The sequence below is a fragment of the Anaerobacillus alkalilacustris genome, from assembly GCF_001866005.1.
Taxonomy (GTDB): Bacteria; Bacillota; Bacilli; order Bacillales; family Anaerobacillaceae; genus Anaerobacillus; species Anaerobacillus alkalilacustris.
The window spans coordinates 173,015-230,685 of sequence record NZ_MLQR01000050.1 but is presented as its reverse complement, the minus strand read 5'-3'; the positions used below and the strand labels follow the sequence as shown (position 1 = coordinate 230,685).

General features: G+C 34.0%; 55 protein-coding genes and 1 other annotated feature (2 of these 56 running past the window's edge). Of the genes, 41 read left to right on the top strand and 14 right to left on the bottom strand.

Annotation, left to right across the window (positions count from 1 at the left end; all coding sequences use genetic code 11):
* The 8 genes from minC to rpmA all read left to right on the top strand — a co-directional run.
* Positions 1-310 carry the final stretch of a septum site-determining protein MinC gene (gene minC, locus BKP37_RS18660; RefSeq protein ID WP_071311132.1) on the top strand. Its footprint begins 356 nt before the window's first position, so the window shows 310 of its 666 coding nt (coding positions 357-666); its start codon lies beyond the left edge, outside the window; it ends in the stop codon at positions 308-310.
* A gap of 116 nt (positions 311-426) precedes the next feature.
* On the top strand, positions 427-1,224 hold the full coding sequence (gene minD / locus BKP37_RS18655) for a septum site-determining protein MinD (protein ID WP_071311131.1): 798 nt from the start codon (positions 427-429) through the stop codon (positions 1,222-1,224).
* Between the two features lie 669 nt (positions 1,225-1,893).
* A complete protein-coding gene (locus tag BKP37_RS18650; RefSeq protein ID WP_071311130.1) occupies positions 1,894-2,682 on the top strand; it encodes a M23 family metallopeptidase in 789 nt (262 codons plus the stop codon).
* Between the two features lies 1 nt (position 2,683).
* On the top strand, positions 2,684-3,541 hold the full coding sequence (locus tag BKP37_RS18645; RefSeq protein WP_071311209.1) for a M50 family metallopeptidase: 858 nt from the start codon (positions 2,684-2,686) through the stop codon (positions 3,539-3,541).
* 98 nt (positions 3,542-3,639) lie between these two features.
* Positions 3,640-5,124, top strand: a complete 1,485-nt coding sequence (locus tag BKP37_RS18640; RefSeq protein WP_071311129.1) for an Rne/Rng family ribonuclease — start codon at positions 3,640-3,642, stop codon at positions 5,122-5,124.
* A gap of 119 nt (positions 5,125-5,243) precedes the next feature.
* Positions 5,244-5,324, top strand: a sequence feature (ribosomal protein L21 leader region).
* Between the two features lie 15 nt (positions 5,325-5,339).
* Positions 5,340-5,648: a 50S ribosomal protein L21 gene (gene rplU / locus BKP37_RS18635; protein WP_071311128.1), complete on the top strand. Its 309-nt coding sequence runs from the start codon at positions 5,340-5,342 to the stop codon at positions 5,646-5,648.
* Between the two features lie 9 nt (positions 5,649-5,657).
* Positions 5,658-5,990, top strand: a complete 333-nt coding sequence (locus BKP37_RS18630; protein ID WP_071311127.1) for a ribosomal-processing cysteine protease Prp — start codon at positions 5,658-5,660, stop codon at positions 5,988-5,990.
* 13 nt (positions 5,991-6,003) lie between these two features.
* A complete protein-coding gene (gene rpmA, locus BKP37_RS18625; RefSeq protein WP_071311126.1) occupies positions 6,004-6,294 on the top strand; it encodes a 50S ribosomal protein L27 in 291 nt (96 codons plus the stop codon).
* Between the two features lie 521 nt (positions 6,295-6,815).
* Here the strand turns inward: rpmA and BKP37_RS18620 are convergent.
* From BKP37_RS18620 to BKP37_RS18610, 3 genes are read right to left on the bottom strand one after another with little or no spacing between them, the layout of a single operon-like run.
* Positions 6,816-7,703 (bottom strand): glycine betaine ABC transporter substrate-binding protein, encoded by an 888-nt coding sequence (locus tag BKP37_RS18620; RefSeq protein WP_071311125.1) that lies wholly within the window; start codon positions 7,701-7,703, stop codon positions 6,816-6,818.
* A gap of 28 nt (positions 7,704-7,731) precedes the next feature.
* On the bottom strand, positions 7,732-8,565 hold the full coding sequence (locus BKP37_RS18615) for an ABC transporter permease (protein WP_071311124.1): 834 nt from the start codon (positions 8,563-8,565) through the stop codon (positions 7,732-7,734).
* Positions 8,565-9,764, bottom strand: coding sequence for a quaternary amine ABC transporter ATP-binding protein (locus BKP37_RS18610; protein ID WP_071311123.1), 1,200 nt, complete (start codon positions 9,762-9,764; stop codon positions 8,565-8,567). Before BKP37_RS18610 ends, BKP37_RS18615 begins: the two co-directional genes overlap by 1 nt.
* 140 nt (positions 9,765-9,904) lie before the next feature.
* Here BKP37_RS18610 and BKP37_RS18605 point away from each other — a divergent pair, with 140 nt between their 5' ends.
* The 11 genes from BKP37_RS18605 (at position 9,905) to BKP37_RS18555 (ending at position 20,338) form a co-directional block, all read left to right on the top strand.
* Positions 9,905-10,114: a hypothetical protein gene (locus tag BKP37_RS18605; RefSeq protein WP_071311122.1), complete on the top strand. Its 210-nt coding sequence runs from the start codon at positions 9,905-9,907 to the stop codon at positions 10,112-10,114.
* A gap of 140 nt (positions 10,115-10,254) precedes the next feature.
* A complete protein-coding gene (locus BKP37_RS18600) occupies positions 10,255-10,989 on the top strand; it encodes an MBL fold metallo-hydrolase (protein ID WP_071311121.1) in 735 nt (244 codons plus the stop codon).
* A 184-nt stretch (positions 10,990-11,173) separates the two neighbouring features.
* The gene (locus tag BKP37_RS18595; protein ID WP_084034891.1) at positions 11,174-12,181 is read left to right on the top strand and encodes a PstS family phosphate ABC transporter substrate-binding protein; all 1,008 of its coding nucleotides are present in this window, start codon (positions 11,174-11,176) and stop codon (positions 12,179-12,181) included.
* Positions 12,182-12,296: 115 nt separating this feature from the next.
* Positions 12,297-13,232: a phosphate ABC transporter permease subunit PstC gene (gene pstC, locus BKP37_RS18590; RefSeq protein WP_071311120.1), complete on the top strand. Its 936-nt coding sequence runs from the start codon at positions 12,297-12,299 to the stop codon at positions 13,230-13,232.
* 2 nt (positions 13,233-13,234) lie between these two features.
* Positions 13,235-14,119 (top strand): phosphate ABC transporter permease PstA, encoded by an 885-nt coding sequence (gene pstA / locus BKP37_RS18585; protein WP_071311119.1) that lies wholly within the window; start codon positions 13,235-13,237, stop codon positions 14,117-14,119.
* A 48-nt stretch (positions 14,120-14,167) separates the two neighbouring features.
* Entirely contained in the window at positions 14,168-14,986 is an 819-nt protein-coding gene (pstB, locus tag BKP37_RS18580) for a phosphate ABC transporter ATP-binding protein PstB (RefSeq protein WP_071311207.1), read from the top strand.
* Between the two features lie 14 nt (positions 14,987-15,000).
* Positions 15,001-15,657 carry a phosphate signaling complex protein PhoU gene (gene phoU / locus BKP37_RS18575; RefSeq protein ID WP_071311118.1) on the top strand — a complete coding sequence of 219 codons (657 nt, stop codon included), beginning with the start codon at positions 15,001-15,003 and terminating at the stop codon, positions 15,655-15,657.
* A gap of 68 nt (positions 15,658-15,725) precedes the next feature.
* Positions 15,726-16,532, top strand: coding sequence for a response regulator transcription factor (locus BKP37_RS18570; protein ID WP_071311117.1), 807 nt, complete (start codon positions 15,726-15,728; stop codon positions 16,530-16,532).
* 225 nt (positions 16,533-16,757) lie between these two features.
* A complete protein-coding gene (locus BKP37_RS18565; RefSeq protein ID WP_084034887.1) occupies positions 16,758-18,497 on the top strand; it encodes a methyl-accepting chemotaxis protein in 1,740 nt (579 codons plus the stop codon).
* 64 nt (positions 18,498-18,561) lie between these two features.
* The gene (locus tag BKP37_RS18560) at positions 18,562-19,419 is read left to right on the top strand and encodes an EAL domain-containing protein (RefSeq protein ID WP_071311116.1); all 858 of its coding nucleotides are present in this window, start codon (positions 18,562-18,564) and stop codon (positions 19,417-19,419) included.
* A 97-nt stretch (positions 19,420-19,516) separates the two neighbouring features.
* Positions 19,517-20,338, top strand: a complete 822-nt coding sequence (locus BKP37_RS18555; protein ID WP_071311115.1) for an alpha/beta fold hydrolase — start codon at positions 19,517-19,519, stop codon at positions 20,336-20,338.
* A gap of 25 nt (positions 20,339-20,363) precedes the next feature.
* Here BKP37_RS18555 and BKP37_RS18550 read toward each other — a convergent pair whose 3' ends face one another.
* The gene (locus BKP37_RS18550; protein WP_071311114.1) at positions 20,364-20,906 is read right to left on the bottom strand and encodes a phosphatase PAP2 family protein; all 543 of its coding nucleotides are present in this window, start codon (positions 20,904-20,906) and stop codon (positions 20,364-20,366) included.
* 201 nt (positions 20,907-21,107) lie between these two features.
* Here BKP37_RS18550 and BKP37_RS18545 point away from each other — a divergent pair, with 201 nt between their 5' ends.
* The 5 genes from BKP37_RS18545 (at position 21,108) to BKP37_RS18525 (ending at position 32,025) form a co-directional block, all read left to right on the top strand.
* Complete coding sequence (locus tag BKP37_RS18545) at positions 21,108-22,268, top strand: glycosyltransferase family 4 protein (RefSeq protein ID WP_071311113.1); 1,161 nt, start codon at positions 21,108-21,110, stop codon at positions 22,266-22,268.
* 960 nt (positions 22,269-23,228) lie between these two features.
* On the top strand, positions 23,229-24,023 hold the full coding sequence (locus BKP37_RS18540; RefSeq protein ID WP_071311112.1) for a Cof-type HAD-IIB family hydrolase: 795 nt from the start codon (positions 23,229-23,231) through the stop codon (positions 24,021-24,023).
* Between the two features lie 70 nt (positions 24,024-24,093).
* Positions 24,094-25,347, top strand: a complete 1,254-nt coding sequence (locus BKP37_RS18535; protein ID WP_071311111.1) for an MFS transporter — start codon at positions 24,094-24,096, stop codon at positions 25,345-25,347.
* A 280-nt stretch (positions 25,348-25,627) separates the two neighbouring features.
* Positions 25,628-28,576 (top strand): PD-(D/E)XK nuclease family protein, encoded by a 2,949-nt coding sequence (locus BKP37_RS18530; protein WP_071311110.1) that lies wholly within the window; start codon positions 25,628-25,630, stop codon positions 28,574-28,576.
* The gene (locus BKP37_RS18525; protein WP_071311109.1) at positions 28,573-32,025 is read left to right on the top strand and encodes a UvrD-helicase domain-containing protein; all 3,453 of its coding nucleotides are present in this window, start codon (positions 28,573-28,575) and stop codon (positions 32,023-32,025) included. Before BKP37_RS18530 ends, BKP37_RS18525 begins: the two co-directional genes overlap by 4 nt.
* A gap of 147 nt (positions 32,026-32,172) precedes the next feature.
* Here BKP37_RS18525 and ald read toward each other — a convergent pair whose 3' ends face one another.
* Together ald and BKP37_RS18515 are read right to left on the bottom strand one after the other, a co-directional pair.
* Positions 32,173-33,297, bottom strand: coding sequence for an alanine dehydrogenase (gene ald / locus BKP37_RS18520; protein WP_071311108.1), 1,125 nt, complete (start codon positions 33,295-33,297; stop codon positions 32,173-32,175).
* A gap of 257 nt (positions 33,298-33,554) precedes the next feature.
* The gene (locus tag BKP37_RS18515) at positions 33,555-33,767 is read right to left on the bottom strand and encodes a KTSC domain-containing protein (RefSeq protein WP_071311107.1); all 213 of its coding nucleotides are present in this window, start codon (positions 33,765-33,767) and stop codon (positions 33,555-33,557) included.
* A 296-nt stretch (positions 33,768-34,063) separates the two neighbouring features.
* Between BKP37_RS18515 and BKP37_RS18510 the strand changes: the two genes are divergently transcribed.
* The 8 genes from BKP37_RS18510 to BKP37_RS18470 all read left to right on the top strand — a co-directional run bounded on the left by BKP37_RS18510 (position 34,064) and on the right by BKP37_RS18470 (position 43,041).
* Entirely contained in the window at positions 34,064-35,824 is a 1,761-nt protein-coding gene (locus BKP37_RS18510) for a globin-coupled sensor protein (RefSeq protein ID WP_071311106.1), read from the top strand.
* A 22-nt stretch (positions 35,825-35,846) separates the two neighbouring features.
* Positions 35,847-37,622 (top strand): putative bifunctional diguanylate cyclase/phosphodiesterase, encoded by a 1,776-nt coding sequence (locus BKP37_RS18505; RefSeq protein ID WP_071311105.1) that lies wholly within the window; start codon positions 35,847-35,849, stop codon positions 37,620-37,622.
* Between the two features lie 117 nt (positions 37,623-37,739).
* The gene (locus BKP37_RS18500; protein WP_071311104.1) at positions 37,740-38,027 is read left to right on the top strand and encodes a hypothetical protein; all 288 of its coding nucleotides are present in this window, start codon (positions 37,740-37,742) and stop codon (positions 38,025-38,027) included.
* A 373-nt stretch (positions 38,028-38,400) separates the two neighbouring features.
* On the top strand, positions 38,401-39,195 hold the full coding sequence (gene yidC / locus BKP37_RS18490; RefSeq protein WP_071311102.1) for a membrane protein insertase YidC: 795 nt from the start codon (positions 38,401-38,403) through the stop codon (positions 39,193-39,195).
* A gap of 246 nt (positions 39,196-39,441) precedes the next feature.
* Entirely contained in the window at positions 39,442-40,146 is a 705-nt protein-coding gene (locus BKP37_RS20620) for a hypothetical protein (RefSeq protein ID WP_071311101.1), read from the top strand.
* A 690-nt stretch (positions 40,147-40,836) separates the two neighbouring features.
* Positions 40,837-41,838, top strand: coding sequence for a methyl-accepting chemotaxis protein (locus tag BKP37_RS20835; protein ID WP_071311100.1), 1,002 nt, complete (start codon positions 40,837-40,839; stop codon positions 41,836-41,838).
* Positions 41,839-42,157: 319 nt separating this feature from the next.
* Positions 42,158-42,361, top strand: a complete 204-nt coding sequence (locus BKP37_RS18475) for a hypothetical protein (protein ID WP_071311099.1) — start codon at positions 42,158-42,160, stop codon at positions 42,359-42,361.
* Between the two features lie 170 nt (positions 42,362-42,531).
* Positions 42,532-43,041 (top strand): DoxX family membrane protein, encoded by a 510-nt coding sequence (locus BKP37_RS18470; RefSeq protein ID WP_071311098.1) that lies wholly within the window; start codon positions 42,532-42,534, stop codon positions 43,039-43,041.
* A 67-nt stretch (positions 43,042-43,108) separates the two neighbouring features.
* Here the strand turns inward: BKP37_RS18470 and BKP37_RS18465 are convergent, their stop codons facing one another.
* Together BKP37_RS18465 and BKP37_RS18460 are read right to left on the bottom strand one after the other, a co-directional pair.
* On the bottom strand, positions 43,109-43,474 hold the full coding sequence (locus BKP37_RS18465; RefSeq protein ID WP_071311097.1) for a PilZ domain-containing protein: 366 nt from the start codon (positions 43,472-43,474) through the stop codon (positions 43,109-43,111).
* A 39-nt stretch (positions 43,475-43,513) separates the two neighbouring features.
* A complete protein-coding gene (locus tag BKP37_RS18460; protein ID WP_071311096.1) occupies positions 43,514-44,218 on the bottom strand; it encodes a Crp/Fnr family transcriptional regulator in 705 nt (234 codons plus the stop codon).
* 406 nt (positions 44,219-44,624) lie between these two features.
* On the opposite strand from BKP37_RS18460, the gene BKP37_RS18455 reads away from it, so the two are divergent.
* Positions 44,625-44,930, top strand: a complete 306-nt coding sequence (locus BKP37_RS18455; protein WP_071311095.1) for an IDEAL domain-containing protein — start codon at positions 44,625-44,627, stop codon at positions 44,928-44,930.
* A gap of 464 nt (positions 44,931-45,394) precedes the next feature.
* Here the strand turns inward: BKP37_RS18455 and arsA are convergent, their stop codons facing one another.
* A complete protein-coding gene (gene arsA / locus BKP37_RS18450) occupies positions 45,395-47,161 on the bottom strand; it encodes an arsenical pump-driving ATPase (protein WP_425425006.1) in 1,767 nt (588 codons plus the stop codon).
* A 241-nt stretch (positions 47,162-47,402) separates the two neighbouring features.
* Positions 47,403-47,765, bottom strand: coding sequence for an arsenite efflux transporter metallochaperone ArsD (gene arsD, locus BKP37_RS18445; protein ID WP_071311093.1), 363 nt, complete (start codon positions 47,763-47,765; stop codon positions 47,403-47,405).
* Between the two features lie 192 nt (positions 47,766-47,957).
* Here arsD and BKP37_RS18440 point away from each other — a divergent pair, with 192 nt between their 5' ends.
* From BKP37_RS18440 to arsC, 3 genes are all read left to right on the top strand, one after another.
* Positions 47,958-48,296, top strand: a complete 339-nt coding sequence (locus BKP37_RS18440; protein ID WP_071311092.1) for an ArsR/SmtB family transcription factor — start codon at positions 47,958-47,960, stop codon at positions 48,294-48,296.
* 26 nt (positions 48,297-48,322) lie between these two features.
* On the top strand, positions 48,323-49,387 hold the full coding sequence (gene arsB / locus BKP37_RS18435; protein ID WP_071311091.1) for an ACR3 family arsenite efflux transporter: 1,065 nt from the start codon (positions 48,323-48,325) through the stop codon (positions 49,385-49,387).
* Positions 49,388-49,556: 169 nt separating this feature from the next.
* Complete coding sequence (arsC, locus tag BKP37_RS18430) at positions 49,557-49,976, top strand: arsenate reductase (thioredoxin) (protein WP_071311090.1); 420 nt, start codon at positions 49,557-49,559, stop codon at positions 49,974-49,976.
* A gap of 195 nt (positions 49,977-50,171) precedes the next feature.
* Here the strand turns inward: arsC and BKP37_RS20605 are convergent, their stop codons facing one another.
* Positions 50,172-50,627, bottom strand: a complete 456-nt coding sequence (locus tag BKP37_RS20605) for a PCYCGC motif-containing (lipo)protein (protein WP_342707809.1) — start codon at positions 50,625-50,627, stop codon at positions 50,172-50,174.
* A gap of 243 nt (positions 50,628-50,870) precedes the next feature.
* Between BKP37_RS20605 and BKP37_RS20830 the strand changes: the two genes are divergently transcribed.
* Positions 50,871-50,993, top strand: coding sequence for a hypothetical protein (locus BKP37_RS20830; RefSeq protein ID WP_281243099.1), 123 nt, complete (start codon positions 50,871-50,873; stop codon positions 50,991-50,993).
* Positions 50,994-51,292: 299 nt separating this feature from the next.
* Entirely contained in the window at positions 51,293-52,549 is a 1,257-nt protein-coding gene (locus tag BKP37_RS18415; protein WP_245712566.1) for a M48 family metallopeptidase, read from the top strand.
* Between the two features lie 60 nt (positions 52,550-52,609).
* On the opposite strand, the gene BKP37_RS18410 is transcribed toward BKP37_RS18415, so the two are convergent.
* Positions 52,610-53,527: a DMT family transporter gene (locus tag BKP37_RS18410; protein ID WP_071311087.1), complete on the bottom strand. Its 918-nt coding sequence runs from the start codon at positions 53,525-53,527 to the stop codon at positions 52,610-52,612.
* 366 nt (positions 53,528-53,893) lie between these two features.
* Positions 53,894-55,654 carry a B12-binding domain-containing radical SAM protein gene (locus BKP37_RS18405; protein ID WP_071311086.1) on the bottom strand — a complete coding sequence of 587 codons (1,761 nt, stop codon included), beginning with the start codon at positions 55,652-55,654 and terminating at the stop codon, positions 53,894-53,896.
* A 180-nt stretch (positions 55,655-55,834) separates the two neighbouring features.
* Here BKP37_RS18405 and BKP37_RS18400 point away from each other — a divergent pair, with 180 nt between their 5' ends.
* On the top strand, positions 55,835-56,038 hold the full coding sequence (locus BKP37_RS18400; protein ID WP_071311085.1) for a hypothetical protein: 204 nt from the start codon (positions 55,835-55,837) through the stop codon (positions 56,036-56,038).
* Complete coding sequence (locus BKP37_RS18395; protein ID WP_071311084.1) at positions 56,019-56,333, top strand: YbjQ family protein; 315 nt, start codon at positions 56,019-56,021, stop codon at positions 56,331-56,333. Before BKP37_RS18400 ends, BKP37_RS18395 begins: the two co-directional genes overlap by 20 nt.
* Before the next feature lie 160 nt (positions 56,334-56,493).
* Here BKP37_RS18395 and BKP37_RS18390 read toward each other — a convergent pair whose 3' ends face one another.
* Entirely contained in the window at positions 56,494-57,063 is a 570-nt protein-coding gene (locus BKP37_RS18390; protein ID WP_071311083.1) for a GNAT family N-acetyltransferase, read from the bottom strand.
* Between the two features lie 227 nt (positions 57,064-57,290).
* Between BKP37_RS18390 and BKP37_RS18385 the strand changes: the two genes are divergently transcribed.
* On the top strand, positions 57,291-57,671 hold the 5' portion of the coding sequence (locus tag BKP37_RS18385; protein WP_071311082.1) for an ABC transporter substrate-binding protein. It continues 615 nt past the right edge of the window; the window shows 381 of its 996 coding nt (coding positions 1-381); the start codon lies at positions 57,291-57,293; its stop codon lies off the right edge, out of view.

The following is a 57,671-nucleotide window of genomic DNA, read 5'->3' as shown; positions in this document are numbered from 1 at the left end:
AGGAGATCTACTTCTCATCGGTGATGTTAATCCTGGTGGAACTGTAGTTGCTACAGGAAATATTTATATTTTAGGTGTATTACGTGGAATTGCTCATGCAGGTAGTGAAGGGGATAAGGATGCTGTTATTTCTGCTTCAAGAATGGAGCCGTCACAATTAAGAATAGCAGAAATTGTAAGCCGTTCACCAGATTATGAAGAGAATGAGGCACACGAAATGGAATGCGCCTACATAGGTAACGATAGCAATATGGCTATTGAGCGAGTGCAACACTTGGGAAAAATACGTCCTAAAATAACAAATGTTTAGGTAGTTGTAAAGTGTGTAAAAAAATTGTGATAGAAAGCTTTAGTAGTAAAACTATCAAAATCTTGCTACATGTTACATTGTTTATGTTACATTCGAATTAGAAAGGGGAATTTCGCATGGGAGAGGCGATTGTAATAACTTCTGGAAAAGGTGGAGTTGGAAAGACAACTACATCTGCAAATATTGGTACTGCCCTTGCGCTTTCAGGTAAAAGAGTTTGCTTAGTGGATACAGATATCGGTCTTCGTAACCTTGATGTTGTTATGGGGTTAGAAAATCGAATTATCTATGATATCGTTGATGTTGTTGAGGAACGTTGTCGTCTTCATCAAGCCTTAATAAAAGACAAGCGATTTGAATGTTTAATGCTTTTGCCAGCTGCTCAAACAAAGGATAAAGCAGCTATAAATCCAGAGCAAATGAAATTTATGATTAACGAGTTAAAAGAAGATTATGATTACGTAATTATTGACTGTCCAGCAGGAATTGAACAAGGCTTTAAAAATGCTGTTGCAGGTGCTGATAAAGCAATAGTAGTTACGACACCTGAAACATCTGCTGTTCGTGATGCAGATCGGATAATTGGACTTCTTGAGCAAATTGACATAGAACCGCCGAAATTAGTCGTTAATCGGATTCGTAGTCATATGATGAAAAATGGGGATATGCTTGATGTTGATGAAATTGTATCAATTTTAGCTATTGAACTTTTAGGAATTGTTGCTGATGACGATGATGTCATAAAAGCATCAAATAAAGGTGAGCCAATTGCTTTTCAACCAAACAGTCGAGCTTCACTTGCCTATCGAAATATTGCTAGACGTATCTTAGGTGAATCTGTGCCTTTAATGTCTCTAGATGAAGATAAAGGTATGTTTTCAAAAGTGAAAAAGTTTTTTGGAATGCGAGCGTAATTTAATCAAACTGATTTGTACTTAAGGGGCATAGACCCTCATCTCTAAGCGTAGCGTAGGTGGGAACTTCCATTCAGGTGGAGTTGAGACTCCATCTGAATTTCCGATGTTCTAGCGAAGCTAGAACGAGTTCTCTTGCTTCTTTTTTTAGGGAAGTGAGAATCGTTTAATTAACAAAATCTAATAGTAAACACGTGAAAGTTAGCAGGGGAATTCTTGCTAGCTTTTTTTCAGTATCAGAATTTATAAGTTTCTAACTTGGAAACTGTCTAGCTCCAGGCGCCATCGGCTCGATCACTTCAGACAAGCAACGGACTTCAATTACTGCTTGAGATCCTTCGTCGATTAGCCTCATGTAGCTTTGCTTCGAGGAAGCTTGCTACGAAGCTATGCTAGAAGACGCAGAAGCACATAGATTTCGGTCAAAAACCCGACCGCTACGAGCAGGTCTTCCAGTGTTTGTCGCCGATAGGCGGGCGCCTTGCGCTTTTCTTGTTATATAAAGTGGGTTCTTCTATAAAAGAATGTAGCATAACCTCTCGGGACAAGTCATATCTATAAGTAATAATCGTAGAATGTAAAATGTAAAATGAATGATCTTTTAAATTAAGATCTACCACACATCCATTTTACATTCTACATTTTGCATATAAAAGGGGATGAGAGTAGATGGCGAATAGGATAGACAAACTTCGTCGAGAAATTGAAGCTAGAAGGAAGAAGATTAATAGTTCGATTGATAGGAAAGAACGCTCACAACCTCAGTATTACCCTAGTCATAGTGAGTCAAGAGATGATTCTGACTTCTACTTTGCTGGTGATTCCAATGAGACGGGACAGTCTGAAGAGAAGTTTTTTCGAAAAGAGATTTTTGTCTTACAAGTACTTGCTGCTATTTGTTTATTTTTAGTTGTCGGAATATTATTTAAAACTCAATCTCCTCAATTCGAAGGAGCTAGACAATTTGTAAAAACCTCGTTTGAAGAAGAATTTCAATTTACTGTTGTGGCTGATTGGTATGAAAACCAATTTGGTAAACCTTTAGCTCTACTTCCAACAACTACGAATATCGCATTAAATGATTTCGAGAGTGAAGAATTACATGTTGCATATGCTGTGCCAGCTGTCGGTAGAGTGGCACAAGAGTTTGAGCAAGATGGAAAAGGGGTCATAGTTGAGACGACCTCGACTTCTAATGTTGAAGCTGTTAAAAGTGGTATGGTAAGGTTTGTAGCTGAAGAAGAAACATTGGGCAAAACGATTATTATAGCTCACTATGATGGAGGTGAATCATGGTATGGAATGCTTGATCATGTAGAGGTAAACTTATACGATCATGTAGAGCCAGGTAGTAAGATTGGAACAGTATCTCTAAAAGACAATAATGGTTTTTACTACTTTGCGTTAAAAGAAGGAGAAACCTTCATTAATCCAATTGATGTGATTTCATTTGACTAATATGGGTTCCTTAGTTAAAAAAATTAAAATTAATCCACTTTTTTGGTTCGTAATCGGTATTGGTATTTTTACTGGTTATTTTAGAGAAGTTATCATGGTTTTTAGCATTGTTTTTATTCATGAAATGGGTCATAGTGTGGCGGCCCATTATTTTAAGTGGAGAATTCGAAAAATTGAACTTCTGCCTTTTGGTGGAGTTGCTGAGGTTGAAGAGTATGGTAATCGTCCGTTAAAAGAAGAATTTATTGTAATTATAGCTGGTCCATTACAACACATATGGTTAATTTCCATATCTTTTTTCCTCCTTCCGTTTGATTTTTGGACTAGTACCGACCACATGTTGTTTTTGACTCATAATTTAATGATATTATTGTTCAACTTACTACCTATTTGGCCACTTGATGGTGGTAAATTAATGTATTTACTCTTTTCCAAAAGACTTCCATTTCTCCAAGGCCTTACTACAACTTTGAAAATCTCGTTGTTTTTATTATTTTTGTTTACAGTTATTAGTATTTATTTGTTCCCGTTTCATTTAAATCTGTGGGTGGTTTTACTATTTCTTTTGTTTAGTCACTATTCTGAATGGAAACAACGAAGTTATGCTTATATGCGCTTTTTAATGGAAAGGCATAATCAAAAACATAACCCCTTTATTCAAACGATACCGATTGTAGTTCCTGATAAATCAACTGTACAAGATGTCATAAAAAGGTTTCAACGTGGTGTAAAGCACAAAGTTATCGTCAAAAACCAATCTTATGGACCATTGAGAGTTATTCCAGAAAATATAATTTTAGAAGCTTTCTTTGAACAAAATAAGGCATCAGTACCTATTGGTCGCCTTTTACCACCATAATTTTTGGTGTTTGTAATTAAAAGATGCTATACTTAAGTAGTAACCAGCCTTATAAAGGCTGGTTTTTTCACCTTACTAGACGTTAAAGAGGGATACCATTGAAATCATTTATTTTTAATATGTTAACAAATGAAAGAAGACTAGCGATTCTCGAAAATAAAAAAGTAGTAGAAATCTTAATCGAGCGTCCTCAAATTAATAAAATTGTTGGTAATGTGTACAAAGGTAAAGTAGTAAATGTACTTCCTGGAATGCAAGCAGCATTTGTGGATATTGGATTAGACAAGAATGGCTTTTTATATAGAGATGAGCTTTTGAGTTATCAACAACTAGAAGAAACAGATGAAGTGAAAAAAGAAAAATCAATCTCACAATTTGTAACGGTGGGTCAAGAGCTATTAGTACAAGTGACAAAAGAGGGATTCGGTAAAAAAGGACCAAGACTGACTGAAGTTGTTTCTTTTCCTGGCAAATACATTGTGTATATGCCAAATGGAGGTTATGTTGGTGTATCGAAACGGATGCAAACCGAAGATGTACGCGAGAAATGGCGTAAAATTGGGGAAGAACTTTGTGTTGGCAAGGAAGGTATGATTATTCGTACAGCTTCTGAAAATTTAACAGAAGAGAATGTTGCTCAAGATTTATTTTTTCTACGGAAGCTTTGGGAAGACGTTTGGAAAGACGGAAAAACCTTAAAACCACCTACTTTAATTTATGAGGATAAATCAATTTTAGAAAAAGTGATGAGGGACTTTGACTTTGATGATCTAGACGAAATTGTTATCGATTCATTGGACGAATATCTACTAATAAAAAATATGTTTCAACCTTATCCAAACCTTTTCGAAAAACTTCGCTTCTATCAACAAAGGGAAAACATATTTTCCTTTTATCATATTGAATCAGAGCTTGAAAAAGCTTTGCGAAGACAAGTTTGGTTGAAAAGTGGTGCGTATTTAGTCATTGATCAAACCGAAGCTCTGACTGTTTTTGATGTAAATACCGGTAAATATACTGGAAAGTTAGATTTACAAGAAACGATCGTAAAAACAAACATTGATGCTGCTAAAGAAATCGCAAGACAGTTACGACTTCGAGATATTGGCGGTATTATTATTATAGACTTCATTGATATGAAAAACGATAAAGATAAACAAACTGTTTTAAATGCGTTTAATCAAACTTTAAAAAATGATCGTACTAAAACAAATGTAGTAGGATTTACTGGACTAGGGTTATTAGAAATGACCCGTAAGAAAGCCCGTCAAAATCTACAGGATAGTGTTTCGACTATTTGCCCTGCTTGTTTTGGTAAAGGAAAAGTACTTTCGGACGAAGCTGTCGCACATAAAGTAGAGAGAGCATTATGGGAATATAAAGGTATGGATAGTGAAGCGTTACTCGTGGAAGTCCCAGCGAATGTTGTTCCGATTCTTAAAGGTCCTAAAGACAAAAATCTATTCCGACTACAAACCGTTCTTCATTATCAACTATTTATTAAAGAAAACGAAAAGCTCGCGCCAAACGACTTTGAGATTCGATTCATCGGTAGTATTGAGGAAGTCGAACAAAGGTTGTAGAAGTTTAATGTATTTTGGTTTTCTTCAAAAGCTGTTATTAAATTCTCTATTGGAAACATCGTTGACTCTAACTACTAAAAATGGTATTATATTTTTTGTTAGTTATTTGGATAACCTCCAAAGAGCTATAACCGCTCATAAAAGGGTTTTAAAGAATTTACTCGTGTAAATCACCCTCGGTGGCGAGTCTGAGTATAATAAGGAGGTGCACGTTAATGTACGCAATTATTGAAACTGGTGGTAAGCAAATTAAAGTTCAAGAAGGTCAAGAGATCTACATTGAGAAGTTAGATGCTGAAGTTGGTGCAACAGTAAGCTTTGACAACGTATTAATGGTTGGTGGTGACTCTGTGAAAGTAGGAGCTCCATTCGTAGAAGGAGCAACTGTTACTGCTAAAGTTGAAAAAGTAGGTCGCGCTAAGAAAATCTTAGTTTATAAATACAAAGCTAAGAAAAACTATCGTCGTAAGCAAGGTCATCGTCAACCTTACACTAAAGTTGTAATCGAAAAGATTAACGCGTAAGGAATTGACATGATTACTGTTACAGTTGTTCGACATACTGATAACAACATTGTTTCCTTTGAAATGAGTGGCCATGCCGATAGTGGACCATATGGACAAGATATTGTTTGTGCTGGGGCTTCAGCCGTTTCATTTGGAACTGTAAATGCTATCGATAAATTATGTGATGTTCAATTAGAAGTGGAAATGGATGATGATGGTGGCTTTCTCCGCTGCACTGTCCCAAAAGGCTTGGACGTGTCAACTTATGAGAAAGTTCAGCTTCTTCTAGAAGCAATGGTTGTTTCACTCACTTCAATTAGTGAACAGTACGGTAAACATATCAAAATTAGTGAAACCTAGGAGGTGAACTCATATGTTAAAAATGAACCTTCAATTTTTCGCATCGAAAAAAGGGGTAGGTAGTACAAAGAACGGTCGTGACTCAATCTCGAAGCGTCTTGGTACAAAGCGTGCTGACGGTCAAACGGTAACTGGCGGATCTATTTTAGTTCGTCAACGTGGAACACGTATTTACCCTGGTGTAAACGTAGGTAGAGGTGGAGATGACACTTTATTCGCTAAAGTTGACGGCGTAGTCAAGTTTGAACGCGTTGGTCGTGACAGAAAGCAAGTAAGTGTATACCCAGTAGCTCAAGAAGCTTAAGAACTCTAAAACGATAAGTCCTAGCCATTTGGTTAGGGCTTTTTCTAATCATTTAAAATGTAAAGTAGTGTATTTTTTTTGCAGTATCAGAATTTAAAAATTTCTAACTTGAAAACTTTCTAGCGCAAGCAGCCTACGAGCTCGGTCACTTCAGTCAAGCTACTGACTTCAATAACTACATGAATAACGTCTCTGAATAGCTTCATGCAGCTTTGCTCCTGCGGTTACTCGTCGCACAAAACACTGCTTCGAGGAAGCTTACTAAGAAGCAATACTAGAAGACGCTAGAAGCACGTAGGAAGCCAAAGAGCGGCTTCTGTCAAAGAACGCCACAGTGAAGCTACTACTTGGATTACTACGAAGCTGCTTTGCGACGAGCAAACGGAGTGGCACAGGAGCAGCTGCTCGTGACCAAGGCGCTTGCGCTTTTCTTATTTTTATGGATGAATTTTATTATTCATTTCAGTTAGGACAAAATAGGGTGTTCAAAAGCTATGCTTTTGAACACCCTATTTTCGATTTTATTCGCTTTCGCCTTTCATTTCTGCTACTTTTTCTTGGTTATTATCAATCCATTCACGAGCTACTTCCCCTGCAGAACGTCCATTATCGATTTCCACAATCATTTGTTCAATATCACCAACATCAATACTCCAATTACTTAAAAACTCATATGCTTCAGGAATACGGTCTTTAAATTCATTATTTGTTAAGACATGAACTTCTGAAGTGGAAAAAAAGTCTTCCTGACCTTCTAAAACTTTCAAATCGTAGTCGACAAACATTGGATGAGGTCTCCAACCAAGAAAAATAACGGGTCTTTCCGCTCCAATTTGTCTTGCTACTTGAGCAAGCATACCGCCTTCACTTGATGCAACATATTGTAAACCCAAGTCGAATTCTTCAATCATCTCTCTTGAAGTAATAGTCATTCCAGCGCCTTCTTCAATACCATAGATTTCTCCATCAAACATATCTTCATTTCCTTTAATGTCTTCAATCGAGTTAATTTCCTCTACGTATGTTGGGGTAACCCACCCTAACTCACCGTCTGGATAGCTTATAGCAATGCTATCTATGTTATCTCCAAATTGCTCTATATAGCTTGCGTGCATATCAGGTAACCAAGCATCCATGAAAACATCGATGTCACCTCGTGATAGGCCTGTATAGACACCACCAGCATCAGCTTCAATCTGGTTTACTTCATAACCCATATCCTCTAAAAGTAACATTGCAATCGTAGTTGGTGGAATTGTACTCGTCCAAGGAGTCATTCCAAATGTAATTGATTGGTCTTGAGCAGGTTGATCACCTGCTTGTGGATCTTCTGCAGTATCTGCAGGACCACACCCGATAACTAATGCGAAAATCGTAAGCGTAAAGAGAAGTAATTTTATATGTTTCATCGAATTTTTCTACCTCCTTGAAATATTATTACTTAGTTTTTTCACCTATTCCTTGAGTTATTCTATCTAAGATGATGGCTAGAACAACAATACCTAACCCACCTGTTAATCCTAGACCGACATTTACTCTTGATATCCCTGCTAGAACTACTGACCCTAGTCCTGGTGCACCAATCATTGAAGCGATAACAGCCATAGATAAAGCTAGCATAATGGTTTGGTTAATTCCCGCCATAATCGTAGGGATAGCCATAGGTAATTGTACTTTTGTAAGCATTTGCCAATAAGTGGAACCGAAAGCTCTAGCAGCTTCAACGACGTCAGTAGGTACTTGTTTTATACCTAAAGTAGTCATTCTTACTGCAGGAGGAGTAGCAAAAACAAATGTTGAGATAACTGCTGGTACTCCACCTAAGCCAAATAAGAGAATGGCAGGAATTAAATAAACGAAACTTGGTAAAGTTTGCATAAAGTCTAATATAGGTCTAACTATCCTGTTAACAAGCGGAGACTTAGCACTCCAAATGCCTATTGGGATACCAATAACTATTGAGAAAATTGTAGCCACAATGACAATCGCTAATGTTTGCATTGCTGCATACCAAAGGTCAACAGAACCTAAATAAAGCGAACCGATTAATGTAAATATAGCTACACCAGTCCCAGCAAAACGCCAAGCTAAAATAATTAATATTAGCGCCATTAATTCAGGTGGTAAAAAATTCAATAAATCAGTAACGAATGATATAAAAGTAGCAACGATTGAACTGATTGAGTCAAAGAAGCCACCTAATACTGGGATTAACCAATTATTAACAAAGCGATTTGTCCATTCCTCCAAAGGTAAATGGAAGTAATTCATTATTCACTCACCTCCTCTCGTTGTTTTCCAAGAGTAAGTCCTGAGAGGATTGAAACTCTTACGATAATACCCAATAACTTATCGTCTTCAACAACGGCTATAGGGTATTTCGTTTCGGTTGCAATTTGGATTAAATCACTTAAAGGTGTATCTGGTGCTGTCGTATGGTATTCACGGGTTAAAACGTCCTCAACCCACGAGTTGCTTTTATAGGCTTTAATTGCTTCATCAATGGTTAATAATCCTTTTAAGTTTTTCTCTTTATCAACAACAAAAATACTTGATAAGCCAGCGTCCTCCATTTTTCGAATCGCTGCTCTTGCCCCCTCTTTCCAAGTAGTTATCACATCAGGTTTCTTCATAATATTTGAAGCCACAAGTACTTTTGTTCGGTCAACATCTTCAACAAAGTTTGACACATATTCATTAGCGGGATTTTCCAAAATTTCTTCAGGAGTTCCAATTTGAACTATGACACCATTTTTCATAATCGCTATACGATCTCCTAATTTAAGTGCTTCATCTAAATCATGGGTAATAAATAAAATTGTTTTTCCTAATTTACTTTGCAACATTAATAATTCATCTTGCATTTCTTTTCTAATAAGGGGATCAAGAGCGCTAAAAGCTTCATCCATAAGCAAAATGTCAGTGTCATTTGCTAATGCTCTAGCTAGTCCAACACGCTGTTGCATACCACCACTTAGTTCATCAGGGTAACTGTTTTCGTATCCTTTAAGTCCAACATCTTCTATTGATTTTAAAGCTTTTTCTGCTCGTTCACTTTTAGGAACATCCTGTATTTCTAGCCCGTACTCAACATTAGTAGCTACAGTTCGATGCGGAAAAAGGGCAAATTTCTGAAAAACCATTCCTAGTTTTTTTCTTCGCGTATTCATTAAGTCATTTTTATTCATATTTGTAATGTTTTTACCGTCAATTAATATATCACCCGAAGTAGGTTCGATTAGGCGATTAATCAAACGAATTAATGTTGATTTTCCACTACCTGATAAACCCATAATAACGAAGAACTCACCTTCGTTAATTTTAAAGCTTGCTTGGTTAACACCGACTGTAAGTCCAGTTTCACTCAGAATCTTCTCCTTACTCTGGCCTTCCTTTAATCGTTTTATTCCTTCTTTAGGATTATGACCAAAGATTTTAGTTAAATTATTTACCTCGATTTTATACTGCATATTCAATTTCTCCTTTAAGCTAGCTTGTCTCATGATTATCGTTAGCTACTTCTCCATGAATATTCTTTTTTTGCAAAAGTGAATAAGATTTATGAAAAAAATTGACTATATAAATAAAGAATTGAGGAGGCAAATTGTTTATGATGAAGAATTACAAAAACTTACTCAAGAAACAGTTAAGATCGATTATGAAGGAAACGGATAATCCAGCGATCATCCAAGATGTTACAGATACTGAGTTCGGGGTGATCCCTGGAGATTTTCAAAAACAGGTTTTTCGTCAAAGAAATAAAGATAATAATGTAACGAGAAATAGTACAGATGGAAAAACGTGGAATGATCTTGAGTAGAAATGGTATACAGTAAATTTTGAATGAAAGTCCTAGCTAAATTGGCTAGGACTTTCATCCATTTGTTAGAATGTTAAATGAATCTATAAAATAGGTTATCTACATATAGTTTACGTTATGTATAAACAAAGGGGGATAAAATGAAATTAACCATTGTAGGACACTGGGGGGCATTTCCAGAAGTAGGAGAGGCTACTTCTTGTTATTTATTAGAGCATGATGGATTTAGATTACTTGTCGATTGTGGTAGCGGTGCTCTGTCTCAACTACAACACTACTGTTCATTGGCTGATCTAGATGCAGTAATTATTTCTCATTATCACCATGATCATATAGCCGATATTGGCTCACTTCAGTATAGTCGTCTAGTTGATCAGCAGTTAAATAGGACAAATCAACCACTTTCATTTTATGCACACGCTTATGATCAAAAAGAGTTTCAAAAGTTAGCAAAGCCACCCCATGTACTATCATTCATTTATAATGAAAAAGCAGAATCTAAGATTGGTCCTTTTCGAATAACCTATTTAGAAACTAATCATAAAGCAAAATGTTTTGCGATGCGTTTTGAAGTTGCAGGTAAGTCAATTGTGTATTCAGCAGATAGTAGTTATAAAGAAGCGTTTATCGAGTTTGCTAAAGATACCGATCTATTCATTTGTGAAACTAGTTTTTATGCGAACCAAGACGGAAAGCCGTATGGTCATATGAACAGTCTTGATGCGGCTACTATTGCTAGGAATTCAAGTGTGAAAAAACTCATACTTACACATTTACCGCATTTTGGTGACCAACGAAAACTAGTAGAAGAAGCGAAAGACGTTTATCAAGGCGAAGTAATGTTGGCTAAAAAAGGACTAACTATACAGATTTAGCAAGTAACCTCATGAAAATGAGGTTTTTTTAATTCATTTACAATTCATTTACATTCCATTACAAATCATTTACATCTAATTTATTCCCCCTTAACATTCCGCTACTATACTAGCAATTGTGATAGAGAAAAAACAAACTCTATCAAACAAATTCTGAAGGTTAAACATAGGGAGGAAATTAGTAGTGAATTTCAAAAAGATTTTTTTATTACTAGCTTTGGTAACATTAATGGCAATGGTTGTAGCATGTGGCAACAACGACACAGCAAGTGAGAAAAACGAGGAGTCTACTAATCAAATAGAAACAGAGCAAGAAATTCAAGAAGAAAAACTCTCTGGATCAGTTGTTATCGATGGTTCTGGTACAGTTTATCCTTTAATGGCTCGTATAGCTGAAGAGTATATGGTAGAAGTTGAACCAAACGTAAGTGTAGAGGTTAGTCGTGCAGGAACAAGTGCTGGAATGAAAAAATATGTAGTTGGAGAAACAGACTTTTCGAATGCTTCGCGTGAAATTAAAGAAGAAGAAATAGCAGAACTAGAAGCAAATAATATTGATTCAAAAGAATTTAAAATTGCTCTTGATGGTATGACATTAGTTATTAACCCTCAAAACGATTGGGCAACTGAGATGACTGAAGAAGAAATTACAACAATGTTCGTAACTGGAGCGATTAAAGATAATGATGAAGTTTTATGGTCAGATATTCGACCGGAATGGCCAGCTGAAAAAATTAACTTTTATGGTCCAAACGAGAACCATGGAACGTATGAATTTTTCGTTGAAGTACTACTTCAAAAGCAAGATTTAGTAAATGGAATTAACTTACAACAAGAATATTCTACATTAGTAAATTTAGTTTCTGAAGACAAAAATGGAATTGCATTTTTCGGATATGGTTACTATGCAAATAACTCAGATAAAATTACGGCTGTTAAAGTAGATTTTGGAAATGGTCCTGTAGGTCCTTCATTAGACACAATAGCAGAAGACGGTGAGTATGGTCCATTTACTCGTCCAGTATTTACAAACTTAAGTATTGACTCAGCTAAGGAAAAGGCACAAGTTAAAGCCTTCGCTGAGTACGTATTTGGAGAAGGTGCTGGTAAATTTGCAGGGGAGACTGGATTTGCACCTCTTCCTAAAGCGGAATTACAGGAAAGTTTAGAGTTTGTAAAATCAATCAAGTAAATGCCTGATCATAGTTTGAAGATGGGCTGTACGCAAGTACACCTCGTCTTCATACTATTTTCATGTATTATAGTTTTAACTTAAAGAGAATGAGTAAGGGAAGGGGCAGTTCATCATGGCGAAGATAGAGAGCGTCAAAGATCTAATCTATAAGAAGAAACAGTCAACTAGTGCTACAAGCATCATCGAAAAAATCGTTCCCGTTGTTCTTTTTCTTACAGCACTTATTTCTATCTTAACTACTGTAGGAATTGTAATGACATTAGTTTTTGAAACAGTATTATTTTTTAAAGAAGTATCTTTTATACAATTTTTCACCAGTACAGAATTAAGACCATTAAGTCCTGTTGAGCCTAAATTCAGTATCTTACCATTAGTGATGGGGACGTTACTGACATCTGTTATTGCCATGTTTGTTGCTATTCCAATAGGTTTAACAACAGCCGTTTTTTTAAGTGAGTACGCAACGGAAAATACAAGAAAAATATTAAAACCAATCATTGAAGTTCTAGCTGGAATACCAACAATAGTTTATGGATTCTTTGCTTTTACATTCGTAACACCAATATTAAGAGAATTTATACCAGCTCTACAAGCGACGAATGCATTAAGTCCAGGTATTGTGATGGGAATTATGATTATTCCATTAGTAGCATCACTTTCTGAAGATGCCATGAATTCAGTTCCTAATTCGATGAGAGAAGGGGCTATGGCTTTAGGTGCAACAAAATTTGAAGTCACAATGCGTGTTGTTATTCCTGCTGCAATTTCTGGGATTATCGCCTCTTTTGTACTAGGTATTTCAAGAGCGATAGGAGAAACAATGATTGTAACCATCGCAAGTGGTAGTTCAAAAAACTTTACATTTGATATTACTCAATCTATGCAAACAATGACGGCTTATATTGTTGAAGTAACAAGTGGAGATGCTGCAGCCGGGACAACTGCTTATTATAGTTTATACGCTGTAGCAATGACATTATTTGTTTTTACATTATTAATGAATTTACTAGCAAGATATATTTCCCGAAAATATAGGGAGGTTTACTAAACATGAAATATATTGATCTCAATATCGTTCAAAAGAGAATGAATACGAGACTTTTTATAAATCAGCTTGTAAAAAATTTGTTTTTACTATCTACATTATTTGGGTTAGTTATCCTTGTCATCTTACTTTCTCGAGTATATGTAGATAGTATCGGTTGGCTTAACCTTGAGTTTTTAATGAATAAATTATCGACAAGACCTGAACGAGCAGGAATTCAAGGTGCTATTGTAGGGACATTATGGTTAATGGTGATTGTTGGACCAGTAACAATGTTTCTCGGGGTAGGAACAGCCATTTATTTAGAAGAATATGCGAAGAAAGGGAAGTTACATTCGTTTATTCAAACAAATATAACTAATTTGGCTGGAGTTCCATCTATTGTTTTTGGTTTATTAGGATTAACAGTTTTCGTACGCCTATTTGGTCTCGGTTCAATCGTATTAGCAGGTGGGCTAACGATGTCTCTACTCGTTTTACCAATTGTAGTGGTCGCTAGTCAAGAAGCCATACGCTCTGTCCCACAATTTTTGAGAGAAGCTTCTTACGGAATGGGTGCTACAAAATGGCAAACAATCAAAAATGTCATACTTCCCGCGGCTATACCAGGAATTTTAACAGGTGTTATTTTAGCGTTATCGAGAGCAATTGGAGAAACTGCACCACTTGTCGTTATAGGTATTCCAGCATTATTAATACCTATTCCTAGTGGGATATTTGATCGATTTACAGTAATGCCAATGCAAATTTATTATTGGACAATAGACTCTGTTTTAGTTGATGAATATGCAAATCTCGCTGCTGCAACTATTCTTGTATTATTAATTGTGTTGTTTGTTATGAATTCAATTGCCATTGTCATTAGAAACAAATTTCAAAACAGATTTTAAATTTAATATATGGGGGAATGTTAGATGGCAACTTTAACTGTAAAGGATATGGTTAAGGAAGTAAATGAAGCGGATCGTAATATAGCATCAAATGCAGTTCTCGCAGATAAGAAAAAAATTGTCTATAACACGAAAAGTCTAAACCTTTGGTACGGAAAAGATCATGCCTTGAAAAATATTGATCTTCCAATTTATGAAAATGAAGTTACAGCTATTATAGGACCTTCTGGTTGCGGAAAATCAACGTATATTAAAACATTAAATAGAATGGTAGAGCTAGTTCCGACTGTTCGCATTACAGGTGAAATTTTATACCGAGAGCGAAATATTTTTGAAAAGTCATACAGAGTAGAAGAACTTCGTACTCGCGTCGGAATGGTGTTTCAAAAACCAAATCCATTTCCGAAATCAATTTTTGAAAATGTAGCGTACGGACCTAAAATTCATGGTATAAGAGATAAAAAATTATTAAAGGAAATCGTTGAAAAAAGTTTACGAGGAGCAGCTATTTGGGATGAAGTGAAAGACAGACTTCAGGAGAATGCATATGGATTATCGGGTGGACAACAACAACGTTTATGTATTGCGCGATGTTTAGCAATCGAACCAGATGTCATATTAATGGATGAACCAACATCTGCATTAGATCCCATTTCGACTTTAAAAGTTGAAGAACTCGTACAAGAACTTAAGAAAGACTATAGTATCGTAATTGTTACTCATAATATGCAGCAAGCAGCTCGAATTTCAGATAAAACGGCTTTTTTCTTAAATGGTGAAGTAGTTGAATATGATGATACAAATGTCATTTTCTCCAATCCATCAGACAAACGAACAGAAGATTATATTACCGGAAGATTTGGCTAAGGGGCGAAAAGTTCATGCACACAAGAGAAACGTTTCACATAGGATTAGGTAGCTTAAAAGAAAGTATTGTCCTACTAGGCCAACAAGTAGATCAAGCCTTTCATAATGCAATGGATGCTTTTGTTAATAATGATATTGAAAAATTTAAAATTATTAAAGTAAACGATCTGAAAATCAATCAGCAAGAATTAGTTGTTAATGAAAAAGCAACGTTACTAATAGCTAGACAGCAACCTGTTGCCTCAGATCTTAGAAAAATTATCGTTGCCTTTAAGATATCTAGTGACCTAGAGCGTGTAGGTGATTTAGCGGTTGATATTTGTAAAGCCGCAGAAAGAATTCCTAAAACAGAAATGGAAATTGATACAACAATATTAGTAGAAATGGCTATCATTGCTAGTGGAATGGTAACAAATGCATTAAGAGCCTATGAATCAGGAAATGTTTTAGAAGCGCAACAAATAGCTCACCTTGATGATCAAGTTGATGATATGTATGCCAAGTTTGTGAAACAACTTTTTAATATTGTGATCTCAGATCAATTAGAAATTGAACAAGTAACTCAGTTAGCTTTTATTTCACGCTATATTGAAAGAATAGCTGACTATGCGACAAATATTGCTGAGTTAATCATTTACGAAGTAAATGGCCAATATTTTGACTTAAACTAATGATAAGCTGACAAAGAGAGTGGGATTATACCTACTCTTTTTGTTAAAGTTAGTTTCTGGAGGTAAGGATGAGCCAACTAATACTCAAGATAAATCCAGACCCGATTATCACAACAAAAATCAGAGAGGATTTTAACGCTGCAGGCTTTGGACTAATTCATACAAATGATATAGAAGAAGCTCTAGAAATAGTAGATAGATTTGAACCTACTATAATCCTTCTTGATTTAGACTTTATCAGATTCCAAGCATTTGACTTTTGTAGGACGTTACGGCTGCAAAAAGATAATTGGACACCCTTGATTCTAATGTCGGAGAAAGACGAAGAATTTGATTTAGTACTTGGATTAGAACTAGGAGCAGATGATTATATTCGAAAACCAGTTAGATCTAAGGAATTGGTGGCGCGAGTTAAATCAATTTTGAGACGTCAAAGTATTTCATGGCCAAAAAACAAGGAGAAATTTTCTAATGGTGCTAATAACCATGACATAATTATAATTGGAGAACTTACAATTTGTCCCTCAAATTATACCATTAGGATAAATGATAAGATCGTTGATTTTACAAGAAAAGAGTTCGAAATCATTTTATATTTATCTCAAAACAAAGGAACAGCTATATCACGAGAACAACTTTTATCGGTACTAAACGAGGAAGAATTTTTAGCAGATGTACGTGTTATTGATGTTTTTATAAGCAGAATTAGGGAAAAAATTGAGCCATGTCGTAGTAAACCCTCGTATATAAAAACAGTTAGAGGCGTTGGATATATGATGCACCATCAAGATTTACCTTACATAAAGAAAAGCGCAAGATCCCTTAATCATCCATGTACTTATCATGATGATGAATATCCCTTAAAAGGTTTTTAGATTCGCCGCTAATGGAGAAAAGCCTATTCGTCATAGGCTTTTTCTGTTGCTCTAATTTATTGTTGACTCATTAGCTTACTCCAGTTCGCTTTTCAATATCATATATTCAACTCATAGAAAGACTTTTATAATTTTTTAATAATAACTTTTACATATGATTAATATTTCCTTAACAAATTATTGGTATATTTGTCATATCGTGTAGAAACTAGGGGGTTGCTTTTCGTGAAATATATTTATTTTAGTAAAAAAAACTCAAAGAAAGAAAGTAAAAAAAATTATTTGAATACTTTTCATACTGTATTATCAAAGATAAGTTTGCGAAATCGATTGTTATTTCTGTTTATTACATTATTAATTATAGCTACTAACGCCGTTGGAATAACATCCTATATAAAAGCAAAAGAAACAGTCATCCATACGATTGAAAATCGCTTACAAAGGGAAGCAGAAATAATGTCCTATATAGCAACAAATTTAAATTTTTTGTATGTAAGTGATATGGATTATTTTATGCAACAACTAGAAGTAAATGTCCGTTCACAACAAGGACAGTTAAATGAGGATGGGATTGAAGCTTACTTTTATTACATAAATAATAACGAAATTACACCTTTTCAAATAAATCAGGACATAGATATCTTGCTTTATCCATCTCTATTAGAAACAATTCAAAAAAATGAAACAAGAGTATTCCATACAAGTATGGAAGGAGAAGATTATACAATATCAACGCACGAATTAAAGGAAATTGATGCTATGTATTTGATCGTTGTACCATCAAAATCTTATATAGACCCAATAAATGAGATTGCTAAATTTACAATAATGGTGATTATTGTTAGTCTAATTATTTCGGTTATTATTATTTTATTATTTGTACAATCAATAACGAACCCATTAAACGTTTTGCAAAATACGATGAGGGAAGTTCGAGAAGGAAATTTTAGTAGTGCAATTTCCATTAAAACAACATTACCTGAAATTATTTCTTTAAATAAGAGTTATAATGCGATGGTTGGGCAAATGCGACAAATGTTAAATGAAATTACAGATACGACAGTCGAGTTAGAAAATACTGGTAGTGAATTGAAGAGATCCTCTGAAGGAGCGCTAGAGTATAGTCGTCAGCTGATTGAAGCTATTAGTGTTGTGAAAGAAGGGGCTGACCAAACAGCGGCGAATTCAGAAAGTAGTGTAAATAGTTTCAAAGATATAAAGCAAAAAGTTGAAGAAATGATGGGTAACATTAACTTAGTTTATAAAAGTTCAATTGGTATGAACACATCTGCTCAATGTGGAGAGAAAAATATTACTCAATTAATTAAAACCATTCATTCTTTTGAAAAAGATTTTGATCATATGACAAAAACAATCCAACAAGTAAAAAATCATTCAAGCTCTATTGCTAATTTAGTTGGGTTAATCAATGGAATAGCAGAACAAACAAAACTACTTGCGCTTAATGCTACTATTGAAGCTGCTAGAGCTGGCGAATCTGGTAGAGGCTTTGCTGTAGTAGCTAACGAAGTACGTAAATTAGCAGAACAATCAACAATTGCAACCGAAGAAATCACTCAATCCATTGGGACCATGGAACAAGTTAGTATCGTAGCTACAAACGAGTTCGATCATGTTTTGACAAAAATAAAGGCGAACTTATCAGCAGCAAATGAATCAAAAGCTTCTTTTGATAATCTTATGGAAGAAATTAACTCGGTTAGTACTAAAATATTAGGGACTCAAGAACAACTTGAAGAGCTACAATTGATCTTACCGAGTATTGAGTCAACAACGATTAGCTTTGCTTCGGTTTCCCAGGAAACTTTGGCTAGTGCTGAGGAAATGTTTGCAACAAGCGATGAGCAAATACAGCAAATGGAAAAAACCAATGAAATTGGATCAAAGTTAACACAAACATCTAATTCATTATTAAACCTCACAAAACAATTTAAGCTAAATTAATAAGATATGAAATTGAAGAAATAAGTTCATGTGAAGTTAATATATGAAAGATTGGGGATTATACATGGTAATAAAAGTACTCCAAAATAAAAGTTTCTTTCAAAGATGGAAATTTAATCGAAGTTTAGCTAGGCATATGGAGTTAAAAAAGTTAAAGTATGGTGAAATATTACAAGTATTAAAATATAAAAATATTAATACATTGTTTCAACCTATTGTAGGTGTTGTGAACAGCTCATTAATAGGTTATGAAGCATTAAATCGTCCAATTAAAACAAGAAACTTTTCATCGACCGAAGATTTTTATCAGTTTTTAGGGGATACAGATCAAATATTTCAATTTGAGAAGTTAACACGTCAGCATTCAATTGAGAAATACGTTGAACTAAGTCGGAAAAACAAAAATACAAATAAAGAGTTTATCTTTTTAAATGTTCATCCTAAAGTATTAAATGCTGCAAATTACCGAAGCGGAGAAACACTTTTTTTCGTAGAGAAATACGGGCTTGATCCGAGGCAAATTGTTTTTGAAATAACGGAAAAGCAAGCAGTACATGATTATACTCAATTTGAGAGAGTATTAGCTAATTACCGTTATCAAGGCTTTAAAATTGCTATCGATGACGTTGGTGCAGGGTATAATAGTTTGAAAACGATGATGTGTATAAAGCCGGATTTCATTAAATTGGATCGATCATTTATTCAAAAGATAGATAAAAATAATTCCCAACAAGAGCTAGTTAATCTATTTGTTCAATATGCCTCTCAAGCAAACTCTAAAGTTATAGCAGAAGGGGTCGAAAGGTTTGAAGAGCTACAAGTATTAAAAAAGTTAAAGGTCGATTATGCCCAAGGTTACTATATCGGTAGGCCTTCTGTAAGTCTTATTGAAAATGATCTTGACTATAAAGTTTCAATTTAATACTTTTCAAAATGAAATTCCTATAAGTATAACTCCACATTATTCATTCGATCGTTGTACATAATACATTTGAAAAATAATGTGGAGTTGGTATTTTATGGAGATAAATCAAATTAATAGCGAGTTTATTACAATTTCTAATGTTAAAATTTTTTGTGAACATGTTATGAATGGAAAACCGCCAATGCTCTTAATACATGGATTTGCATCCTCTACGTACACCTTTAACCGCCTTTTTCCTCTATTAGAAAAATATTTTTCCTTAATTGCTATCGATTTGCCAGGCTTTGGAAGAAGTGAAAAATCTACAAACTTTATGTATTCTTTTAAAAATTATGCAGAATTAATTGTGCAGTGTATCGATTATTTTAGGCTTACAAATGTAACGATTGTTGGCCACTCTATGGGTGGGCAAATAGCTTTATATACTGCTAAAGCTGTGCCAGAAAAAATCAATAAATTGATTCTGTTAGGATGCTCTGGTTATTTGAAACGAGCAAAAAAATTCCTGATATATGCATCCTATTTACCGTTCTTTGACTATTTTATCTACTACTACATTCATAAAAAAGAAGTGAAAGATTACTTGGAAAATGTAGTTTATAATCACTCTTTAATCAACGATGAACTGATTAATGAATTTCGTAAACCCTTATTAGAAAAGAAGTTTTATCAGTCGCTTACTCGTTTACTTAGATACCGTGAAGGAGACTTACAGCCTGATCAACTTAAAGTTATTCAAACGCCGACATTATTAATATGGGGTGAAGAGGACAATGTTGTTTCAGTAAACATCGGTAAGAAGTTAGTTTGTGATTTACCAAATGCAAAACTTATTACATATAAAAAAACAGGTCATCTTATAACAGAAGAAAGACCGATCGAAGTCTTTGAAGACATATTATCATATACACTCTAGAGTGAGACTCATTCAATCATTACTATTATCCAGAAAAGAAAACGAATGAGCAAACCACAACAATGATCGAGGATACAGTCCCTAGAACTGCACCAATAATACAGTCAGTTGGATAATGTAGACCGAGATACATGCGTGAAACTCCAACTAAAATGGCGATAGGTAAAAAGAAAATGGCCAACATTGGCATGTGGAGAGAAAAAACGATAGCTATAGAAAAAGCAGCCGTTGTATGACCGGAGGGGAATGAGTAATCTTTAAGTGGGTTTGAGCATAATGTAACGTTAGCTAATTTGTTATAAGGTCGCTCACGGCAATAAATTTTTTTAATAATGTGAACGATGATATGACTTAAGGATAGGGAAATAAGGGCTTCAATAGCCCATGTCTGAACAACTTTTTCTGAAAAGATCATCACGATAAGCAATGTAAGTATTGTAAATGTAGCTCCCCCTACATGGGTAATTTTAGGTAGGATATAGTCAAATGCTCTACATCTTAATTTTTGATTTACGAAGTGAAAAAGCTGAGTATCATTTGCAGAAATCCAATTTACAAATCGGTCCAACGAAGCTCCCTACCAGTACTATTATTGTAGGTTTAAAGTATTCACTACGCTTCCTTCTACTTTCTATCATAATACATAAATGTAAAGATCACGTTAGTGTCATGTTGAGATTTTTGTGAAACCTTAATATGAGCTAAATATTATTTTCATAATTATTTGTTAAGTTGTAATTGAAACTACTAATTATGGGAGTGAGTGAAAATGCGTATAGCTATATTTTCTGATACCTACGCCCCTGAAATTAATGGGGTTGCAAAAACTTTAAAGCGATACACGGACTATTTAGAAAAGAAGGGTATTGAATATAAGTTATTTGTTCCGGAAAGTAGCACAGCAGTTCCAATAGTCCCTCAAGTTCAACGTTTTACAAGTATTCCTTTCTTATTGTACCCTGAATGCAGAATAGCCCTTCCTAATCCAGTGCACATAAAGCAAACATTAGAAGAATTCAAGCCAACTCTTATTCATATTGCTACCCCTTTTAATCTTGGACTTTTTGGTCTTCATTATGGAAAAAAACACAATATTCCAATGGTAGCATCCTATCATACGCATTTTGATGATTACCTAGAGTATTACCATTTAACCTTTTTGCAAAAATGGATTTGGAAATACATGGCATGGTTTCATGATTCTTTTGAAAAAGTTTATGTCCCTTCACAAAGTACGAAAGAAAAGCTGCTTAACCAAAAAATACACAATAATATCGATATTTGGGGAAGAGGTGTAAATCATAATTTTTTCACACCACTTAAACGAGCATCTGACATGAGAAAAAATTATAATGTTAACGAGAAGAATGTTCTTCTCTATGTTGGGAGGATTGCTCCAGAAAAAGATGTTCATATTGTTTTAGAGACATTTCATGCATTACCAGAAAGGGTAAAAAAAGATACCCATCTTCTTATTGTTGGGGATGGTCCACTATTTAAGCAGTTATCTGAACAAAAATATCCGAATATTACATGGACAGGATTTAAAAAAGGTGAGGAATTGGCAGGGATTTATGCCTCTAGTGATGTCTTTATCTTTCCTTCATCTACAGAAACGTTTGGAAATGTTGTATTAGAAGCACTTGCCTCTGGAATACCTGTTATTGGAGCGAACGAGGGAGGTGTTCAACATCTTATTTGTCATGGAGAAACTGGCTTTTTATGCGGTAAGAAAAATGTAGAAGAATTTGTTTATCAAACTACAACTCTATTAGAGAAAGAATATTTGCGTAATGAATTTGCAGAAAATGCACGACGTTTTGCGTTAACTCTTTCGTGGGATGAGATCTTTGACCAATTGATTGATAGCTATCAAGATATCATATATCAATCATGGCTTGCTAATAGCCGGAATAGACATTTTGCATAAATATTTATTTTGAATTAGGCCATAACATATAGTTGTAGATTGTCAATCGAATGGTAAGGATAAAGTGATTTGCTCTAAACTTTAGAGTAAATCACTTTTTTTACAGTACAGAATTTATAAATTTCTAACTTGAAAACTGTCTAGCTTCAGCGCCTACGAGCTCGGTCACTTCAGTCAAGCAACTGACTTCAATAACTACTTGAATAACGTCTCTGAATAGCTTCATGCAGCTTTGCTCCTGCGGTTACTCGTCGCACAAAACACTGCTTCGAGGAAGCTTACTACGAAGCAATACTAGAAGACGCAGAAGCACGTAGGAAGCCAAAGAGCGGCTTCTGTCAAAGGCCTTCCAGTGCCTTTCGCTCGTGACTAAGGCGCTTACGCTTTTCTTACAGTATCAGAATTTATAAATTTCTAACTTGGAAACTGTCTAGCTCCAGGTGCCATCGGCTCGATCACTTCAGACCTTCTCTTTCACTCAAATGTTAAAAATATTAATATAAATCTAGTTTACTTAATTAATTTTACGATTTCGAAAATTTAATTATCAAACAATAACATTTACTTAATACTACCTCAAAGTTGATCGACTATTATAGTTTCAGGAGGAAAAAGGTGTTTACGAGAAGAGTAAGGAACGTTAATATGTTTGTTGTATTTATACTATCCCTTTAGTTAGTTATGGTGGTAACGAATAAGAAAAAATAAAGAAGCCCTCACCAAGTATTACTAGACTTCGAAAGCATCAACTGAAGTAAAAGCTCCAGGTTCAGATTGACTTTAAACTTACATATGCAATTCTTCCTACAGCGTGTTCTTAACTACCGCTTTTTATTTTAAAGAACTTTACAATCAGATATTATGCCTGAGCGAATGTTGAATAGATTCAAACGCTATTAAGACTACTTTGTTAAATTATGAATGGTAAGCTTTGTGAAAACAAAATAGGAGGGGTTAGTGTTGGTAAACGTTAAAGCGATTGTTCTTGACTTAGATGGTACTCTTTTAAAAAAGGATGATACGATATCTAGTAGAAATAAAGAGTTTTTAATGGAACAGAAAAAACAAGGAATAAAGATTATCTTAGCTACGGGGCGCCCGATAAATATGACATTAAAATATCATGAGGAGTTACAACTAGATACGCCATTAATTTGTTTGAACGGCGCAGTCATTTTTGATCGACTGAAACAAAATATTCTAGAACAATCCATTATTAGCCCGGTTGAAGCAACAATGGTTTTTGATATAGTTTCTGACCACTACGCTAAAGTTATGATTAGTCATACTTCAAGGGCTAACTATGAAATGATCAATCTAATCGGAGATAAAATATTAAACCATGGTCCAATAGAACCAAAAGGAATTTACCCTAATAAGTATGAACCATTATTAAAATTATCTGTTCATTTTCAAAATGTGGCTTCAGCTTCTTACGCGTATGCAAAACTTCTTTCTCACTTTGAAATCGCCAATTGGGGTGATAGTTTTGAAATTACGAAAAAGTCGATTACAAAATGGCATGCTCTGCAAAATGTTTTAAGCTCTTTTCAAATATTACCTCAAGAGGTAGTAGCTTTTGGTGATGGTCCAAATGATATTGAAATGTTAAAAAATGTAGGTTGCGGGGTTGCAATGGAGAATGGACGGTTTATGGTAAAGAAAGTAGCTAAATATGTAACTTTGGACCACGAAAACGACGGAATTACCGACTTTTTTAGTAGGCAACTAACAAAGTCAACTCTAATTATTTAAAAAACTTTGAAAAAGGCGATTTGACACTATCTGTTATCGTCTTTTTTTCAATTAAAAGGAGTTCGTATAATTGAGTAAATACTTCGGGAAAAATAGCAGTGAACAATCTATCATCGCTGTTTCTTTAGTAACAGCCCTCTGTTTAATAGGAGATTCTATGCTTTATATTGCTTTACCAATCTATTATAAAGAAGTTGGTTTGCAATCACTTTGGGAAGTTGGGTTAATTTTATCATTAAATCGACTGATTAGAATTCCAATTAACCCATTTATTGGCTTAGCATATCGCAAAATTTCTTTGAAAAGTGGGCTAATGATTGCTGTATTTTTAGCTGTAGTGACAACGATAGGGTACGGAGTTGGTTATGGACTGATAATTTTGATTATCTTACGGTGTTTATGGGGAGTTTCCTGGTCATTTTTAAGGTTAGGGGGCTTATTCGCTGTTGCAGAATGCTCTACAAATTCAAATCGTGGAAGATTGATGGGACTTTATAATGGTTTATATAGACTTGGAAGTTTAATTGGGATGTTAGTAGGCGGTATTTTAGTAAGTTATTTTGGTTTAAAAGTAGTAGCTATTGTTTTTGGTTCTTTAATGATTTTGGGTTTTCCACTAATCGTGTGGTTAGTCCCAAGAAAACAAGTAGAAAAAGAAATAGAATTACAAACTAAGACACCAATTACTATATTGTTTAATAAACAAGTAATTTTAGTTGTTATTAGTGGTTTGTTACTAGCTTTCATTATTCAAGGATTGTTTGTCTCTACATTAAGTCTTGTTATGCTAAAGCATTATAGTCACCAAGTACAAATCATTGGAATGACAATAGGGGTAACGGCATTAGCAGGGGTTATTCAAGGAATTCGTTGGGCGTGGGAGCCATTTGTAGCATTGAAGTTTGGTCAACTTTCAGATGGAAAAGATGGTAGGTTACCATTATTTATTATATTTTTAACTTCTGCAGCTATTTGTTTAGCCCTAATACCTATATTGATGCCTCTTTATATTTGGATCATCATAACTAGTTTCTTCATGCTATCAACGACAATCATCACAACACTTGTTGATGCTTTAGCTACTGATGTTGGAAAAATATCTGATATCAACATAGTGATGACGTATTACACGGTTTTTTTAGATGTAGGTGCTGCTTTAGGGCCAATCATCGCTTATTTAATCATTAGCTATGAGAATGGGTTGAATTTTTCATATTATATAGCGGCTCTCATCTTTATAATCTTAGCAGCCATATGGCTAAGAGAGTACAAAGCAATAGTTAAAGTTCAACGAAGACAACCGAACTCTCCTGTTATTCAATAAATACCTTATTACTTTACAGTATCCGATAGTCACTTATGTTTCTTTACATGGAGCCCATAATTTTGGTCTGTGTTATACAAGGGGAAATGCCTTTGAGCTGGTAGGTGCAGACGTTAGACAACTTTCTAACTTCAGAAAAAATATATTTTCTTAGCCTAGGAAAGAAACATACGTTCTTGAATTTTGGTATAATATGTATAGGGGAAATAGAAATATTATTTTAATCATTTGGAAATTATTAGTATAATTAGTTTGGACTTGAATAAAAAGGGGTGCGAAAATGCTAGTAGTAAAATATTCAGATTTAAAAGATGTAGCTAAAACAGATCGACTCACGAAAAGTTTTCAAAGACAAAAAGAAGTAGGGAAACCTATTTATTACATACTACCTTCTAATAAATGGCTTCAGGCTGCACGTAAACGCAAGGCTGGCATGGCTTTTAAAACGTTTGATGATCTCGCTGATTTATTATTAAAAAAAGCCAATATTAATTATTTTCCTGTTTCAGAAAGTGAACGAACGATTTTTTTTCAAGAACTGATGTCAAATGATAAAAACCGTTTTTTAAATAATCCTCAAGAATTACGACATAAGGCCAAAGCCATTGCTGAGACTTATGGTCAGCTAAAACGTATTGGGTTAACTTTAGAAAATCTACCTACTCAATTTAGACAAATGGAACCGATTTTTAGAGAATATGAGACAGAATGGGTGAAGAAGAAACGTCTATTAGACCCTGAAAATCGTATTCATGAAGCAGTTTCTTTACAAATGAATCAAGAATTAAACTTAGGTGGAATTGTCATTGATGGTTATCTTGATTTTAGTACACTGCAATATATGGTGATTGCTTATTTTGTCTCATTGGGTATAGATATTACAGTGTATCTTCCTAGATTACAAGGAGCAGAAATTGTTGAAGGTACTGAAAAACAGCTTGAAAAACTAGGTTTTACTGTAGATAAAGAAGAAATTAGGCAAATTATGATAACTAAGTCAAATGTAGAGGTGAAATCAGCCACAACTATGGAAGAAGAAATATACGGTGTTTTACAAGAAATTTCTGAGAAAAGCCAGGTGACACCACTTACTAATATAGGGATTCTACTCACCGACGAAAGCGTTTATCAAGAAAAGCTTATTAAAGCAGCTGAAAAAAAGCAGCTCCCGTTAAAGGTCCCAGTTAAGAAAACGGTTAAAGATACACAGTTTATTCAGTTTATTTATAAATCTTTATTAAAGCACAATGGAAGATTTGTAAACCGCTGGGATACCCTTGATCTAGTAGATACGATGCTTAGACTTTATTTCTTTAAAAGTATAAATTATATGAACAAAAAGAAAAATTATATCGAAACTGGATTTTTACCAGAAGATGAAAAAAAACAAGTAGAAGCATTTATTGATTTTCGAAAAACAATTCCTAAAAAAACAAGTGTTATAACATACTTATCTTTATTAAAGGAATTATTGGTTAATAGTGATTTTCCATCTTCTTGGAAAAAACAAATCCTTGAAGAAAAAAACACAGAAAAACTTCAGCAAATTCGACTAGAGTGGAAGGCATATGACTTTTTGGTCACTTTAGTTTCTAGAAAGATTGAAATGTTAGAAAAACAAGGTCTCCAAGACTTACAAGTTCATTATCATATTTTTGTCGATTGGCTTTATGAAGGGATTCAAGGTGGAAGTATTTTCGTAGAAAGAACTCCAGTTACTGGAATTCAACTTTATTCATTTAGAGATGTAGGATTATTCGAAGGGAAAATACTATATGTTTTAGGAATGAATGAAGGCACATTCCCTAAAGGACATAAATTGTCGGGCTATTTTCAGGAAAGTGATTTAAAAAATCTCCCTGTTCCGTATGCTAGCCCAACAAAAAAGTTATTTCGACAAAAGGATGATACCTTTTTCCAACAGTTATTTGAGTTAGCTGATGAAGTCTCTTTTTCATATGTTGTAGGAGTTGATCCACATAACCCGTTATTACCTTCGGGGTACCTTGAAGCCTGGAAGGATCAAATTCAGGATCGAAAATATAGTGCGGCAAATCGTTATACTGAGAAGGTGAGTGACTCTCAAAATGATTATGAGGAAAAAATGGCCTACCATGTTGGGGTAGGAAAATTAGTCCACCAACTTCCAGAATCATTAGAACGAATGGTTGTAAAATTAAGTGAGCTTGAGGGTGGTATAGAAAAAGTGTCTCCTTATTGGGAAGAAAGATTAAAACGTGACAAGCTTTCTGTTACAATGCTTGAAAGCTATGCCATGTGTCCTTTTAAATATGCTCTTGAGAGAATATTGAAAATTAAGGAGCCCGTTGAAAAGCAAACAATACTTGATTTTCGTGATGTAGGTTCAATGTTACATGACATTATTGAAAAGTTTTATAAGCAATTAAACTTAATTGGAAAACCATTTTCGGCTTTGACTGAGGAGATGAAGGAAACAGCTGAGACGTTTTTACTAGATATATTTGAAGAAGAATGGTCGATTGTTGAAGCAAACCATCTAGACTTCTCGAAGCTTCAGCTTTCAATTGAAAAAGAAGAATGGTTGAAAAAATTAAAAAAATGGTGGCATGCTGAAAGACACCACTTTTGGGAAAATAAGCAACTTCAATCGATGCATCTATTTCGTTTAGAAGAAGCCGTTGAACTTGATATAAAGCTAGACGATGACATAACCATTACAATGTCAGGAAAAATCGATCGGGTCGATATTGATGATCATGGTTTTGTTATTTATGACTATAAATCTGGTTTTGCTTCTTTAAACTTTAAGAAAGAAGTACGTCCAGGGTTAAAACTGCAATTACCTCTTTATTTAGTTGCAATGGAAAAGCGCCTTGCAAATGGTCATTATCAAATTGATTTAACGGAATGTTTTGAAAGCCTACCAGAAAATTTAACTGCTCATGGTGCATCTTACATTTCCCTTAGAGAACCATTAAAGCGTGCTGGAAATAGTGTTTGGCGCGAGGAACATTTTCGCAAGAATAGTCCGTTTTCCGTTAATTCTTATGCGACTAAGGAAGAAACGTTGGAAGCAGAAGCTCTACTTGCTAAATATGAGTTGAAACAACGAATAAAAGAACTTTGGCAAGGAAGTAGTCATGACTTCTCAGTAAGGCCTTTAAAATGCATTAGCAGTTGTGCTTATCGACCGGTTTGTCGTGTTACTCAAGATCAAATTGAAGAAGGGGAGGGGGAATTTAAATGAATTTTAACGAAGAGCAAAAAGCCGCTATATATAGTGAAAAACCACTAGTCGTTATTTCTGCTGGGGCTGGTTCTGGTAAAACACGTGTATTGACGGAACGATTTGTATATATATGTGAAGAAAAATTAAAAGAACGTCTTGGTAAGAAAAAAAAATCACCGATAGGAGCTACGGTTGAGGAAATTGTAGCCATTACATTTACTGAAAAAGCAGCACGTGAAATGAAGGACCGTATTCGTGGACGTATAGAGGAGATACGCCAAAATGTACATGAACGTTATGATGCGAGTGAACATGAGTTTGCAAGAAATTTCTGGCAGGAACAAAAGGATGCGTTAGATGGTGCCCTTATAACTACATTTCATAGTTTTTGTCACAAACTTCTTGGAGAATATGCGTTTCTTGCAGATGTCCCTCCTAAGTTTACTGTGTTAGATGATGTTGGGGCTAAGTTGATTCAAATTGACATATTTGATGAAATGTTTGATTCGCCAGAGTATCATCGTAAATGGCGACCGCTGTACAACTTTTATACTCGTGGACAACTGAAAGAAGCTATTAAAGCAGTGTATAGTCAGATGAAGGAAATCATTACTTCAGTAGATTCTATCGAATCATTTTTCGATTCCGAAACCATTGTAAAGCTTCAGTTACAATCGATAGAAAGTGATCGTAAATTTGTATTAACGAATTTTTATAAAGAAGCACGCCCGCATGTGATGGAACTTGATGACAGTGATAAGGCCTCAAAGAAAATTACGGAACACTTTTCTGAAGTAACCGATCTTTCGTTTGAAAATCCAGTTGTTCTATATGAGGCATTAGAAGAAGCACTTCCGAAAAAAGTAAATAAAAAATGGCAAGAAACAAATCCACCATTATATGATTTGTTTGAGTATTTATATAAACCTTTAAAAGAGACGTGGAAAAAATTAAAAGGACCATCAAGTGTTGACATTAAAGAGATTAAAGAAATTATTAATCTTTTTGTCCAAGTGCTTCAAGTGTTCCACGAAAAGTATGATGAGGCGAAACGAGAACGAGCAGCAATGGATTTTTCTGATCTACAGCAAAAGGCAATTACTCTATTAGAAAAGAAAGAAGTTCAGGATGATTGCCGAAAAAAATATCGTCATATGATGATTGATGAAGCACAAGACACGAACCAACTGCAAATGAATATGTTAACGTTCATTCAACCCAACTATAAATTTATTGTAGGAGATGGAAAACAATCCATCTATCGATTTCGGGGAGCAGATGTTAGCTTGATGAATGAACTTGTTGATTTCTCAAAGAAAGACCTTAATAGTGATTTTATTAATATGAGTACGAATTATCGTACATGTGAGAGTATTATTTCCTTTGTAAACATTGCGTTTAATGAAATAATGGGGGCAGAAAAATCAGAATTGGACCCGTTGTATAAAATTCATTACACGAATATTAATAGTCATCGCACCGGGATAGAAGAACAAAAATGTCGCGTTGAACTTATTACAATCCCTAAAGAAGATGAACCAAAAGAAGGCATAGAAGGTCAAGCAGAGCAAGCGGATGATGAACAATCAGAATTTGAAGTTATTGCGAACCGTATGCTTGAAATAATGGAAGAAGGACAATCAATTGTCTCAGACAAAGAAGCTTGGCGAGCGCCTTCTTGGAGCGATTTTGCTATCTTAATACAAACAAGAACAAAATTATCAAAATTAGAACGTTCGTTAAAGCAAAAGGGAATTCCCTATGTCGTTTATGGTGGGATCGGCTTTTATGAAAAACAAGAAATTCGAGATATGATTACCCTTCTCAATTGGTTAAATAGGCCGTGGGAATCACTTTATATATTATCGCTACTAAGAAGTCCGCTTTTTGGTGTTTCGGTTGAAGACTTTTTATCGATTGATGAGTGTTTAGAAGAAGATATTACTTTGGCGACCTTTATTTACGAAGGATTATTTGATAACGTTGGCAATATCGGTGAAGAGCTAAAGAGTACATTATCTAAGCTTAAACAGTTTTATGAAGATTGGGTTCCTTATCGTCCTCAAGTTTCAACCCGCGAATATTTTGAAGATCTTTTCTTGAAATCGGGCTTAAAAAAAATGTTATTATTACAAAAAAATAATTTGCAACAAATTAAAAATGTTGAAAAACTAATTGATGTTTTAGCTCAGTTTCAAACAGCTTCTTTAGATGAATTGTTAAAGCAAGTGAAACAATTGGCAGACTTATCGGATAAAGAAGGTGAAGCAGAAGTAGAGTTAGCAGAAGGGAATATGGTCCATATTATGACTGTACATGCTTCTAAAGGGTTAGAATTTCCAATTGTCTTTTTACCAGATTTAGCTAAAGGTCCAAGAGGGGATTCAGGAAATATCCGTTTTGATAAAGATGTTCGGATCGTTTTACAGTATGAGAAGGAAATAGAAAATGAACCATTAAAAAAACCTGATAAAAAATATTCACCATCATTTGAAAGAATTAAAGAAAAAACAAAGGATCAAGCGATTGAAGAATCAAAGCGATTATTTTATGTCGCTACTACTAGGGCGAAGGATTATCTAGTATTGTCTACTGTCGATAAACCGGCTAAAGACTCATGGTATGACATGCTACTTAAGGCGATGGAACAAGACCAGAGTTTAGAAAATCGTATAAAGCAAACTTCTAATGTACCTGACTATGAAGAGTGGCAAGAAAAAGGGCAAGAATATGAACCACCGTTAATTGAAAACAGAGATAAGGTACTACCTAGTTTTTCAGTTTCAGAAATCATGATATATATGAATGACCCGATAAAATATTATTATAAATACATTGTGAAAATTGAGGATGAGTGGTTAGCTGAACAGGACGACTTACCGCAGATCGTAGAAGAAAAAGAATTTGTTTCAGGTGCGAAACTTGGTACGATTGTTCACCGCGCATGTGAACTTTTAGATAACGGTTTTTCTCTTGAAGAAGCACAGGAAGAAGCGCTAGCTTTACTCGAAGAAGAACAAGAGCTAGGTGATTACGAACAAGCAGTGAGTGAACTAGTAACAAAATATCAGGCACTTAATGAGTTGCGTCTAGGAAGTAACTATGCTAATGAATGGGCGTTTATTGTTGAGATAGAAGGTGCACAAATCATAGGTGAAATTGATAAGATTGTTGAAAAAAATGAAGAGTTTCACCTTATTGATCTAAAAACGAATAAAAGTAATGATTATCAAAAGTTAGTTAAATATTATACACCCCAGTTATACTTGTATAAGATGGCCTTTGAACAAATAACTCGTCAAAAAGTAAGTGAGTTGTCATTATTTTTTATGCGTGAAGGATTAGAAGGTTTTGCAAGTATTGAAATTGACAAAACAATGGAAGAGCGTATTAGGGAAGTAATTAAAGAAATGTCTCATTTAAAAATGAAGCTTGCTGCAAAAGATAGTTATGAAAGAATTGGATGACCAAGCATTTTTAGGTTGACTAAAACGAACTGTTAAATTAGGAAGAGAAATTTACAAAAGGTTTTGCCAATATGGTGGCAAAACCTTAATTTTTTCGTCAAGTCACCAGAGAGTATAAAGTTAAGCTTTATAGCTTCGGCCTTATTACTATATTCGATAGTGTAAGGCTTCTGAAACTGGTACATAATCGTAACCTAAGTCTTTAGCAACAGCTTCATAAGTAATGGAACCATTTGCAACGGTCACACCTAATTCTAACGCTTTATTTTCGACGACTGCAGCAAACACCCCTTTATTTGCAATTTGAAGAGCGTACGATATCGTTACATTTGTTAAAGCGATTGTTGACGTTCGAGGTACTGCACCTGGCATATTTGCAACAGCATAATGCACAACACCATGTTTCTCATAAGTAGGATCGCTATGTGTAGTAATACGATCAACAGTTTCGAAAATTCCACCTTGGTCAATCGCAACATCAACAATAACTGAGCCTGGGGACATTGTTTTAATCATTTCTTCAGTCACCAACTTAGGTGCTTTAGCACCTGTTATTAAAACGGCTCCGATCACTAGGTCACTTTCACGAACGGCATCAGCAATGTTTAATGGATTTGACATTAATGTATTAATACTAGATCCAAAAATATCATCTAAATAGCGTAAACGTTCTGGACTTAAATCAATAATAGTTACATCTGCTCCTAAGCCGACTGCAAGTTTAGCGGCATTAGTACCTACAACACCACCACCAATAATGGTAACTTTTGCCCGCTTTACACCTGGAACACCAGCTAGTAAGATGCCTTTTCCCCCTTTAGGTTTTTCTAAAAATTGAGCACCAATTTGCGAAGCCATCCGCCCAGCGACTTCACTCATCGGAGTTAGTAATGGCAAAGTCTTGTTTACTTCAACTGTTTCATAAGCTATTGCAATAACACCTTTACTAGTTAATGCTTTGGCAAGAGCAGGTTCAGCTGCTAAATGTAAATACGTAAATAGAATGAGGCCTTCACGAAAATATTCGTATTCACTGGCTAAAGGTTCTTTAACTTTCATAATCATTTCAGCTTTTGACCAAACGTCAGCAGCATTATCAAGAATTGTTGCACCTGCATCAATGTATGATTCATTTGTAAAGCCACTTCGAACCCCTGCATTTGTTTCAATTAGTACCTTATGACCAGAATTCACTAAGGTAATTACACCACCAGGGGTAATAGCAACACGATTTTCATTGTTTTTTTTCTCTTTTGGTATACCAATTATCATTGTTAATCCCTCTTTTTCCTCTTATTTGAGTGAATTTCATATCCAAATAATCATATAGAAGTGTATTATGAAATTTATTGAAATATATAAGTATAGTATAATTTGTATCTATTTATCGAAGCAATGAATATTCATTATTACGGGAGAAAATCTAACAGAAAAAAACTGAGCTTGAATACAACATCAAGTTCAGCTTTTACTAAATACTATAATTTTTTTGAAATACCTTTTGGTGAATTCAAAGGGGTGCTTTTCTTTTAATGTAGTTTCCTTTTATCATATTTTATAGTAAGGCGATCTCTAACATATTTACTATGATCACTTGTAGATAAGAACCCTACATAATCAATTGGAATAACGTCATAATATACATAATAATCACCATTAGTAAACCGAATGTACAATTGATGTGTAACATCATCATATGATGCAGACTTAATATCCTCTGAATTGATATTTGTTGTCTCCATACCCCAATCTCCCTTCTTATATTATTGCTTTATATTAAAGTATTCCCAATAAAACAATAAGGAAACACTTTTTCATACATTTAGGTAACAAGATATATTAGGAGAAAAAAACTACTTTCATAAAAGCTATTTAAAGAAAACTTGAAGTCATGCTTTCTAGGGAAATTACCTTGTAAACAATTGAAGTTTAAAAAAATTCATGATAAATTAACGAACTATTCACTTGAAACTTTCATATATAAGGCTACAATGATAGTGGAAGTAATCTTTAGATTTAAGTAGTAGGGGGGATTTCGATGTTTTTTACGAAAAGAATAAATGTGGAGAAAAAGGTTCAACCCTTTAAGGATACAGATATTCAATCAACAGATCGAATGCAAAATAAGTTATCATATTTACAGCTAAATAATAAAGACTTAGAAATTATTAAAAAGCTTGATTACTTATTTGATAAATACTGTGAAGATATAACGGAAAGACATTATGAAATGGTGGGGAGATTTGCTAATTTACAAAATATCATCGATCAACATAGTACAAGGGAGAGATTGTCAAAAACGTTTGTTAAATATTTACAGTCTATTCCAAGGTCGGAAATTAATGAAGAATATATTTCAGGGCGAGTAAAAATTGGAGATATACATAGTAAGATCCGGTTAACACCAGAGTTTTACACTGGGTCTTACATACGTGTATATGAGTATCTTATACCCGCTATTATTTCTGAATTTGGAAACTCTCCTGAACAATTATCTGAACTATTATTAAGCCTAATAAAGTTTATTACGTTAGATTCACAAATAGTACTTGAATCTTATCAAGAAGGAAATGATTATAAAGTTGTTTCTAATATAAGTTCTGTCATGGAATTAATAACAAAAATTAATAAAATGAAGGACCTATTAGCTGTTGTTGATAGTACAATTGCAGAAGCAGAAGCAGTAGCGGCAGCTGCCGAGGAGCTTTCCACTTCGGTCGAAGAAGTAGCCAATAATGCCATAAATGTTTCGGAAAATGCTCAAGAAACAATTCTCCAAGCTAATAATGGTCAAAAAGTAATTGAAGAGTCATTAAAAGGTTTCCTTTCTATGACAGAAGATTTTAGTGAAACAAAGGAGAAAATTAATAATCTTCTTAAAGAAATTCAAAATGTTACTACTGTCGTTTCATTTATACGTGATGTTTCGGAACAGACGAATTTATTAGCTTTAAATGCATCTATTGAAGCAGCTAGAGCTGGAGAACATGGAAAAGGGTTTGCAGTTGTAGCAAATGAAGTCCGTAAACTTTCTGAGCAAACGAATACGTCGGTTCAAAAAATTACAGCTACTATAGAAAAGATTCAAGCTGAGGCAAATGAAGTAGATCAAAATTCTGATCGAATGTCTACGCAACTTGGTGTGCGAGTTAACAAAACAAGAGATGCTATTGATGTTCTAGATCAAATTATCACAAGAATAGAAGATGTAGGTGGAGCAACTTCAAATATCGCTGCAATTGCAGAGGAACAGTCTGCTGCTACTCAGGATATTACTTCAAGAATAAACGAAGTGTTACAGCATGTTGATGAAATAAGGACAGCTACAAAAGAAACTGGTAGTACGATTTACGATGCAAGCTATAAAGTTAATGAATTACGAAAAGAAGTATTAAAATCAATTCCACGACTTAATGGTGAAAATTTATTACGAGTAATGAAAACTGAATATGAAACGTGGAAATGGTGGATATATAATACGATGATCGAATTCCATGATTTAAGTGAGGGAGACATCGCTCGTAGACAAGAGAGTCGTTTATCAACTTGGTTTACTGCCATAAAAAATGATCCACTGATTCACTCTCAATCCGTTTTCACAACGGCAGAAAAATTGCACAATGATATTTTTACTTTAGCTAATGATGCGTTAGAAGCTATGAAACGAGGTCATTTTTCTGAAATTAGTCAAATATTAGAACAACTAGACACAAAAACTGAAGCTATTAAAGAGTGTTTAGACGAACTAAGTCTAGGTGTAGCTGAAAGAAAAACAGGTAAGAGGCATCAACACAGCTAGATGCTAACTATTTGGAGGCCGTATGAACATAAGTAGTCAATATAATCATGAAACTGAACGTAAAAAGGATAAGCCTTCTAATGTCAGGTATAAATTAATTGAAATTTTCCGGGAGTTTGAATTGGAGGAAGGACTAGAAGGGGCTATTAAACTAAGACAAATTATTGATAGCCTCTGCTTTGTCCTAGGGCAAACTGTTACTATTTTTATTACCAACCGAAATGGAAAGATTTTATATTCAAATGATCACCTTCCGTTATCAACCAAATTAAGAGAGGTTGGTATTATTGAAAATGATGTGATTAATATAGAGCAAAAAGTTTTAGGTAGAAACTTGAATGTAGGAGATTTAATTTTTGAAGAAACCATGCATCAAATTTCTGACGAACTTATGTATATACATTCGCATATTTCACCAGTGAGAAGAGATGATGAGGTAAGCCACTTCATCATCGCTTTTCATGATGTAACTCAACTAAGGCGTGCAGAATCACAATTAAATATTATCTATTCAATAGATCCTTTAACTCAATTGCCCAATAGACATTGTTTCGAAGAAGACTTATTAAAAAAAATACAATTAGAAAAGAAAAGTCAAAATCCTTTTGCCCTATTTTTTCTTGATTTAGACCGTTTTAAATTTTTTAATGATACGTTAGGACATCAAGTTGGCGATGAGTTAATTATGGATATTGCAAAAAAACTACGAGATATTGAAAATAAGTATATTACTTTGTACCGCTTTGGTGGCGATGAATTTATTTTTCTGATTAAAAAAGTTGATACAGAAGAGCAAATTGATGAGTTAGCTGAGAAAATATTACAAATATTTAAGTCAGCCTTTATTATTCAAGGAAATAGTCTTATGTTAACTTGTAGTATTGGCATAAGTATTTATCCCGATTCAAGTACTAGCCTAAAAAAACTAGTAGAATGTGCGGATACTGCCATGCATTATGCTAAGGAACGAGGGAAAGATACATATCAAATTTTTTCTGAAAATATGAACACTGCTTATTCAGAGAGGTTGAAAATGGAAGCTCAACTTCGCATCGCATTAGAGAAAAATCAATTTTTCCTACATTATCAACCCCAAATTGATATGAAAACGAATAAGATCATTGGAGTAGAAGCATTAGTTCGTTGGAATAATCCTGAATTAGGAATTGTCGCCCCTAATGAATTTATTCCACTTGCTGAAGAAATAGGTCTTATTGATCCGATAGGAGACTGGGTTTTGAAGACTGCATGTCAACAAGTGAAAAATTGGCAGAATGAATTAGGTTTATATATTAGAGTGGGAATTAATATTTCACCGAAACAATTTCAACGCCCTGATTTTGTTAGCAAAGTAGAAAGAGTATTACAGGAAACAGGATTAGCGCCTAAATATGTTGATTTGGAAATTACAGAAAATGGATTAATGCAAAATAGCGCAGATTGTTTGCAAACACTATATCGTTTAAAAAGCCACGGTGTAAAAATATCAATCGATGACTTTGGGACAGGTTATTCTTCCTTAAGTTACTTAAAGCGTTTTCCAATTGATACTTTGAAAATAGATCAATCGTTCGTTAGAGATTTAATCGAAGATACAAATGATCAAGCAATTGTTACTTCAATAATTAGTTTAGCGCACAATATGAAACTGAATGTAATTGCAGAAGGTGTAGAAACTGTCGAAATTGTTAATTTTTTAAATCGTCATAAATGTGATGAAATGCAAGGCTACTTATATAGTAAACCTCTAAATCCACATGATTTTGAAAGCTTTCTAAAAAAAATGAAGCAGCAGTAATCAGACTACTAAAAATCCGAATAATGTTACTTAGGAATGAAAGGTGCTCCTGTATGGAATTTGATATATTGGAAAAAATAAGCTAAGTAGTAAATGAGGATAAAGGTGGGAACAAAAGTGAAACGTGTTTCTTTAAGTATTGCAGCATTTTTATTCATTGCATGGATTGCAGCTCTGTTATTAAACATTGACATTTATCGGAAGGCAAATATAGAGTTAAATATATTTGGACCGCTTTTAGACGCGGTCTTACTCATGATCATTGCCTTGGTTATTTTTGTTCTAGTAGCAATTTCTAGTGAGAATGTAGAAACCCCTAAAAAATGGGTAAACACTAGTTTGTTTGTATTAGGTTTAGGTGCAATATTTTTCATTTCATTTTTTTACATCGTAACGTTTTATTAATAGTCAATACTGTAATGTAAGTGGTACAATGTACTCGTTCCTTTTATTATTTTTTAGCTAACAGGAGGTGAGAATTGGTGGAATTTCCTTTTGATTTATCTATAATTTGGCTCTCTATATTGCTTTCTATTCTATTTGTTGTAGCTTTCGTCTTTCGTTCTAGCTGCTATCCAACTTTAAGGAAGCAACAATCCTTTTGCAAAGTAAACAATAATATATTTAACACAAATATATGTGATATCTTTTTATTTGAAAGACTTCATATTGTTTATCGAAAAATCCCTACTAAAGAAACTGGTAGTAATTCAATAGATGAAGAGCATTGTTTTCCTTCTCTTAAATTATATTTCAAATACAGAGGAGGAAATAAAAGATGGGGAAAAATCTCCAATTGCTCACATCTAAATATAGAAAAGGTAGTTTAGTTCTCGTATTAATTTTAACATTGGTTTCACTTACAGGTTGTGGTATGACTGCAGGTCCGATAACAGCGGATAGCCCTGGTGTTTTTAATCATTATCTTGTTTATCCATTTTCTTGGTTGCTTTTGAAAACTGCAGTGGTTTTTGGTAATAGTTTTGGCTTTTCAATTATTACTGTAACTATACTAATCAGATTTATGTTATTACCGTTAATGATTAAGCAAACAAAGAATATGAAGGCGATGCGTTTAATTCAACCAAAACTAAATGAATTAAAAGAAAAGTATTCAGGTAAAGGTGAAAAAAACCAAAGAAAGCTTCAAGAAGAAACAATGATGCTTTTTAAAGCTGAAGGTGTTAATCCAATAGGAAGTGGTTGTTTACCACTATTAATACAAATGCCAATTATGCTTGCCTTCTATTATGCAATTATGCGTACAGAAGAGCTTGCTCTCCATTCATTTCTTTGGTTTGATTTGGGAGCACCCGATCCACTATATATTTTACCTATACTTGCGGCGATAACAACATTTATCCAATTAAAAGTGACCGCTGCTCAAAATCCTGTTAATACACAAATGGCTATAGTAAATAATATTATGCCAGCCATGATTTTAGTTTTTGCGATAAGTCTCCCATCTGCTCTTTCGTTATATTGGGTAGTTGGTGGAATTTTTGGTATTGCTCAAGCCTATTTCTTAAATATTGATAGATCACAAATCAAACAAGAAACAGCAAATAGTTAATGAAACTATAGCGTTGACTGGGGCGGTTGGTTAAGATGTGACTTACGTTACATTTTAGCTAATCGCCCCTTCATTTTTACATTATTTTATTTTTCTACTTTTACATAGTAAGGTCCCACAGAAAAACCTAAGAGAGTTAGATAAGATTTGGTGAAAAATAAAACTTTTTTTGATGGTAAGGTGTATGGTTTAATTTGTGTAAAAAAGGGTTAGAAAAGTAAGGAAGAAAAAATATGGGGGTATTACATGGGCATTAAACAACTAATGATTCATTTGTTAATAATAACTCTTTTTTTTACTGTTGGCTGTCAGCAAATTGTACAAGAAGATACTTTGGAAACTGAAATAATTGAGAAAGAAAATGATATTGAAAAAATATCCGAAGATCAAGGGTTAGTAGCAGATAAAGAAGTAGATGAAAACTCAGCTAAAACGCTTCTTTTCGAATACCTCCCACTACAAGTGGGATATAGGTATGATGTTGTTCATGCCATGGATGGGTTAGGAGAGGGCATAGAAGTTTTATATAAAGATAATGATCGCTTTTTTGTTCGTGGTCATTATGGGTCAGCTCTCGGCTTTTATCGAGTATATGAGGTTAGAGAAGATAAAATCGCAATTGTATTTGAAGTTACTGAAGAAGACCTTGACCTTTATGAAGAAATGGCTACAGTTTCAGAGGGAAGTGACCTATATGATCTCCCGATTTATAATGAGAAAATTGTATTATCATTACCTATTAAAGAGAAAAGGACCTGGAGTGGTGGGGAGATTGTTGAAACAGATGCAGAAGTTACTATTAACGATGTTACCTATGAAACGATTATTGTTGATTATGATGAGGATATAGCTCAAGGATATTATTTTGCAAAAGGAAAAGGATTAGTTCAAATTGTATATCTAATCCCGGAACTTTCAGAAGAACCACTTATTGCACAAATAATAGAATAGTTAATAATGGCTAGTGAAAATGCTAGTTATTTTTAGTATCAGAATTTATAAATTCTAACTTGGAGACTGTCTAGCTTCAGCGACTACGAGCTCGGTCACTTCAGTCAAGCTATTGACTTGAATAACTACATGAATAACGTCTCTGAATAGCTTCATGCAGCTTTGCTCCTGCGGTTACTCGTCGCACGGAAAACAATTGCTCTTGAGCAAACGGAGTGGCACAGGAGCAGCTGCTCGTGACGAAGGCGCTTGCGCTTTTCTTGCACTATCAGAATTTATAAATTTCTAACTTGGAAACTGTCTAGCTACAGGCGCCATCGGCTCGATCACTTCAGACCTTCTCTTTCGGTCAAAAACCCGACCGCTACGAGCAGGTCTTCCAGTGTTTGTCGCCGATAGGCGGGCGCCTTGCGCTTTTCTTATCGCTTTTAAGGTAGTTAAGCCTTAACTCAACTCCAAAGCTAAAGGGTTATGGAAAATGGTTTAGAGACACTCTGAATGAGAGACCTTCTATTATAGGGAAGCGGTATACTAAATAAAAAAGGATTTTATTAGTCTGGACTTTCTGAAGTTTCCTAAAGTATACTTAGAACAAATGTTAAAAATCTGTGAACTTCAGAAGATTATTTAACAGAGACTTAATGAATTGTTATAATATTAATAATATTATAACTTAGGGAGTTTTATACAATGAGCAAAACAACCACTGAAATAAATGCATCCACATTACTCAATGAGCTAAAAGAAGCCAATCAACAAATGGAAAAAGTCGTAAAAACGATTAATCAAGTGGCATCACAAGCAAATTTATTGGCGCTAAATTCAGCAATTGAAGCAGCTAGAGCTGGGGAGGCCGGAAGGGGATTTTCCGTTGTTGCTAATGAAATTAAGCGATTTGCAGACTTAAGTTTAACGACGAATAAAGAAAGTTATAAACTAATTGAAAATATTCAAAAGAAAGCAAATGAAGTAATTGCAGTAAGAACAGCAGATGTTGCTTTTGATACAATTGATAAAATTGACCGGAATTTATTTGAAAGAAATTGTGATGTACAAGCCTGGGCCACATTTAATGCGATAAAAGATTGCCTGTTAAACGTAGATCAAAAAACCCAAAAACGTGCTACAAACTTAATGAAAAAAATAGTTGATATTTATGAAGTTTATTATGACCTTTTTGTAATGGATACTACTGGTAAAATTGTAGCTTCAGGAGTTAATCAAAATATTATTGGTAAAAACATGTCAGAACGATCTTGGTTTAAAGAAGTATTAAAAACAAATGATGTCCATGTTACAGATATGTATTATTCAGAAGTAATGAACGGTCATACAATGGGATATTCTTGTCCAGTGCGTGATGACAATGGTCAAGTAATAGGTGTTTTTACAACACGATTTAATTGGAATTTCATTTATGAAATCATTGACTCTGTAAAAATTAGTAAAGATAGTGAGCTATATTTAATAAACGAAGACGGAATTGTTATTGCAAGTCATAACCATCAAGGCATATTAACAAAAGACCTCAACCAATTACAAGCAGTAAAACAACTTAAAATTGGTGAGAAATATGGTTATACCAAAGAAAAAATAGGTGGTCAAGAAAAGATATATGCGTTTTGTAAGACGAAAGGCTATAATGCATACCGAGGTAAAGGTTGGTCAGTAATTGTAAGCGAAAATTTATAAAGGGTAATAATTACAAACGGTCGTCTTTACTCTAAAGTGAATGGTATGAATTAAAAAAAGTGCTTGAAGAAAAATTTTTTCTTCAAGCACTTTTTTGGAGGAAAATGAGACAATGGTCTTGGCTAAAGGCTGCGAGTTCAATATAATAGAAAATGTGTCATAAAAGTGAAGGAACTTTTGGGGAGGGCATGTACATTATTTTAATTGTTGTTTTCTTACTTCTGTTTTTTTATTTATATCAAATGTATTTTCCTGTTTTTTACGTCCGAAATATGGATGGAGATCAAAAAAAGTAAATAACAATACAGTATTTTTAGATGTGAGAGATTATCAAGTTGCTCTTCAAAAACCAGTTCAAGGCGCTGTTGTTAATCTTCCGTATGCTTATTTAAAGCGGCATCATCAACAAATCTCGAGTAATCAAGTTGTTGTAGTAGCCTCTGATTACGTTTCTAAAAATTTAACGATACGCTTTTTAAAAGGGCAAGGGTTTAAAGTGATTGGCTATCAGTTAATAAAATAACTATTTATTTCTAGCGCCCTAATTTTTAGGGTGTTTTTCACATTTCACTCACATCATGACCTTAATTTGTCACAAAAAAGCTGCTTTTTTATTATAGTTGCCAATATAATATAATAAGTTGGTTAGTGGCCACTAACGTAGCTGAATAAACAAAAGGAGTGACATTATTAATGGTTATGAACTTCTTAAGAACGAATGTTTATGCTGCAGGTATCTTAACGTTTTTGCGTGTTTATTTAGGTTGGAAATGGTTTACGGTGGGGTGGGGGAAAGTTACAGGTGATTCTTTTGATGCAAGTGGATATTTAAATGGAGCTGTAAATAATCCAGTAGTAAGTCAAGGCGAGATTGTTTATCCAACGTATGTATCATTTTTAGAGAATATTGCAATACCAAATTCAGGTCTTTTTAGTTTTTTAGTTGCATGGGGAGAGTTACTAGTTGGTCTTGGACTTATTTTAGGAGTGTTAACTACTGCTGCTACTTTCTTTGGCCTAGTCATGAATTTTGCCTTTATGTTTGCAGGGACTGTTTCAACAAACCCTTGGCTAGTATTAATTTCAATGTTTATTCTTGTAGCGGGTGCAAATGCAGGGAAATTTGGTGGTGATCGTTGGGTTCTACCTTACCTAAAACAATTGTTTAATAAAAAGGAAGGTACTAAAGTTGAAGTAAGTTAAATGATTAACGACAACTGAATTTGATTTATATTTAATAAGCAAAGGACCCAATAACTCCTTTGCTTATCTAACTTAATTCTTGTTTTTTCACATACTTTTTTATTTCCTGTACTATTAAACGACTACTATCTTCTGTAGAATGTAGTTTTAGTCCATACTGAAAGTTATTCCCTACACGTTTTTTCCATACGAGTTCAGAAGATACTTTAATTGGTTCCTCATTGAATGTAAACTCAATATAAAAAACAATATTTTTGTGAGCTGGAAACTCTAATGGAGAAAGTATCTTACATCCATTTGGACTAATATCAAGTAATACACCTTCGCAACTTTTACTGTCAATAGGAATGCCATCGATGCTAATCATTTTAAAGTTAAATGATATTTCTTCAATAAATTTATAACGAAATGTTTCATCGCGTTTATATTTCACGTCTATCCCTCTTTTTCTACTTTTACGCAACTCATTGAATTATATTGTGCATTCAACATACGGACAAGATTCACAGCGGAGATGCTCTTGTAAGTACTCGATATTTTTAATTGTAATATACTTCGAATTTATAGAGATAACATCTTCTTTAGTTAAATTCTTTAATATTCTACTAATGCTCTCTCTAGTTGCTCCTATATAGTTAGCTAACTCTTGACTTGTTAATTTTTTGTTTATTAAAATGCCATGTTCACAAGCCGTACCGTGAGCATTGCTAAGTCTTATTAATATAGAATATAGTGCCCCTTTTTTTCCACAAAAAATAAGATCACGAAATTGTGCAAGAAGGGAGTTGCTATGGATAGAAATTCGTTTCATAAACGCTAAAGCAATTGCACCATTCACACGGCAAATATCTTCTAAAACTTCCCTTTCAAATCTAACCAATATAGAGTCTTTAATAACATCAGCATTAGAGGTAAGTTTTAAGTTATTATATAAACTTAGCTCTCCGACAAAATCATTATCTTGTTTCAGCTGAAAAAACAAAACTTTTCCGTCAACAGTTGTTTTACTTAAGCGAACTCTACCGGATTTTATGAAGTAGATATGTTTAGGACGATCCCCTTCGAAAAATAAAGAATTACCTTTTTGGACAGAAATCTCAGTTCCTTGTGATAAAAGGTACTGCTTTTCTTCTTCGCTTAACTCGTCAAAAAATGTCTCTTTTGTAATTTTGACCATTAGTAGTCCTCCTAGAAAAAACAATAACCTAACATGTGAATATAAGGTAATAAATTCATCAATTAGTTAACAATCTTACTATATTTTACAACATTAATAGAATTAAATCGATTTTTTTTATAATAGGTGGAAGTTTATTGGAGTTGGAATAATGTCTAGCCTTAGGTCCATAGGAACTTTTACAGCATTTCTATTATACTTTTATTTAAAAATAACATATTTTGAGTATAAATGCTTTGAAAAAAAGAGAATATTGGTGGAGTATGATGATAAATACATAAAAAAGATAAAAATTTACGCTCTGAATTACCTGAAGTAAAAACTTTGTGAGATAACTTGACTAAAAAATCAGAAAGTTGAAAATAATCAAAAAATTTATTATAATTAAAAAAAGGAGGTTTTAAATATGGAAAAGTTTATGATAAATAAAAAAATGTTGAGGAAATTGTCATTAATGAATAACCATAGGGAGCCTTCTGTAGAGATACTTGACTCCTTATATGCTCAGGTGTTTTTAGAAGTATCCATTTACCGCTTTCAAACATCGAAACTTCAAAAGGAAATCGATCATGCTCTAAAAAAAGGTAACAAGGAAGAATTCGGAAAGCTTGCAGAAAAATACAATGAAATTTTATTTAAGTATAAAGACGGCATTAAATTTTCAAAAAAGGGATTTGAGTTAACGATTGAACTAGAAGAATATGATCTGTAGGTGAATAATAAGAAACTACACAAAAAAGTGAAAGTGATGTGAAAAGTGGAGAAAAGTATGAGAATTATTCTGACGATTTCAATTGTAAGGGGAAGAAATTTAAATATCAGCAAAAATGGCGTATTGAATTAGTAACGATAATTCGTACGCCATTTTTATTCCGCTCTTAAGGGCAGTAAGACCCTCACCTCAAAACTTAGGGGAATCGAAAGGGTTAGGTAGCGGATGAAGTTATTAAAGTTGAACTAAAATGGTAAGTAAGGACGTAAGAGGAAAATATGACGAGGGATACAAACAAAGTAATATATTTAAAAGTAGTTAATAAATTTCCCAATTATTAAACAGAGCCATATAAAGCTATATCTAGTTACGAACTGTCGATGTAACTAGATATAGCATTGCACCACTATGGTGATCATATTTAGTATAATTGCACTCAAAACTGCCTATGATTGAAGTTCGTCTTATAACAACTTTTTTAGACTTTCGCTTCCAATCATATCATCAGCTTGCCATGGTACAATAACACAGTGTTTCGAAAGTTCATCTTTTACCTTCTTAATCCACTGTTCTTCAGCAAGAGCCCGTCCTTGAAGGATAGGGTCAGTAGTGTTTGAGGCCTGAAAGCTTTGGTTTATCACCCACCATTTTGGTGAGATTTGTGCACGACGTAAGTCATCTTGGAGTCGACTAGCTTCAAAAACAGGTGTTGCTTCTGGAAGTGTTACCAACACTACGTTTGTATTTTTTTCATCGCGAAGTCGAGGCAATAGGTTTTTTACTGCTTCTGGGATGTCCCCACTAGAACGAGTAACCTCACGATGATAGGAATGAGCTGCATCAAGTAATAGTAATGTATGCCCAGTAGGTGCAGTATCAATCACAACAAATGTTTCTTTTGACTTGTCCACGATATTGGCAAATGCCTGAAAAACTGCGATTTCCTCAGTACAAGGAGAACGTAAGTCTTCTTCAATGTATTTTAAACTTTCCTCATCTAATGTGTCTCTTACTTTATTTAAAACTTGGTTACGATAATTCTCAACCTCTTTTTTAGGATCAATACGACTAATCGAAATTTGTTTTGTTACTTTTTTATCTTTCAATACGGTAGTTAAATGTGCTGCTGGGTCAGTGGTTGTAAGGTGGACGTGATGACCTTTTTCTGCTAGTCCAATGGCAATAGCTGCTGCAATTGTTGTTTTACCAACTCCGCCTTTCCCCATAGTCATAATAACTCCACTTTTATTTTTTGAAAATGCTTCGACCATAGTTCTCAGTGGTGGTATCGTATTTGCTGTTAGTTCATTAGTATTTTTTCTATTTGTAACTTCAACAGGTAAAAACAGTTTCTTCAATGCTTCAATTCCGGTTAAATTAAACGGAACTAAAGGGAGTTGAAATATAGTCAGAGATTCTAAATAATCTGACATTTGCTCTAATGCCGTAAGTTGTTTTCTTTCAAATTGATTTGCTACATGATCATTTCTGTCCAAAACCTGAAAAACACCATTAATAATCAGTACTTGATTTTTAATTCCAAGTTCACTTAACTCAGTAGATGCACGTTCGGCTTCTCTTAGTGATGAATACTCTGGTCTTGATACAAGTACTAGTGTTGTTTCTTCACTATTTGAAAGTGCTGTTACCGTACGAGCGTAAAGGACTTTTTTTGATGCAAGGCCAGATAAAGGACCTAAACATGAGGTGCCAGTTGTATTTTCTTCTAAAAAATCAGACCATGCAGTTGGCAATTGTAATAGACGTAACGTATGCCCAGTAGGAGCTGTATCAAAAATTACATGATCAAATTGCTTTGTTAAATCATCATTTGATAATAAGTTTGTAAATTCATCAAAAGCAGCTATTTCAACTGTACAAGCACCAGAAAGCTGCTCTTCCATATTATCGAGGGCTGCTTTAGGGAGCTTACCACGATAAGGACCAATGACACTTTCGCGATATTTTTTAGCTGCTTCTTCAGGGTCTAAATTTGAAGCAAATAAATTAGGCACTTCACTGATAGCTTTTGGAGTATTTGATAACTTTTCATTAAATACATCCTCAAGGTTAGATGCGGGGTCAGTGCTTACAATTAATACTTTTCTACCGGCTTGTGCTAAAGCAACCGCAGTAGCACAAGCGATTGATGTTTTACCAACTCCTCCCTTACCAGTAAAAAAGAAGTGTCGAGTTTCAGGTAATTTCATTGGGTGAAATAATTCCATGATGATACCAACCTTTCAAGTATATTTAAAACAAACTATTCTTAATCAAACTGATTTGTACTTAAGGGTCATAGACTCCCATCTCTAAGCGTAGCTTAGGTGGGAACTTCTATTCAGGTGGAGTTGAGGCCCCATCTGAATTTCCGATGTTATAGCGAAGCTAGAACGAGTTCTCTTAGCCCACCACGAAACTTTATTAAAAATATATGTGGTGAGCGTCTTTTTCGCCAATCAGTTTAATTATTTATATTGATTTGAGATCAATATTTAAAGTTGATTTCTTAACTTCTAATTCACTAATATCAATTTCCAGCCATTTAGCTAGTTCTGATTTTGATGGGTACTTATGTGTTTTAACTATTTTGCCATTAACAACCGTAGCAGGTAACGCGTCTACTCCTTCAGCTTCCATTAACATACTAATATCCGTATTTAATACATAAGGTTCCGCATTTTGAGCTAGATTATATCTAACAACGTCATAACCTTTATTAACGAGGGTTGCTACGTCTCTTGCCATACGTGTTAACTCTGGATCAACATCAGGTCCACAGACACCAGTTGGACAGCAAAGGGCAGGGTCAAAAATTTCAATTTTTGTCTTCATGTTAAATCTCTCCTTAAGTTATAGATTTTGGGTTGAACATTGTATCAATACTACACGGACCGTATTAAGGTTATTTTCCCCGTGTTAAGTAAGATATAAATCTTTTTTTAGTTTATCATATTTCTCATTGACATATAAGCATATACTTATATAATAATACATGTAATGAAATTAATAAAGGGAGTTGAATTCATGGATAAAATCCCTATAGAAAAAATGATTATTGTATTAAAGTTATTAGGAGATAAAACAAGGCTAACGATAGTTAGTCTATTGAAAGAAAGGGATTGTTGTGTATGTGAATTTGTTGAACTTTTAGAAATGAGCCAGCCGTCTATTAGTCAACATATTCGTAAATTAAAAGATGTAAACTTAGTAACAGAGAAAAGAAAAGGACAATGGATTTTTTATTCATTAAATAAAGAAAATGATACTTATTCGGTTATTCTCTCGATATTAGACCATATCCCTGATCAATGTGAAAAGTTAATGCAGTTAGAGAGAATTGGTAAAAACATTTGTTGTGATTAATAAGAAGTTTGAGGAGAGTGAGAGAAATGAGTAATGAAACGGAAGGAAAAGGTATTGGTTTTTTTGAACGCTATTTAACGGTATGGGTTGCGTTATGTATTATCGTTGGAGTTGCTATTGGCCAATGGCTTCCTTTTATACCTGAGACGTTAAGTAGATTTGAATACGCCCAAGTATCTATACCTGTCGCTATTCTCATTTGGTTAATGATTTATCCGATGATGTTGAAAATTGATTTTTCTAGTATTGTTGGGGCATTAAAAATGCCAAAGGGATTAATAGTGACTTGTACGACAAATTGGTTAATTAAACCCTTCACAATGTTTTTATTTGCATGGCTGTTTTTCAAAATTATTTTTGGTGGTCTTATTCCAGAAGATCTAGCAACTGACTATATTGCAGGTGCAGTATTATTAGGGGCAGCACCTTGTACTGCGATGGTATTTGTTTGGAGTCATTTAACGAAAGGTAATCCTTCCTATACACTCGTTCAAGTAGCTGTAAATGATTTGATTTTATTAATTGCGTTTGCTCCGATTGTTATGATTTTATTAGGTGTAAGTAATGTATTAGTTCCTTACGATACGCTAATTTTATCAGTTGTTTTATTTATTGTTATTCCACTAGTAGGTGGTTATTTATCAAGAACTTACGTTATTAAGAACAGAGGGAAAGAATATTTTGATAATGTCTTTATAAAGAAATTTGATAATGTTACGATTATTGGCTTATTGTTAACGCTGATCATTCTTTTCTCTTTCCAAGGTGACGTTATTTTAAACAATCCAATTCATATCGTGTTAATTGCTATTCCTTTAATCATTCAAACGTTCGTCATATTTGCAATTGCATATGGTTGGGCAAAAGCATGGAAGTTGCCACATGAGATTGCCTCGCCTGCTGGAATGATCGGTGCTAGTAACTTTTTTGAATTGGCAGTAGCAGTAGCCATTGCATTATTTGGTCTTCAATCTGGTGCAGCACTCGTAACAGTTGTTGGGGTTCTCGTTGAAGTTCCACTGATGTTAGCATTAGTTCGTATATCAAACAATACACGACACTGGTTTCCTGAGTCAAAGTTAGCCAAATAATGTCGTTATTGATATAAGCTATAATTTCAATCGGTGTAGATTTACTACATTAAACTGATTGCTAAACTTATGCCACACTGAAAAGACTAAGGTTTACTTTGTTTTGAAGTGCAGGTCTTATAGCTCATTATGAGTGAAAAAAGATATTATAAAAGGAGACTTACTACACATGTCAAAAAAAACAATCTACTTTTTATGTACAGGAAATTCATGCCGTAGCCAAATGGCAGAAGGGTTTGGTCATCATTATTTAGGAGATGAGTGGAATGTTTATTCTGCTGGAATAGAAGCTCATGGTGTCAATCCTAATGCTGTTAAAGCAATGAAAGAAATTGGTATTGATATTTCCAATCAAACCTCAGACACAATTGATCCTGAAATTTTAGCAAATGCCGATTTAGTCGTAACATTATGTGGTCATGCTAACGATGTATGTCCGGCAACTCCAAAAAATAAAGATCGTGTTCATTGGGGATTTGACGATCCGGCAAAAGCAGAAGGAACAGATGAAGAAAAGTGGGCATTCTTCCAAAGAGTTCGTGATGAGATTGGCTCTCGAATTCAAACATTTAAAGAAACAGGAAAATAAAAGCTTATATTAAAACAGTGGGATTTCGATGTCCTACTGTTTTAACTATTTTTATATAGGGATGCTTTGCATTATGTATCTAGTTCATCACCTAAGTTTTGAGGGATGTCTATCTCAATCAATATTAATTTGTAAAAAAGAACCTTATGACGAATTTCGTCAGAAGGTTCTTTTGTTTCATTGAAAATTCCAGTTTTATTCCACTGGAGGATAAGGAGTAGGGGTTGGTGGAGCATATTTTGAATATTCATCATCAATAAAGTCACGAATTTCTTGAAGTGGTACACCTTGTACATGTAATTTTTGCACATCCAGTGCAATTTCTATACAAATCCCTCAGCCAGCGCCGTGCTCATCATAAACAAGCAAATCATTGGTACTGTGTTCAATTGAAATAAAACATTCTTTAACATTATTATGATTAAATGGTTCAACAAAACAGTTGCAATAGCATGGAATATATTCAAGAATTCCTTCCTCAGCTTCAACGGCGTATTCATAAGCAGCCATTGCACCGGGGTAAGTTGCATTTAATACATATTCAGGAAAGTTATAAGGATTAGCTTCTTCATTTGTAGCATTACATCCTACTAAAATTAGTAGGAGAAAAGTTGCTAGAAAGTAAAAACGTTTAGTAAATGATTTTCCCATCTATTCCACTCTCTTTTCTATGAAAAAATTATACAATTTATTATACAATTAATTATTACAATAAAATGTATAAAAGCTCACATATTCATGATATTTTCATAGTTAGAAAAAAGTATGTATGGTGGTATTTTCAAATCTGTTTCTGGATTAGAATAAATGTACATATACATTGGTTTGTACTAAAGGGGTTAAAGTTTATGCTAGAAGTGTACTATTATAGCTATATTATTCAGGAGGAAGCTAATGTCACAACTTCAAATTTTACAATGGTTTAGCGACCTTCAACATCCATTATTTACTGCAAGCCAGAAAATTCATTTGAGATTATCAATAATGAAATTCGTTAATGTTAAAACAAATAACTAGAGGATGACATAAGTGTTAACCTCTTTTTGAAAAGTAAAAAAGTATCATTCGCATCATTGTTTTTATAATAATACGCTTTTAAAGTTCTAAAATGAATTCTATCGCCTAAACTAATATAGGAGTCTTTGTCCTCATTTTTTATATTATACATTCTGAAATTTAAGACAAAACTATTGAAATGGAACATAGAATTTAAATTTTTATACGTTTAAAAAGCAGATGCAACAAAGAAGATCACCGTAGTTAAAATTCTTAAGTGTTACTAAAACGTAGGCTACTAAGAAGGGGAGGGATACAAAGTGAGAAAGCTTTTTTGGGGAATTTTCATTATTTATTTGCTATATGCTGTATCCATGTCTACATATTTATTTACAGTAAATACGCCTTTACCTGAACATTATGTAGGAACAGAAGCAGATCCACTTACCTTTATGGATGAGGAACAATATCAATTATCATCACAGTTTTCAAAATGGAGAAATGTTATCTATTTTATCAACTTACCATTTGAATGGCTCATTTATTTATTTGTTTTATTTTTTGGTCTGTCCCAGTTATTTGCGCGATGGTCAGAGCAGGTAATTAGGTTTCGTTTTTTACAAACGATACTTTATGTAATTCTTTTATCTACCTTTAGTTGGATTGTTACGTTTCCAATTAACTACTTTTCATATACAGTAAGTAAGAAGTATGGGATTTCCATTCAAGCTTTTCAGAGCTGGATGAAAGATCAATTAATTACCTTTTGGGTAGAAGCTATTATATTAACAATTGTTGCTTATGTCATTATGCTTATTATTTCAAAGCGGCCTAAAAAGTGGTGGTTTTATACTTGGCTCTTATCTATTCCATTTACGTTGTTCTTAATGTTTATTCAACCGGTAGTTATTGATCCGTTATATCACGAGTTTTATCAAATAAAAGATAAGGAGCTTGAACAAGAAATATTATTATTAGCAAAGGAAGCTGATATTCCTGCTGATAGAGTGTATGAAGTGAATATGGCTGATAAAACGAATGCTCTTAATGCCTATGTAACAGGGATTGGTAGTAATCTCCGAATCGTATTGTGGGACACGACATTAGAGCGATTAAATAAAGAAGAAGTATTGTTTGTGATGGCGCATGAAATGGGGCATTATGATTTAAATCACTTGCCATTGCTATTAATAGGAATGATTGCAGCTAGCTTTGTTGGACTTTATGTAACAAGCAAGTTTTATTCAATAATAATTAACAATTTTGGAAAGCAACTTAAAGTTAAATACGATAATATAGCAGCTTTACCAATTATCCTTTTAATCCTATCATTACTAAGTTTTGCTGCAAGCCCAGTAAGTAATGCTATTTCGAGGGCTTATGAATACCAAGCAGATCGTTATGCAATAGATTTAACGAATGATCCAGATGCAGCTGTTGCGACATTTCATAAATTATCAGTTGAAGGTCTATCAGACGTAAATCCACCAACTATAGTGAAGATTTTTCGTTATACGCATCCACCAATGGTAGAGAGGATTACACATATAAGGGAATATAGTAAAACTACAGAATAAGAAAACGGAGTATCTATGTGCATACGTACATAGATACTCCGTTTTGCTTATAGTAAAATTTTAGGCAGTTGTTTGTCCTCGTTGAAAAGTTTTTTTGTGTTTTTGACCTTTAGTGGAATCTGAAACGACTATAACTCCAAGTAAAACAGAGGAAATTCCTATCAATTGCCACATAGTTAATAGATCGCCGAACATAAATATTCCAATACATGCAGCAACAACAGGTTCGATGGTTGCTGTGATTGAGGCTTTACTTGTTTCAACTTTATTAAGTCCTTTCGTATAAAGCAAATAAGCTAAAACAGTAGGGAAAAATCCTAAACTAATACCGTTACTCCAGAAAGAAGTAGTATGAAAAATATTTTCTACATTCCACAATCCGCTAAGTGGTATCAGAGCGATTGCTGCAAATATAAACGTGTAAGCAGTGACCGTTTGAGAGTTGTACTTTTTTAATGCATATCTACAAAATATGCTATATAAAGCATAGGTTAACCCAGATCCAATCCCAACAATCACTCCAAATAAACTAACTTTGGAATTTTCAAGCGGAAATAAACCTATAACAAAAATACAGCCAACAAGTGTAAGTAAAAGAGCGAAAAGTTTTCTCGTTGTAAGCCATTCTTTAAACAAAATTCTTGATAAAATAGTTACGAAAGCAGGACCTGTATAAAGTAATATAGCTGCTACGGATAGAGAAGTTTCCTGGATCGCAGTAAAAAAGCACCAATTGAAAAATACGATAGAAAATATACCTGTTCCAACAAAGTACTTATAATCTTGTTTATGAATTCTTAAAAAAGAAGGGTTTGTTATTAGTAGATATAGAATTAAAATAATGGCTGCACAAGTTACACGTACGGTTACTACTTGAAGGGGTGTAAGTCCTAGACTATATAAACCTTGTACAAAAATACCGATTGTTCCCCATAAAGAAGCCCCGATAATGATGAATAAATAATTCCACTTTTCCATTAAATCACCTCTGAATAAAAAGTCTATCACTAATTGTGAGTAATACCAAATATATTTTTGCCCTAAGTAAAGTGCAAGTGTCGCAGCTCTAGGTGTAAAAAGTAATTGTGCTACTGCGTCTACTAGCGTATCACTGAAGTAGGCTCCTCGAAGCAAGTATTTTCGTGTGACGAGTAACCGCAGGAGAAAGGCTGTAAATAGAGATTCAGAGACGTTTCAGGTAGGGATTGAAGACAGTTGCTTGACGAAGACGATTGAGATAAAAGGGGATCTAAAGGCGCTGAAGCTAGACAGCTTTCAAATAAGAAATACATAATTTAACTAAAAAAAACAGATCATTTTTAGAATGATCTGTTTTAGGTAATCTTATTTTTTCAGGATATTACTTATTTCTGGTAAAATAAATGGTAAGGCTTTTTGCGTCTTTGGGTCAAAGTAAGTAATGAGAAGAGTCTTACTAATAATAATTTCTTTTGTTTGTAAATAATGTTTTATGTTGAAAGGAATCACTTCGATCATAGTGTGCTTATGCAAATCCTTCACAGTAAGTTGAAGTTCGTTAAAGGAAGAAGAGACTTGTTGTCTATTATCAGCAACGTATTCTAAATAAGTTGCTTGTTCCCCTTTTGTTAATGTGAAATCCCACCATGTTTTTCGAGGTTTATGTTTATGATTTAAGAAAAAGTCATAAATCATTAGCCCTTTAATTATTTCTAAGTTATTTGTTGCTCGTTGTTGTAAAAACTGTTGCATTCGTAAAAATAAATCTTCAAGTTGATGTCCAATTTTTGCCCAACCTTGTTTGTCCCAATAGTCTCCAAAATCTTGGAAAAAATCAAAAGCAGTTGGGAATTCATGTTCTACTAAGAATTCAATGGTATGATCCATACGGTGAGCATTCCAATATTTTTCTAAAATATCTTCAACTCGTTTGATGCGAACTATTTCAGAGAAAGATAACACCTCATTCTGCAAAATTTCATATGGTGATTGATCCATAAAAACATAGCCATACTGTGCTGCCTGTTTTCTTAAACCAGTTCCCCGAAGCATCTTTAAAAAGCCTAATTGCAGCTCTTCAGGCCGCATAGCAAATACATCGTTGAAGGTTTTTTTGAACGAAGTATAATCCTCTTCTGGAAGTCCCGCAATCAAATCTAAGTGTTGAGCAATTTTATTACCTTCTTTTACCATATTTACGGTTCTTGAAAGTTTCTCGAAGTTTTGCCTACGGTTTACTAGTTCATTTGTTGCATCGTTTGTCGATTGTATACCAATTTCAAATCGAAACACTCCTGATGGAGCGTGAGTATTTAGAAATTCCAACACCTCAGGTCGCATGATATCCGCTGTTATTTCAAATTGAAAAACACAGCCTTGGTGATTATCAATCAAAAATTGAAAAATTTCTAATGCGTAGTCTCGTTTAATATTAAATGTCCGATCGATAAATTTAATAATTTTGGCACCGTTGTTAATTAAATATAATAAATCTGCTTTTACTCTTTCAATATCAAAGTAACGGACTCCTACTTCTATTGATGATAAACAAAAGGAACAACTAAATGGGCAACCGCGGCTTGTTTCAAAATAAATGATTCGTTTCTTTATATCTTCTTTATCTTCTATAAACCGGTAGGGAGTAGGTATCGTTTCTAATTTCATATTTGGTCGTGGGGGGTTTACAATAACTTCATTCTTTTTTCGATAAGTTGCCCCAAAGACTAAATGATACTTCTGTTCCCCACAAATTTCATCTAATAGATGTTTAAATGTTTCTTCCCCTTCGTTGGATACGATGAAGTCGACTTCTGGGATTCTGTCCATCCAATAAGGAACATCAAAAGAAACTTCTGGCCCCCCCAAGATAATTTTCAGTGAGGGATTGACTTTTTTTAACATTTTTATAATTTCGATCGTTTTTTCAATGTTCCAAATGTAACAACTGAAGCCGATGACATCAGCATTTTTTTCGTAAAGATCTGACAATATGTTTAAACTTGGATCCTTAATAGTGTATTCTTTTATTTCAACTTCATATTCAGGCTCAGCGTAAGCCTTTAATAGTCGAAGAGAAAGTGCGGTATGAATAAACTTTGCATTTAAAGTTGTTAATACTATTTTCAAATATAATCCCTCAATTTCTAAAATATTAAGCACTATCGTATTTTAACATAAATATTATAAATTATTTGTATATCATCATCATCATTTCCACGAATCCTACCAAATAACAAAAAAAATGAAAATATTGGTTTTTGTTGTATAATGAAATTAGATTTATGTAATTGAGGGAGATAAATATTAATGAAAAATCTAAAATTGATATTATTAATTTTAACTTTTTTGTTTCAATCGATTGCTATTGTTTTCTTTTTTATTAATATTGTTGTTGCTCTGTATTTAATTGCTCTAAATGTACTGTGCGCACTATCGTTAATTGTAGTAATAATAAAGGAAAGAATAAAAGAAATAAGAGAGGAAGATGACGATGATTATCGCAACTACTGAACAAATCCCAGGAAAAGAGGTAATTGCTTACAAAGGCTTTGTGAAAGGGAGTACTATTCAGGCGAAGCATATTGGTAGTGATATTTTAGCTGGCCTTAAAAACATTGTAGGTGGTGAGATTAAGGAATATTCAGATATGATGGATAAAGCAAGAAAGATTGCCATTAGTAGAATGGTAAAAGATGCAGAGGAACTGGGAGCGAATGCTATTATAGGTGTGCGTTTACAAACTTCAGGAGTAATGAATAGCGCTTCTGAGATTGTTGCGTACGGAACCGCGGTTGTTGTTCAGTGAACTCGTTTCAGCAAGCTGAAACATCGGAAAATCAGGTGGAGAGCCTACTCCACCTGATTGGAAAATCCCACCTACGCTACGCTTATTGGTGGGGGGCTTTTACCCCAAAAAAATTCAGATAAAAAACTATAGAAAATTTTTTGAATGGCATTTGTGGTAGTCACAAATGCCATTCGTAATCTAAAAACTTCCCCATAATTATTAAGTCGTCATATCTACCGTTTCCCAACTTTACTTGATTTACTAGTCTTCCTTCTTCAATAAATCCAAGCGATTTGTATAAGAGAATAGCACTTTTGTTAGAGGCTAAAACTTCCAAACAAAGTTTTTCTAATAAAGGATTATAATCAGCCCATTCAATTAAGGTTGAAAGGAGTGCTTTACCTACCCCGGTCCCTCGAAAGTCTTTTTTAACAATGATTCCAATCGAACCATGATGTTGATATTTTTGTAATGTACCCCCCTGAAAGGTTAACATACCAATAATCTGTCTATTGTACTCAGCTACAATTAGGCAACTTCTTGGGTCATTATTGTAAATATATATAGACTCCTTCTGTTTTTCTTCATTAAGATACAATTCTTCAATAGTAGCGACTAACGTATCATTTTCACTAATAACCTCATAACTTAATTGACATAGAGCTCTTGCATCTGTTGGACTTGCTGATCGAAGAAGTATCCTATGTCCACCTTTTGAGGTAAATCCATAAGGGATGATAACGCTCATCTTTTTTCACTCATTTCATCTTTTATCATTAGTAATATATGAAGGTGTTAAGGTTCGTGTTCCACATTAAAAAAAGTATGAAAAAGAACTACTTAATAAAATGTATACCTATGGTGCTAAAACGCTTTAAAGTAACACAAAGTTTTTTGTTTACAATGCAAAAATAATATAATATTATATTATTTAAATATATTAGAAAATTTAAAATTTTCAGGGGGTACATAACAATGAAGAAACAAATAATTAGTTTTGTAATGTTATTAATGGCTATTTTTGCTCTTGTAGCATGTGGTTCAAATGAACAAGCGCAAGAAGAGAACGAAGTTAAACAAATAAAAATTGGAGCAACTCAAATTGTTGAGCATCCATCATTAGATGCAGCTTTTGAAGGCTTTAAAGCGGCACTTCATGACAATGGTTTTGTTGAAGGGGAGAACGTCTCGTATGACTTCCAAAGTGCACAAGGCGATCAAAATAATGTCGCGACAATTTCTAACCAATTTGTAGCTGATCGAGTAGACCTTATCTTTACAAACTCAACACCTAGTACATTAGGAGCATTAAATGCAACCGATGAAATTCCTATTGTGTTTGCGTCTGTTTCTAAT

Bases quoted from the DNA above. Each gene is read 5' to 3' on its own strand.
- BKP37_RS18525 (WP_071311109.1), top strand. From the start codon at position 28,573: ATGAATTTTAACGAAGAGCAAAAAGCCGCTATATATAGTGAAAAACCA.
- BKP37_RS18570 (WP_071311117.1), top strand. From the start codon at position 15,726: ATGAGCCAACTAATACTCAAGATAAATCCAGACCCGATTATCACAACA.
- BKP37_RS18390 (WP_071311083.1), bottom strand. From the start codon at position 57,063: ATGAGCGTTATCATCCCTTATGGATTTACCTCAAAAGGTGGACATAGG.
- minD (WP_071311131.1), top strand. From the start codon at position 427: ATGGGAGAGGCGATTGTAATAACTTCTGGAAAAGGTGGAGTTGGAAAG.
- BKP37_RS18410 (WP_071311087.1), bottom strand. From the start codon at position 53,527: ATGGAAAAGTGGAATTATTTATTCATCATTATCGGGGCTTCTTTATGG.
- BKP37_RS18560 (WP_071311116.1), top strand. From the start codon at position 18,562: ATGGTAATAAAAGTACTCCAAAATAAAAGTTTCTTTCAAAGATGGAAA.
- BKP37_RS18460 (WP_071311096.1), bottom strand. From the start codon at position 44,218: ATGGTCAAAATTACAAAAGAGACATTTTTTGACGAGTTAAGCGAAGAA.
- BKP37_RS18510 (WP_071311106.1), top strand. From the start codon at position 34,064: ATGTTTTTTACGAAAAGAATAAATGTGGAGAAAAAGGTTCAACCCTTT.
- pstA (WP_071311119.1), top strand. From the start codon at position 13,235: ATGAAATATATTGATCTCAATATCGTTCAAAAGAGAATGAATACGAGA.
- BKP37_RS18395 (WP_071311084.1), top strand. From the start codon at position 56,019: ATGATTATCGCAACTACTGAACAAATCCCAGGAAAAGAGGTAATTGCT.
- BKP37_RS18545 (WP_071311113.1), top strand. From the start codon at position 21,108: ATGCGTATAGCTATATTTTCTGATACCTACGCCCCTGAAATTAATGGG.
- BKP37_RS18600 (WP_071311121.1), top strand. From the start codon at position 10,255: ATGAAATTAACCATTGTAGGACACTGGGGGGCATTTCCAGAAGTAGGA.
- BKP37_RS18555 (WP_071311115.1), top strand. From the start codon at position 19,517: ATGGAGATAAATCAAATTAATAGCGAGTTTATTACAATTTCTAATGTT.
- rplU (WP_071311128.1), top strand. From the start codon at position 5,340: ATGTACGCAATTATTGAAACTGGTGGTAAGCAAATTAAAGTTCAAGAA.
- ald (WP_071311108.1), bottom strand. From the start codon at position 33,297: ATGATAATTGGTATACCAAAAGAGAAAAAAAACAATGAAAATCGTGTT.
- BKP37_RS18630 (WP_071311127.1), top strand. From the start codon at position 5,658: ATGATTACTGTTACAGTTGTTCGACATACTGATAACAACATTGTTTCC.
- pstC (WP_071311120.1), top strand. From the start codon at position 12,297: ATGGCGAAGATAGAGAGCGTCAAAGATCTAATCTATAAGAAGAAACAG.
- BKP37_RS18645 (WP_071311209.1), top strand. From the start codon at position 2,684: ATGGGTTCCTTAGTTAAAAAAATTAAAATTAATCCACTTTTTTGGTTC.
- rpmA (WP_071311126.1), top strand. From the start codon at position 6,004: ATGTTAAAAATGAACCTTCAATTTTTCGCATCGAAAAAAGGGGTAGGT.
- BKP37_RS18610 (WP_071311123.1), bottom strand. From the start codon at position 9,764: ATGCAGTATAAAATCGAGGTAAATAATTTAACTAAAATCTTTGGTCAT.
- BKP37_RS18505 (WP_071311105.1), top strand. From the start codon at position 35,847: ATGAACATAAGTAGTCAATATAATCATGAAACTGAACGTAAAAAGGAT.
- phoU (WP_071311118.1), top strand. From the start codon at position 15,001: ATGCACACAAGAGAAACGTTTCACATAGGATTAGGTAGCTTAAAAGAA.
- BKP37_RS18605 (WP_071311122.1), top strand. From the start codon at position 9,905: ATGATGAAGAATTACAAAAACTTACTCAAGAAACAGTTAAGATCGATT.
- arsD (WP_071311093.1), bottom strand. From the start codon at position 47,765: ATGAAGACAAAAATTGAAATTTTTGACCCTGCCCTTTGCTGTCCAACT.
- BKP37_RS18620 (WP_071311125.1), bottom strand. From the start codon at position 7,703: ATGAAACATATAAAATTACTTCTCTTTACGCTTACGATTTTCGCATTA.
- arsB (WP_071311091.1), top strand. From the start codon at position 48,323: ATGAGTAATGAAACGGAAGGAAAAGGTATTGGTTTTTTTGAACGCTAT.
- BKP37_RS20835 (WP_071311100.1), top strand. From the start codon at position 40,837: ATGAGCAAAACAACCACTGAAATAAATGCATCCACATTACTCAATGAG.
- BKP37_RS18400 (WP_071311085.1), top strand. From the start codon at position 55,835: ATGAAAAATCTAAAATTGATATTATTAATTTTAACTTTTTTGTTTCAA.
- BKP37_RS20830 (WP_281243099.1), top strand. From the start codon at position 50,871: ATGTCACAACTTCAAATTTTACAATGGTTTAGCGACCTTCAACATCCA.
- BKP37_RS18440 (WP_071311092.1), top strand. From the start codon at position 47,958: ATGGATAAAATCCCTATAGAAAAAATGATTATTGTATTAAAGTTATTA.
- pstB (WP_071311207.1), top strand. From the start codon at position 14,168: ATGGTTAAGGAAGTAAATGAAGCGGATCGTAATATAGCATCAAATGCA.
- BKP37_RS18515 (WP_071311107.1), bottom strand. From the start codon at position 33,767: ATGGAGACAACAAATATCAATTCAGAGGATATTAAGTCTGCATCATAT.
- BKP37_RS18455 (WP_071311095.1), top strand. From the start codon at position 44,625: ATGGAAAAGTTTATGATAAATAAAAAAATGTTGAGGAAATTGTCATTA.
- BKP37_RS18650 (WP_071311130.1), top strand. From the start codon at position 1,894: ATGGCGAATAGGATAGACAAACTTCGTCGAGAAATTGAAGCTAGAAGG.
- BKP37_RS18615 (WP_071311124.1), bottom strand. From the start codon at position 8,565: ATGAATTACTTCCATTTACCTTTGGAGGAATGGACAAATCGCTTTGTT.
- arsC (WP_071311090.1), top strand. From the start codon at position 49,557: ATGTCAAAAAAAACAATCTACTTTTTATGTACAGGAAATTCATGCCGT.
- yidC (WP_071311102.1), top strand. From the start codon at position 38,401: ATGGGGAAAAATCTCCAATTGCTCACATCTAAATATAGAAAAGGTAGT.
- BKP37_RS20620 (WP_071311101.1), top strand. From the start codon at position 39,442: ATGGGCATTAAACAACTAATGATTCATTTGTTAATAATAACTCTTTTT.
- BKP37_RS18530 (WP_071311110.1), top strand. From the start codon at position 25,628: ATGCTAGTAGTAAAATATTCAGATTTAAAAGATGTAGCTAAAACAGAT.
- BKP37_RS18470 (WP_071311098.1), top strand. From the start codon at position 42,532: ATGGTTATGAACTTCTTAAGAACGAATGTTTATGCTGCAGGTATCTTA.